The organism is Novosphingobium lindaniclasticum LE124 (assembly GCF_000445125.1).
Lineage (GTDB): Bacteria > Pseudomonadota > Alphaproteobacteria > Sphingomonadales > Sphingomonadaceae > Novosphingobium > Novosphingobium lindaniclasticum.
In genome coordinates, this window is the sequence record NZ_ATHL01000126.1 from 1 (window position 1) to 57,671 (window position 57,671).

A 57,671-nucleotide genomic window follows, 5' to 3' on the forward strand; every position below is an offset into this window, starting at 1 on the left:
GGAGCATGTTGCCCGTAATGTCTTGGCGACCGCACCAGAACCAGGTGGTCCGCTGCGGTGAAACGCCCTCTAGGACCCACCATTGATTCGGTCAACACGCTAATTTCAAAAAATCTTCATAATCGTTCGAAATGACGGATTTCCGCAGCCGTTAGGGCCGTTCCGGTGAGGTCTCCCGGTCTCGGCATCATGTGCGGGCATGAATCAGTCCGTCCGAAGCCTGGGATTAAGGCCCCTCCACAAAGGCGTGTTTCCTCTTTGCCGAAAGGGCATAAAGCTGCACTGCAAAGACGGAGGCAGCACATTGGACCTTGAAGGCGAAGACGTCAGCGCAGAGGCAATTCTGCCCTTGCTTCACAAGCCCGGCGGGCAGCACTTAGCCGAGGGACTGATCGGGGCCAGCTTCTACGTGGACGATCCCGATGCCTTGACGACGATCGTAAGCCTCGATCTTCGCAGCCGCGCCGTCCGCGTCCAATTCCCTGATGGCCGAGCACGGAGCCTGCCGTTCGCTTCGGGTTATGTACTGCTCACGCCTCCGCTTGTGTCCGCCATATCGGCGCTGCACACAACTGCCGACGAAGCGAGCGAGAGGATGCAGCAGAAGATCGCGGCATTCGGTTTTCGCTCCAAGATCGAAGACGACGATCTGCCCGGCCTGCTGGCTGCGATCGAAGCAGCCCAGTCTTATCGTCTTCCCTGGCGTGAGGAGCGGATCGAAGGCCTGCGCCTTGCTCGCAAATACGGCACCGCGCGCGAGGAAGCGAAGCTGGCTTCTGCATGGCTGGAAGGAGCCATCGATCCGCCGCCGGGCGATGTCGTGATCGCGCTCGCTTCCGCGCTGCGGGATTCCGGTAAGTCGATCGAGGCGCTTTCGCTGACCGACCTCGTCACGCGGAAGGCCAATGGCCTGGACCGGGAGGAGACGCGCGTCCTTGTTACGCAGCGCGGAGCGCTTTGGCTGGATCGCTATGAACTGCAGCACGATGCCGAATGCCTCGACCGCGCCCGCCAATGCGCCAAGCGAAGCTGGGCGATCGGACCCAGCGAGGAATGCAGCATGCTCTACAGGCGCATCGACAAGCTGGAACGCTGAGCAGAACGACGGAGCGTCAGATCGGCAATTCCGTCGTAGCCTTGATTTCAGACAGTGCCACGATCGAGTTGAGTTCCTGCACGCCCGGAAGCTGCGACAGCTTTTCGAAGAAAAACGTCTCGTAAGCCTCGATATCGGCCGCCACGACGCGGATCAGGAAGTCCACCGAGCCCATCAAGACATAGCAGTCGAGCACTTCGGGAAATTCGCGGATCTTGGCGGAAAACTCGTCCAGGTTGGCGCGGCCATGGGCGTTCAGCTTCACTTGCGCGAAAACATGCGCATCCAGCCCCACTTTCTTGCGGTCCACCAACGCCACTCGTCGCTTGATGAAGCCTTCGCGCTCCAGCCGGTCGATACGGCGCCAGCAAGGCGAAGAGGAGAGACCCACCCGCTCGGCGATCTGTGCCGTGGTCTGGCTGGCGTCACGTTGCAGTTCACGGAGAATCTTGCGCTCATATGGATCGAGATCGGTCATTTTATCCTCATACAAGGCTTCTACTGGTCAGTCATTCCTAATTCGAGCTGTAAAACGCCGAAATGAGGCAAGAATTCTCCCGCACCTCCTGCAATAAGGCCATCGGCATTCGCTGCCCGGCACTTACGCCGATACTGGAGTTTCGAATATGGTCGCCCGCGCAAGCCGCATGACGCCGCCGATGGAATATGTCCGTCTCTTCGACGAAGCCGCCGGCCTTGACGGCGTGATCGCCATTCACTCCACCGCGCGCGGCCCGGCCGCCGGCGGATGCCGGTTCTGGACCTATCCCGACGAAAGCGCCGCCATGAGCGATGCCGTTCGCCTGGCCGAGGGGATGAGCTACAAGAATGCCATGGCCGAGTTGCCTTTCGGCGGCGGCAAGGCCGTGCTGCGCCGTCCGGCCGGCGCATTCGATCGCGCGGCGCTGTTCGAGGCTTTCGGTGAGGCGGTCGAGCGGCTCGAGGGTCGCTACGTCACGGCGGAAGATGTGGGCACTTCGGTGGCCGACATGGAAGCGGTGGCTCGCCACACGAGTCACGTCGCGGGCCGCACCGCTCTGCCGGGACGCGCCGGGGGCGATCCTTCGCCGTGGACCGCGCTCGGCGTGTTCGAGGCGATCCGTGCCGCCGTGGCTTTCCAGTCCGGCAGCGCGCTCTCCAGCATGACCGTCTCGGTGCTGGGGATCGGCAATGTCGGTGCGCACTTGTGCGACATGCTGGCCGAGGCCGGCGCCGAGCTCGTGGTCGCCGACATCGATCCCGCCCGCTGCGCCCGCATGGCTGAGCGGCACGGCGCCCGCGTGGTTGCGGTTCACGAGATCGCCGCCACTCCGGCCGACATCTTCGCACCCTGCGCCCTGGGCGGTGTGCTGGATGCGGCGACGATCGGCGCGCTCAGCGCCCGCCTGGTATGCGGCGCGGCGAACAACCAGCTCGCCAGCGAGGACATGGCGGGACTGCTGCTGGAACGCGGCGTGACCTACGTGCCGGACTATGTCGCCAATGCCGGCGGGATCATAAATGTCGCGGCGGAGTATCTGGACGAGAGCGCGGACGACGTGCACCAGCGCGTCGTGAAGATCGGCCCGCGCGTCGCGGCCGTGCTCGACGAGGCTGCCCGGGAAAAGCTGGCGCCATCGGTCGTTGCGGACCGTACTGCCGAGCGCCTCATGCAGGAACCGGTTTCAGAGCCGGCCTGACGCCCTCACGTCTTGATGAACATGAACCGCCGGTTTGCAGCGAACCGGCGGTTCTTCTGTTCAAAGCTCTCAGCCGAGGCAGGGCACTTCGAACTCGGTGGCGATGGAACGGTCGCGTCCAGCGACCTTGCTCAGGTAGAGTTGCTTGTCGGCCTCGGCGATCCAGCGTTCCGGCGTCGTCTCGCCGGTGCAGCGGGCCGAGGCCACGCCGATGCTGACGGTGACGCAGGGTCCGACTTTCGAGCTTTCGTGCGGAATTTGCAGCGCGTTGACCTGACGCCGGATCTCTTCGGCCACCTGCTTTGCGGTGGCAGGATCGGCACCGGGCAGGATGCAGACGAATTCCTCGCCGCCATAGCGCGCGGTGACCGCCGTCATCCGCCGCAGTGCCCGGTTGAGCGAGGCGGCGATCATGACGATGCAGCGATCGCCGGCGACATGGCCGTAAGTGTCGTTGAACTGCTTGAAGAAATCGATGTCGAGCATGATCACCGACAGCCAGTCCCCCGTGCGGCACAGGCGCACCCATTCGCCTTCCAGCGTACGCTCGAGCTGCCGGCGATTGCTGAGGCCGGTCAGCGCATCGGTTACCGCCAGTTCGGCCAGCTTGTCGCGCAGGCGCTTGAGTTCGACATGGTTGCCTACCCGCGCGCGCAGCACCGCAGGCTGGATCGGCTTGGCGACATAATCGATGGCGCCGAGCGCAAGACCGCGCATTTCATCCTCGGTATCGCCCAGCCCCGTCATGAAGATCACCGGCACGTCCGCCAGGACGGGATCGAGCTTGAGCTGGCGGCAGACCTCGAACCCGTCGAGGCCGGGCAGCATGATGTCGAGCAGGACCAGGTCGGGATCGACCGACCGCGCCGTATCGATCGCTTCCTCGCCGGTGGTCGCGAAGCAGACGTCGTAGTCATCCTCCAGCACGGCGTTCATGATTTCGATGTTGGCTACATCGTCATCGACGACGAGGATGGTCGCTTTGGTCAAGAAGGCATTCCTTCGGAGACGGGTTTGCCTTGCGGCTCTCCCGGAAGTTCGTCGAGCAGGCTACGGGCGGAAACGTAGTCGAGCCGCTGCAAGGCGCGGTGCAAGGGGTGCGCATCGCGCTCGGCCTCGGTCAGGTCCATCGCGGCGGCCAGGCGGTCGAACGCGGCGCGCGCGCCAAGACTGCGGCGTTGCAGCAGCGCGCGCAGGTTCGCTCGCTCCTCGGCGGCACCCGCCGGGGGGGTGGGCGCGGCATGCCTATCGGCGGAGTCCGCAGCCGGAGGAATGGCGACGAGAGATCGGGCCGCGATGACCGCCTTCACGAGTTCGGATTCGAGCGCGGCGATCGCGGCTTCTGCCGGGGCGAGATCCTGGTGGGCCAGACCCTGCTCCACGTCGGCTGCGCAGGCCTGAATCTCCCGCAGCTCCAGTGAGCCGGCAACGCCCTTGAGGCTGTGCGCCATGCGCCGGGCATCGGCAATCCGTCCCTGCGCAATCCGCTGTCGGATCTGGTCCGCGGCATCGCCATAAGTGTCGGCGAAGCTGACGATCAGCTTGTGCAGCAGCGCCGCCTTGCCGTTCACGCGCTTCAAGGCTTCGGCGATATGGAACGGGCCAAGGCGGTCCGGCAAGGCGCCCGAGTTGACCGGGGCGGCGGCACCCGAAGCGAGGCCGCCGCCGAAAGAGCCGCCTTCCCGAGCCGGCTTCAGCCAGCGATCGAGCGTCCGAATAAGCTGGCGCGGATCGACCGGCTTGGCGACATGGTCGTTCATGCCCGCGTCCAGACAGCGCTGCCTTTCGGCCTCGAAGGCATGGGCCGTGATGGCGACGATCGGCAGTTCCTCGGCCGGCCAGGTCCGGCGGATCGCTCTGGTAGCCTCTATCCCATCCATTTCCGGCATTTGGACGTCCATCAGGATGCCCGCATAAGTCCTGCCGCTGCGGGCCACCTTTTCGCAAGCCACGCGGCCGTTCTCCGCGCAATCGACGAGAAGGCCGGCGTGGGTGAGCAGTTCGGTCGCGATCTCGCGGTTGATCTCGTTGTCCTCGACCAGCAGAACGCGCAGGCCCTGCAATCGGGGATCGACCTTGCCCTCCAGCGCGGCGTCCGTCGCTTTGATCTGAGGCGGAGCAGGCGGATGTCGGGCATCGGCAAAGAGCGAGGTAATCGTCTCCAGCAGGACGTGCGGCTCGATCGGCTTGGTGAGGAAAGCGGACACGCCTGCCGCCCCTGCCTCGGCCGCCATCTCGTCCACCGCGTAGGCGGTGACGATCAGCGTGACCGGCGAAGGTGCGCCGTGCTGCATGCGGCGCAGTTCGCGCACCGCTTCCATGCCGTCCATCCCCGGCATCTTCCAGTCGAGCAGGACGAGATCGTAGGCCTCGCCTCTGCCCGCCGCCCCGCCGAACGCCGCGACCGCTTCCTCGCCCGAGGCGACGAGGTCCACGCCCATGTCCCAGCCCTCGAAAATCTCTTCGACGAGCTGCCTGGCGGCGGCGTTGTCGTCTGCCGCCAGCACGCGGAGCGCGCGGATGTGCGGTTCCGGCACGTCGCCGGCACCGGGCGCTTTCGCGGCGGCGAACTGCATCCTGCAGGTGAAGGTGCTGCCCAGCCCCGGCGCACTGTCTACCCGGATATCGCCGCCCATCTGCTCCACGATCTGACGGCAGATGGCGAGACCCAGCCCGGTGCCGCCGAAGCGCCGGGTGGTGGAATTGTCGCCTTGCGAGAACGAGCGGAACAGGGCGGCCTGCTGCTCGGCCGACATGCCGATGCCGTGGTCGCGAACCGAGAGAGCCACTTCCACCCCGTCCCCCGCCGACGGCAGCAGATCCACCGCGACCGACACCGCGCCGCGATCGGAAAACTTGACCGCATTGCTGAGGAGGTTGAGCACGACCTGCGAGAAGCGAAGCTCGTCACCGGCGACACGAAGCGGAATGCGGTGATCGATGTGCGGTACGATCTGCACGCCTTTCGCCGCCGCCTCCACCGATACCAGCTGGACCTGCCCGGCGATGGCGGCGCGCATGTCGAACGGGCGCGTCTCCAGCGTGAGCTTGCCCGCCTCGTTCTTGGAATAGTCGAGGATGTCGTTGATCAGGCGCAGCAGCGAAGCGCCGGCGCTGTTGATCCGTTCCACATAGCCACGCTGGCGCTCGTCCAGCTCGGTGCGCGAGGCCAGGTGGCAGAAGCCCAGGATCGCGTTCATCGGCGTGCGGATCTCGTGGCTCATGTTGGCCAGGAACATGGATTTTGCGCGGGTCGCTTCTTCCGCCTCGCGGGTGCGCGCTTCCAGGGCGATATTCTTGGCGACGATCTCCTCGCTCATCCGCTCGCTACGGTCGAAGCTGGCAAGCAGCATGTTGCTGAGCCAGATCAGCACTCCGGTCTGGAAGGCGACGATCGTGGCGTGAAGGAGAACGCGCTCCAGGTTTCCGGCGCCGGGGAACACTGCGTAGGGCAGCATATAGAGCAGAAGCAGATGGTGGGCGGCGATGGCTCCGGCCGCGACCAGGATCGCCGCGCGGTCGAGCCAGGCGATCGTCAGCGCCAGCATCGCGAAGAAGTACATGTGCATGTCCATCTGCCACGGGTGCCCGCGCAGGAGGAACAGCAGCATCGCCGGCTCGGCCATGAGGGCCACTGCGCAAAGATAGCGCGTGGCGGGCGCGGTGCCGCACCGCCGCCAGGTCAGGTGGTAGGCCGCAGCGATGACTGCGGCGGCGATCCCCGCCCGCAATGCGGCGGTGCCTCCCGCCATGTTCATGGCCTGGGCGACTGCGGCCTGGATGGGAACGTGTCCCCAGAGCAGCGGGACGAGGATATGCCCGAACTGGTTGCGCAGCCTGTCGACGGCGGCGTTCACAGCGCAGCCTTGGCGGACGGAGCCGCGCAGCCCGGCGCCAGCGGCGCGGGCTGCGCCAACCAGGCGCCCCCTTGGCGAAGCCGGTCGGCAAATGCCGGATCGGGCGAGGCGGCGAAGACTACATTGTCGAAGTTTCCGGCACGAACCAACGTCCCGTCCATCGCGCGCACCAGGGCCACCGTCCGTCCCTGCGACCAGCCGGGGGGCGTCATCACCAGAAACTTGTCGTCGCTTGCCCCGTTCCAGATCGAGGCGATGAAGAGGGTGAGAAGGCCCGGCCCCAGCAGACAGACGGCCGGCACGAGATCGCGCGCTTGAAAAGCCGCGTCTTTCAACGTGAACGGCCGCGCGGGGCCATGAACATCCTGAGTTTGCACATCACAAGGACTCGATCGCAAGTTTGTCCCCCCCGGGTCAAAGCGATAGACTATGCATCTCAGGTATTATTTTCGTAAATTTTTCTCAAGTGAGCTTTGCGTAATCGCCTTTGAATTAGCTCTGCATTCGATTGTGTTACGGGGCCAAGCGAATACTTTATCCCAGTGGAGCGGTTTCGCGGGGGCGGGGCCGTTCGGAGCGGGGCGCGGCGATCGAAATCTCGGCGGGCGGCACCATCTCTCGAATCGCAGCGGGCGGCTCGGCAGCGACTTCGCGGTGGCTCGAACGGTTCCGGCCCTGCCGCTTGGCGTCGTAGAGCGCCCGATCCGCCACGGCAAAAAGGGTTTCGAGCTCGATCGGCTCGCGCGACTGCGTGGCGCAGCCGATGCTCAGCGTGCCGCCATGGCCGCGCCCGCCGCCGACCCGTGCAAAGCCCCGGGAGAGCGCTTTGGCCAGAGTGAGCGCCGCGAAGCTCTCGGCGCCGGGCAAGAGGATCGCGAACTCGTCGCCGCCCAACCGGCCGGAAATGGCGTGGCGCGGCAGGGTTGAGTTGAGGAACACGCCCAGCGCCACCAGCAGGCGATCCCCCTCGGGATGGCCGTAACCGTCGTTGATGGACTTGAAATGGTCGACGTCGAGCAGGAGCAGCGCCGCCGGGCAGCCTCCCTCGGCCAGAGCCGCGCGCGCCCGTGCGTCGAAACCGCGCCGGTTGAGCAGACCGGTCAGGGGGTCGCGCTCGGCCAGGCGGACCATGCTGCGCTCCCGCCGCCGCCGCAGGGCACCCACGATCGACAGCGCCAGGGCGACTTCCATCATGATCCCTTCGAAGAGAGAGATCGAAATCATGAGTCCCTTGTAGTGCGACAGGTTGACGAAGGCTCCCGGCACGAAAGCGACCAGCGCCTTGAACAGGTAGAAGCCGCCATGACCCAGGAAGGCGAAGGCAAGCAGGGCGCAGTCCGGGTCGCGCCGTTCGCGCAAGCCGCCGAGCATATGCCCCGCCTTCAGCGATAGCACCGCAACCATCGCCGCGTTGACCAGCGACATCACTTGCGTACGCGCAGCGTCGGCGGGAACGGCGAGCATCAGCGCCCAGCCCGCCAGCACGAGGCACCAGGCCGGAGAGATCCGGCGACCCAGGAACGCCGCCGTGCCGTAGAGAAATCCGAGGTGGGCCGTCACCAGGAGACCATTGGCCAGCCAGATCCCGACGATGAAAAATCCCGCTTCCCGCAGCGGCGTGATCGCGCAGCCGACGACGATGGCGGCGAAGCCCGCGCTCCAATAGGCCAGCGACCGCTCGCGCAGCAGGTTCCATTCGAACAGGAGGAAGGCCGAAGCCACGAAGGCGACGGCATTCGTCATGAACAGCATTGTGCGCGGATCTATGGTCATCGGGATTTCGCGTGGAGGAAGATGGCGCTTGGTTAACGCGCGTTTGTAAACAAAGCGTTCAACCCGCCCGATGATACCCGGTTTTCCGCTTCGACCATGGCTGTCTTGGCCAGGATCGCGTTTACCCGTCGGAAAAGGACGTTACTTTTGCGCTACGTGCTTCCACGCTCCCCGTGGGCTATGCCGAGGTATTGCGCTGCGCTATCTCCCGCCGGACCGGCCGCGTTGCCGCAGTTGCTCGGTGAGATAATCCAGCAGCGGGCCTTCGAATCGCGGGTTTATGACCAGGAAATGTCGGCGCCGATCGTGCTCGTCTGGGAGACGGCACAGCACGCCTTCTCCGACCAGCCGCCGCACCAGCCGCAGCGCCGTGCTCATCGGCGCGCCCGAGGCGATGCAGGCGCTCGATACCGAAACGCGCCTGCCTTCGATCTTGGCGAGCAGCAGGTCGAGCAGCATTTCCCAGGCCGGATCGCCGAACAGTTCGCCGCCGCCGATCTCGCGCCGCTTCACCTCCTTGCGCAGGAGTTCGCGGATATAGTCGGTCAGTTGCGCGGCATCGGGAATGGCCGGAATTTCGGACGGCGGCGCGGGCGCGACCGGCTCCGGCCCTTCCGCCAGATCGCCGGCCCGAAACTGCGGCTGCGCGGCGGGATCGTCCATCAGCATGGCCAGCCGCTGCAATTCGGTGCTGAGGCTGGATATCTTGCCGAGCAGGCTCTCCCGCGCGTCCGGCGTCTGGCGCAACCCCTTGATCCGCTGCAGGGCCTGGCGCAGATCGGACTGGTCGATCGGCTTTTCGAGGAAATCGACGGCCGAAGCGCGCATCGCGTCGATGGCGATATCCTTGCTGGCATAGCCGGTGGCCATGATGAGCTGCAACCGCAGGCCCCGTGTCTCGGCATTCTGGCCAAGGGCGTGGATGAGGCTGATGCCGTCCTGCCCCGGCATGTTGTAGTCCACGATGGCGATCGAGATCTCATTGCTCTCGAACAGAGCCATAGCTTCCTCGGCGCTGGTCGCCACGACCGGGTCGTAGCCCATGAGCCGCAGGCTGAAGGCGCACTCGCTGCCGAAGTCCTCGTCGTCGTCGACGATAAGAACCGGCTCGGCCGCCACGCTTTCGTCGATCGCGGGGTCTTCCTCGGGCGCGGCACCGGGCTTCTCGGGATTGAGCATGGCGCCGAGGCGCGATCTCCAGCCGGGATTCATTACGTTCATCGGCACCTCACCCTTCGCCGGAGCGAAGTCCATTTCAGATTGACGGCAAAACCTGCTGAAGGCCCACGCAGAAGATGGCGGCGACGACGATCGCCCCCGAATCGGGGCACTGCGCAGCGCTGCGCAAGCGCCGGACGAATGCCGGAAGCCGGAGCCCCTTGCCGGCCCGCAGCGCGGTAACGCCGCCAGCCACCACGATGAGGCACCAGGCCCCGCCGAGCGCCGGAAGCCCGCCTTTCAGTGCGGCGAAGCTCGGCCCTCACCCGGCGATCGCCAGATAGAGAAGAGTCAGCGGCCTTCGTCCTTCCCATGGCAGTATGACGGCGGGAACGAGCAATATGACCAGCAAGGCCACACTGAAACAATCCAGACCCGCCATTCACTATCCCCCATCGGTCACAACGACACTGGCTCCGACGTTTGATCACGGCAAGGGAACGATCTTCCCATATTTTATTACTGCCGCTCATGTCATAACTGACTTTTACTTTGAAGACATCCACCCCATCCGACGAAGCGGTTATTACAGGGGTTGCATCGCCGCCAAGCATCGCGTCGTAGCCCTGGACCACCGGTCTGGCGCGGATTCCGGCGAGATCCATGCGCTCGGCAGAGGGGAAATCCCGCCACGGCGGCGCGTGCCGCTTCGGCAGCGGCCTGCCGCACCCCGATCAGAGCACTGAAGTAGGTCGAATTCATCACGATTCCGACGGCCAGGGCCAGCAGCGCCGGAGCCAGGAAGACAAACTCCAGCGTCGCCATTCCGCGTTCGCATTTCAACAGTCCTGTGTTGATCGCGTTACGCATCAATTTCCCCCAAGCTTGATCTTAAATCAGGTTATTGAATGCTCTTTTGAGGCTAACGCCAAACGTGCTGCCCACTCCTCCGATCGCGGCCACAACAATCGCTTCCAAAACTGCATACTATACGGCCGTGAGTCCACGTTCGTCCTTCACCAGAGGCACAAGAATCTTACGGATGGTGATCATGACTCATTACTGCCCATTTCCTCCGATTAAATTTCCGCAAGCCGTTGCAGGTGCCGAGCGGCCGCACCCCAGCCCGCTCTCGTCGAGGAGACTCGTAGTGAGCGAGGTGACGCTGGCGCCCAGCGAGACCTGGTTGCCGATCGTGACCGACTTGCCCGGCGCATCCGGACTGCCGAGGGTGCCCTGCCCGCCCTCCGCACAGCAGCGAAGAGGCACCCGTGACCGGCTGCACCGCACCAGCCCGCTGTTCGCCGTCCGTTACCCGGGTGTCGCGGTCCTGCTCCGTGCTGCCGGTGCAGTCGATTGCGGAGACCTGGGCGCTGCTCGCGGCGACATCGACGATCAGCGTGCAGCGCCCGAAGCGGGATGTCGACGATCTTCAGGTTCACGCCCGGCTTGATGCTCGCCGCGCTGCCGGGCTGCATTCTTCTCCCGGCCGCCCGCGCACTGCCACAGCGGCGGGCGGCGGCGCGGCGAAGCAACCAGGATCGGGAACGCTTCCGCCAAGAGCCCTGCCCCAGCCATCAGGCATGTCGCGCCGATTGATCCAGGTTTATTTCAAGATTAACAATCTGAAACCAGCTTTATTGTCTCCATCGTTTCATCCGATACATTACGTCTACTTACCCAACGGCAAGCCTTCCATCCGGATCAATTCCCGGTTGCGGAAGCCCGTCATCGTGGCAATCATCGATCCCGCCGGACTCGCAGCCGCAAGGCGCTCGATCCGGTCTTGGGGGGCAGACCAGGATGACAGTGCCGAATAACAACCTGGTGGGATTTCCGCCGCCCATCGCGCCGCAGGCAGGCACCGAGAACGACGGCGATGGTCCCGGCGGCAGGCAGCCGGCGGCAGACGGTCTCTCCCCCACTTTCGGCTTCGCGCCGCAACTCGCCATGCGCATGCGCGCCTGGGAGGATGGAACGCGTTTCTATCCGGGCGCGATCGCGATCTGCGCGCTGTGCCTCGGACTCGTTTCCAGCCACGCCCCGGCAGCCGGCGTGATCGGCGCCGCGGCGGCGGGCGCGCTGTTCGTGCTGCACAAGACTCTCAAGGCCGCACTGGTGACCGCCGCGCTCAGCGCCGGCTTCTACGTCATCCCCGATGCGCAATATTCGCCGGCCTATTGGACCACGCTGGCGATGGTCGCCGGTGCCGGATTCTTGCCGCGCAGCATCGTCACCGTGCTGCTGCGCGCGCCGCGCTGGACCTGGGTGCTGGCCTTGCTGCTGGCCACGAGCAGCTTCTGCTGCATTCTGCTGATCGCCAATCCTTCGATACCCGACCCCTTGGCGACGGCGGCGGTCTTCACCGGATCGCTCAGCGCCGCTTTCCTGGGCGCAGGCCTGGCCCGGCACCTTGCCATGGTCGATGCGCGCCTGCTGGCGTGGGGAGAGGACGGCCTCGTGCCCGTCACCCGCGACTTGCTGCTCGGCCGGGTCACGGCGGGCATGCTGCACGACCTGGCGCAGCCGTTGAACGTGATCTCCATGGCCAACGGCAACATGCGCTACATCGTCGAACAGCTCGACATCGGCGAGGACAGCCGCAGGCAATTGCTGGAGCGCGTCGCCCGCATCTCCTCGCATACCGAGGCGGCGGCCTTCATCCTCAGCCTGTTCCGCTGGTTCGGCCGCGATGGCGACAAGGAGCGATCGGCCCTCAATGTGCGCAGCGCGCTGGAACGCGCCGTGGCCGCGACCAAGTCCAACGTGCGCCATCACGGCGTGTCGGTGGAACTGGACGGCAACGCCCTCGATCACCTTCTGCCCGAGCATCACGGCGCGCTGGAGATGATGGCCGTGGCCGCCCTGCTCAGCGCCTTCGGCAGCTTCATCGGCGCCGGCAAGGACAAGCGCAAGGGCAAGGTCGTGCTGCGCGCCGCGATGACGCGGGCTCATGTGGTGGTGACGGTTAGGTGCATCGACGAAACCGGCGCTCCGGCCCCGGCGCGCAAGCTGGATCACGCCACGCTCTGGCTGGTCGAACAGGTCGCGCTCGATGCCGGGGGAGACTTCCGCTCGATGCTGCGCAAAAGCCAGCCGACCCGCTTCGTCATGCGCCTGGGGCGCGACGATATCTAGAGCGGTTTCCCATCCGATTGCATCGGATCGACCACTCTCAGTTTCTGGTTCGACGCATTTTCCGAGTCATCAGGTGATTCCACCTGATTGGAAAATGCTCCAAGGCGTGAACTTCAGGCTGCGGCGACACTGGCGGCGGCGCGCTTGTCCGTTCCGCGCGGCAGGCAGATCTCGACCCTGGCACCCTCCTGTCCATTCCGGTCCCCGGTCGATACGAGCCTGATGTCGCCCTGCGCCTTGTTGAGGATCTGGCGGCAGATGTGCAGGCCCAGCCCGGTGCCCTCCCCCGCCTTGGTCGTGAAGAACGGTTCGAAGGCCAGGCGTTCCAGATCGGCGGAAAGACCGGCGCCGTTATCGGTGACGATGCAGCGCATCAGGCCCGGCTTGCCTTCCAGCGCTATGGTTATCCGGCCTTCTCCGTCCCATCCGCCCGCGCGCCGCGACTGGATGCTGTCGGCCGCGTTGCGCAGGACGTTGACGAAGACCTGCTCCAGTTCCACGCGCCCGAGCGCGACGCAGGCCGGAGGACCGCCGCGATCCAGCTCCACCGCGATCTCCGCCGCCTCGAACAGAGCTTCCAGGAACTCCACCGCGCTACCCGCAGCCGCCATGACGTCGGTATGGCGCACCGGGATGCTGTCGTCCGCCGCCTGCCCGAGCGTGCGCTTGATGATCGCCTGCGCGCGCAGCACCTGCTCCGCGATGCGTGAGGCCGTTGTCTGAAGGCGCGAGCGCGTCGTGTCCGGGCGATCGAGCATGAGGCGCAGGCTCTCGTTCGCCATCGATATGGTGAACAGCGGCTGGCGCAGTTCATGCGCCAGGATCAGCGCGCGCTCGCCCAGGTCGGCCATGCGCGCCCGCTCGGCCAGGGCTTCATGCGGCTGCCGGGGTTCGGGCGCATTCATCAGCACGGCATGGCCCCAATGGGTGCCGCCCAGGTTGTCGCGCAGGATCAGCGTCAGCGCGCCTCCGTCCGCGACACGCAAGTCGGTGACGACTTCGGACCGGCCGGTCAGGGCGGCGAGGCGCAGAACGTCTTCGGGATGGACCGCAAGCGCTTCCGGCTGCTCACCCTGGTGCGCGTTCTCACGGCGGAACAGAATCGTCCTGGCGGCGGTGTCCAGCCGCAGATCGCTGACCCCGCGCAGCCCGACATGACGGCGCAGCGTCTCGACGAGCGCCTCCGATGCACTCGCATCGCTCCCGAGCGCGGTCACGCCCCGACACCGTTGGCCAGCATCTGCCGCATCGTGTCGATCAGCGCCTGCGGCTGCACGGGCTTGGTCAGGAACGTATAGCGCGAGGTATCCGCCACCAGGTCGTCGCGCATCTGGTCTCCGGTGATGAACACGAATTCGAACGCGCGCAGGCGCAGCACCGGATGCTGGCGGATCCGCGAAACGATATCGAGCCCGGATTCCCGGTCCAGCCGCAAGTCGCAGGCGATCACGCGGACGGCGGGGTGCCGTTCCAGCATGTCCACCGCTTCCGCAAGGGTAGCGGCGCCCACGCCGGCAATGTCGTGGAGCGACATCAGGGTGAGCAACTCTTCGACGATGGCCGAAACATCGTCGAGAACAAGTACCTTGGCCTGTTCGTGCCGCATCCGTTCCCGTCCTACGCGCGGCGCCCCGCCCGTTCAGATCACGGGCGCCCGCCGCTGGTCAGCGTTCCTCCTATAAGGGCGTGACGTTACCGATAAGTCAACGCGGGGGTGCTCGAAAAATCGCGGCAAGCCTTTCCAAAGGCGCAAGAATGTTGCTGCAATCGAATTCAGAACGCGATGACGAACTTCACTTTCTCCGGCGCCACATGGAAATGCGTTGCAATCTGCTTGCGATACTGGGCCATCAGAAAGGCGAGATCGTCGGTCCCCGGCAAGCCGTCGAGATCCTCGATCGTGGTGCCCAGCGCCTCGGCTATTTCCTTGAGCCGCGCCTCCCGCGGGCGAGCGCGGCCGTGCTTCCAGGCCCAGACCGTGGGTTTGCTGACGCCGATCCGCTGCGCCAGGTCGGCCATAAGCCTGAGGCATGATCTCCACCAAGCGGCAGCGGAAGGCACATAAATGCAGTCGAGCCCTGGCTCAAATATCCCTTCGGCCATCTTCAGTCTCGACTGAACATTGGCCTGAGCGTATAGCGGAAAAATCGTTCAAAGAAATATTGCAGGCGGGACATGCATTCACAAGTCGACCGTATCTCCGAAATGGCGCAGGCCGGCGAGAAAATGATCGAACGGCTGCGGCGCAAGGCCTTCTTGCCCGAAAGCCGCAAAGGGCTCAATGTGCGCTTCGGCATTGCCGAGGCAGCTACTCTGCTCGGGTGCTCCACCAACCGCATTCGCATGGCCGAAGACGATGGCCGCTTGCCCCCTCCGCCTGCGGCCGGGAACGGACGGCGCCTTGGCTACACGGTCGAGGAAATGCTCCACATGCGCGAAGTGCTGGGCGCCTCGCCGGCCCGAGCACCACTCGATGTTCCGGCCATGATCGCGGTGCAGAATTTCAAGGGCGGCGTCGGCAAGTCCACGGTCACCACCCACCTCGCGCACTACTTCGCGGTTCAGGGTTACCGCGTGCTCGTGGTGGACTGCGACAGCCAGGCGACCACCACCACGCTGTTCGGCTTCAATCCGCATTTCAACATCACCCGCGAAGAGACGCTCTACCCCTACCTCTCTATCGACCCCACTCAGGCGGACCTGCTCTATGCGGTTAAGCGCACGCCGTGGCCCAACGTCGATCTCATTCCTTCGAACCTCGAGCTTTTCGACGTCGAATATGAACTCGCCGCAGCCGGAGCGGACGGTCAGTCGGTACTGGCGGCCCGCTTCCGCAAGTTGAAGCAGGGGTTGATGGATCTTGCCCGCGAATACGACGTGGTCATCCTCGATCCGCCGCCGGCGCTTGGCACGATCTCGCTGGCGGTCATGCAGGCGGCCAATGCCCTGCTGGTTCCCTTGGCGGCCACGACGCCGGACTTCTGCTCTACTGTCCAGTTCCTGTCGATGATGGACCAGGTGCTCGAACAGCTCGTCGGCGCCGGCATTTCCGTGGACTATTCGTTCGTGCGGCTGATCTGCTCGAAGTTCGACGGCAACGATCCCAGTCACGAGATGGTCCGCACCATCATGGAGCAGACTTTCGGCCCTGCCCTCCTGCCCGTGCCGATCCTGGAAAGCGCCGAAATCAGCCACGCCGCCTTGCGGATGATGACCGTCTACGAACTGGAAAAACCGATCGGCACGCCCCGCACCCACAAGCGCTGCAAGGCCAATCTGGACGAAGCCATGGGCCAGATCGAACAGCTCGTCCGCACCGGTTGGGGCCGATCGCAGCGCGTGGACGAGGACTTGCTGGTCAATGGCTAACTCTGTCTCTCGCAACGAAAAACCGTTTTCCTACACGGTTCTTGTTCGTCATATGTTCCCGTCCGATTCTCGCCATCCATCTTCGAGGTAAGCCATGGCCCGCAAGCAATCAGACTATCTCGCCGCTCTGCTTTCCGATGACGACATGCGTCTCGAAAACGATGTGGTGCCTGCAACCGACGCAGGCCTGGAGGAAGGCGCCGCGCCCACGCCCCCGATCGAACCCCGACCCCGTTTCGAGCGCGCGCGCGGCACGACATTGCTCGGACGGGAAAGCGCCCTCGCCCGCGTCGCGTCCGGTGAAGTGCGCCAAGTCACGCAGCTTCTGCTCGATCCGGCGCGCGTGCGGATATGGCCCGGCAATGCGCGGTCTTACGCGCATCTCTCGGAGGAATCCTGCCAGGAGCTTATCGACTCGATCGTGGCCGAAGGCGGGCAGAAAGTTCCCGCCGTCGTTCGCCGGGTCGAAGGCGATCCGGACTATGACTATGAAGTGATCGCCGGAACCCGGCGCCACTGGTCGATTTCGTGGCTGCGGAGTCATTCCTACCCGGACATGCAGTTCGTGGCGCAAGTCGCCCAGCTCGATGACGAAGCCGCCTTCCGGCTTGCGGATCTGGAGAACCGCGCGCGCAAGGACGTGTCCGACCTCGAGCGCGCCCGCAACTACGCCCAGGCGCTGCGCGATCACTACGGGAACCACATGACCCGCATGGCCGAGCGCCTGAAGCTGTCCAAGGGCTGGCTGTCTAAGATGCTGAAGGTCGCGGCCATCCCCGACGCCGTGCTCTCGGCTTTCGCCTCGCCGGCGGACGTGCAGCTGAAGCCGGCCTATCCCCTGGCGCAGCTGCTCGACGACCGCGACAAGGCGGCGGCCGTCCGCAAGGAAGCCGCACGCCTGGCGCGCGAGCAGGCGACGCGCCGATCGGAAGGTCGCCTCACCATTCCGGCGGCCGATGTTCTCAAGGCCCTGCTCGCCGCGCCCGACGCGGAACGCGCCAAGCCGGAGCCGATGTCGATCGTCTCGCGCCATGGCCGCCTGATGGCCTCGGTGCAGTCGAGCAACCGTCAGGGCGTAACGCTTCGTCTTCACGCCGGCTCGGGAGCCAATCGCGAGGAGGTCCTCGTTGCCGTGCGGAACCTGTTGATCCAGCTGGACGGGGAAGGCCGAGGCCTGCAGACCTGAGGGCGGCGGCTCCACCCGAAGGCGGCGCGCAGCGCAAGAGAAGGCAGGGGTGACTTCCCCTGCTTTCTTTTTACCCCGCTCCGGAAAGGGCTTCCTTTTTGTGTCTGTTTCCCCGGGGAAACACCTGTTGGTTTCCCCTGCCCTTTCCGTCCGGTGCGTCCCGCGCCCGCAAAGGCCGGAAAACCACGCACAAGTTCTGCACAACCAAGCGCTCCGGGCGTTTGCCCCGGCTTCCGCCGCTCGCCATGATGGCGAGAATCAGCCGAATCCGACGATTCTTGTTTCCCCGGGGAAACAGCGAAGCGCCGTGTCCTGGCTATCCTGTCCATCGTCCTGAGTCCGGAATGAGAGAATGAGTCGCCCACGCAAAGAGACGGCCTCCGAACAGTTCGACCTGTTCCTTCCGTATATCGCGGACCTGCCGATGCGCGACCAGCGCGAGATGATGGAACGGCCGTTCTTCAGCCTCGCCAAGTCCAAACGCGTCAAGCCGATCGATTATACCAGCCCCGACGGCAAGCTCTGGGTCCACGTCTCGGCCAATCCCGACTACGGCATGGCGACGATCTGGGATGCCGACATCCTCATCTACTGCGCCAGCATGCTGGCCGACATGGCGCGGCGCGGCGTTAACGATGTGCCACGCAAGCTCCATCTCATGCCCTACGATCTGCTGCGCGCGATCGGCCGCCCCACTACCGGGCGCGCTTACGAATTGCTAAGCCAGGCGCTCGACCGCCTGGTCGCGACGACGATCAAGACCAATATCCGGGCCGAAAACCGCCGCGAAGCGACCTTCTCCTGGTTGGACGGCTGGACCCAGCTGGTCGACGAGCGCACCGAGCGCTCGCGCGGTATGACGATCGAGCTGTCGAACTGGTTCTGGGAAGGCGTGATGATGAAGGGCGGCGTGCTCTCGATCGACCGGGCCTACTTCGATATTACCGGCGGGCGCGAGCGCTGGCTTTACAAAGTCGCGCGAAAACACGCTGGGGGCGCCGGGGATGCCGGATTTGCCATCTCCATGCCGGTTCTGTTCGAGAAGTCCGGCGCGGAAGGGCAGTATCGCCGCTTCAAGTTCGAAATGCTCAAGCTCGTAGAGAAGGACGACCTGCCAGGCTATGCACTGGCGCTGGAAACCACGCGCGATGGTGAGCCGATGATCCGCATGCGCCGCGTCGACGGCAAGGGCGGGGCGGAGAAAGGGCTGCCCTCGCCCGCTCCGGCCAACGAGGACGAAATGGAAGACGCCGTGGATCGCGCCTTCTCCTCGCCGCGGGCGCCGCTGCCCGAACCGGCCGCTGCCAAACGCTCCGCACCGGCGCGCACGCGCAAGGCCGCGCCCGGCGTTTCCCCAGGGAAACCGGGCAAGGACGTCACTGCTGCGGAACCCGTCGTCGATGCCAGCCAGCTTATCCGCCGCACGGTGATCGGCCTGTCGGAAGCCGCCACGCGCGGCTTCATGACCGATGAGACGATCGACTATCTGCGCCGCACCTGTCCGGGCTGGGACCTCCATGCGCTCCATGCCGAATTCGAACGCTGGGTCTCGCTTGCGCCGGAGCGGACACCCGCCGACTGGCAGCGCGCCTTCATTGGATGGGTCAAGCGCCACCACGAAAAGCACGGCCGCCCGCAGCGGGGGTGAACCAACACCTCAAGCCTTGTCGATACAGCCAAAGGCCCCGGAGCGATCACCGCTTCGGGGCCTTTTCGTGCGCGGATCCGGCGATGATGGCCAGCACCTCGACAAGGCGCTGGATACGTGCCTGCAGGATCACGAAAGAAGTCCTTCAGAAGAACAAATTGGGCGGCGGCGGCGTCGCCGCTACCATAAGCCGATCCGTTGCCGCCTGATCCTTTCTCCGGCCTTCGTGGAAGAACAGGGAGTGTGGGAACAACCGCCCCCGCTTGCGACATCCCGGGCCAACACGTCTTTGCGTTTTGTCTGGGCGAGCCGCCGGCACATGATCGCAAGGGGCCGTTCCCGAAGTGTCGCGTCTCTTCCTAAAAACTAAGCGCACGGCGATGACGCGCTCGTAGCGGAATGGCTGATTGAACCTTTCCGCAAGAGGCGTCCAAAAAAGTGATTCAAATAACCGGCGAAAAATCTAGGCTTCGACACACCAGGAACGCTGGAACGAGCACCTTCGATCTAACGGGAACACGACATCGACCCTTCGGGAACACCCGTTCGACCTTTCGGGAACATCCCCAACGTCACATCGGGAACGTAGCAACGACACTTCAGGAATGCGCGGAAAATGCGAATCGCGAGACTCTCTGCGCTGCCGCGTAAATCCGGCACGCGTAACTTTTCTAACAGAATCGCTCTAACGAGACTTCTAACCGCTGCGCACGAAGTTTCATGTGATTGAGGATATGGGGAAGGGGTCATCCCAAATTGAAAGGTGCTGCCTAGAGTCCGAGGGATCCGGATTCTTACGTCGCACCACAGTTCGAACCGAACGCCAGCCTGCCTGGGGAGAGGTCATGGCCAATCCACGACGCGGCAATGCTCGACAGGCGAATTGAATCACTTCAGCACGCAAACAGACGTTTATTGTGCAACCAGCGCGTCGCTCCCGAAGCCGGTCGAAGCCGATAGGCGCAATTTGCCCCTGAGAAGCCCGTAGAGCGCGTCCAGAGGGAGCCGGGGCATCTACCCCTCGGAAGGTCTGTTTCGGCGTTCTACGAGGCTCCCCATCACACCGCTGAAAACTCACGGTTTTCCGCCATTTTCAGGTGATGGGCGCGCCTTACCCCCCTTGGAGCGCTTTTCTACGCTCTCGGGCCGCGCTTCGGCACCATACTTCGACCCACCCATTTTTCATTGCACCTCTGCGGACGCCACAGCGCCGACTTAGCGGTAAGCTCAGTCCGACAAGCCAGTCACCGACGATCGGCGTAGCAGTCCGTCGATCGCCTGCATGGAGGCTTCGTACTCGTCGATGGCGGAAGAGGTGAGCGCCAACTCGCTAAAGCAGTCCTGCGCAGGCCGGGACGGAGCGTACGAGTAGACCCGCGCGGCATTACGCGATCGATGCGCGCTAGCCAGCCCCTCGGCTGCCAGCGCCGATGTCACGATGCGGACACCTGGCCGTGACACGCCGATCACCTGCTCGATCTGTCGGCCGGACAGCGATCCGAAGCCGGCCAGGAAGATCGCAAGTTCGCGTGACCGGCCGGAGCTGCGACGATCTCGCAGCCGCGTGTCGATCACCGCCACATCGCGTTCCGCTTGTTCCAGCATGTGATCGAGCCGCCGGAAAGCGTCGTGGAGGCCGGCAATTGCCATTGCGGTCGCCATGGCTGCGTCCGTCGCCAGGAAGTCCTCGGCGTCGTGCGGAGCCGCGGGTAGGCTTACGAGACCGGGCAGGGGGACGGCGAGGGGCAGGCCGTGATGCGGGGCAAGATAGCGCCCTGCCAGGATGTCCAGCGCCCACCGGCAATTGGTACCGTCATCGCGGTCGGCGGCAATGCCGCGCACGACGTTCAGGCAGCGTTCCTCGCGGGCGAAACGGGGCGATTTCATAGCCCCTTCAAAGAGGAGGCCGACGGCATGGAAGGGATGACCTTCATCGGAGCGAGCGAGCGCTGAGACAAGCGCGCGGGCCTCTTCGATGACGCTGTGAAGCTCTTCGTGGTCGGCGCCGCCATGGAAATCGGAAGGTGCCATGAAGGCGCGCTGGAGGTGCTCGGCGCTTTGCGCCAGCACCGCCCAGGGGCTGTGCCGCAGCTCGGTAAGAACGGCATGACAGAGCGCCTTGGGAGCGCGTAGACGGCTCGAAGCACCATTCGAAAGCGTCTCCAGCCCAGCGTACCAGGCAAAGAAGCGTTGTTCGGTGAAGGCATGGCCTTCTTGTCGAAGCGCCGCCAGGAGGCTTTCGCGGATGGAACGAGCAGCCAGCCATTGCAGGACGCCGTCGCTGGCGCGGGCGATCCCGATCTGGATACGACCCAGAACGAGGGCGCAGAGGGTGATCGGCTCAAGCTGCGGCGAAGAACAGGCAGGATCGAGCGGCACAAAACACCTATAAACAGCGGCTTATAGAAGGGTGAAAGCTAATGCGATTTAGCTATACACCTTCTTGCGTCAACTTTACACGCACTATCGATAATAGTCTGGTAGTTGCTTTCGGGTGCTTTCGAAGAGATGATGCTTCGCCGCAGGGAGGTCAAGCGATGACGCAAACAGGGGCATCTGAAACGGCTCGGGACGACCTTTCGCAAGCCGAGATCGTCACCGTTCATCCACCTGGAGAGCAGGCGCTTCCGCGGCGGCGTTCGGGCAGCGGCGTGGACCTGCCGGGCAAGCTGGATGCCCTGGTCGCGGATCTGCTAGGCCCGGCGAACCATGCATCCGGGCGACTGCGCGAGGCGCTTGAGCCGCGTTCGGCTACAGGGATCAAGGCACTGGCGAACGATCTCGAGGACTATGCCGCCTACTGCCGTCGCGGACGATTGACGGGGCTGCCGGCCAGCGAGGACCGCCTCGTGCGGTTTATCGAGGACTGCGAAGCGCGGGGGCTCAAGCCGGCGACCATCGCGCGCCGGATGGCTTCGCTGACGCTCGTTCACCGAGTTCTGGGGCTCGGCAGCGAAGGCCAAGGAGAGCGCGTCAAAAATGCCTTGCGCGCTGTGCGGCGGCGCGGCCCTCCTGCGCAGCGGCGTGCCGGTGCGATCCGTGCCGGTGTGCAGGATGTCAGGTCGCCGCCGACGAAGGCGATCACGCTCCAGGCCATGCTCGCAGCCTGTGACCCGGATCCGCCCGGCCTGCGCGATGCGGCTCTGCTCTCGCTGGGATACGAGAGTGGCCTCCCGGTATCGCAACTGCTGGCGGTCGAACTGGCGCGGATCGTGGAGCAGGACGACGGTTCCGCGCATCTTCTGCCACCTGCTCGCGGCGAAGCAGCAGAGGGGGAGACGATTGCGGTGTCATCGCAGACCGTTCGGCGACTCACTGCCTGGGCCGACATGGCGGACATTCGGCACGGTCCCCTGTTCCGCCGGGTCGCCGTGCGGCGGCTCAAGGCGCGCAGCGGCGCGGCGCCGGTCCCTCTGCGCGAGCTTGCATGGAACCATCGGACGGGAGAGGGGCAACTCGGCGCGAAAGCGGCCCGGTCGGCGCGCATCGAATATGCGATCGGCGAGCACGCGCTGACCCCCGCCGCCGTGCGACTGATCGTCAAGCGCAGGGCGCGCCAGGCTGCCGAACGCGGCTTCGTGGATCTACAGGGCAGGGCGCTCGATGCGGCCATAGCGGCATTGAGCGCGAATTCGCTGCGACGGGGCCTTGTGCAGGACGCGCTGTCTGACGACGGGTGAACCCCAGCGACGCCTGCCGCCTCATTTGCAGGATCGAGCCTTGCCGAAGCCGTTGCGTCTTGGCCGAAGCTGGGCAAGAACGGGACTGACGGCAATCTGAGGTGGATCTTGAGCCAGGCGCATTTTCCGGTGTTCCCAACTGCGCTCACGGTAAGGCCGGCGCGATGGTGGCGTAGGGGATGCGAACCGTTCGGGCAGCCATATGCTCGCTGAACAGGAAGCCCGTCGTGCCCTGGCCTCCGGCGATCTGCCAAAGGCCGCGGCGATTGCCAGGAGCTTGACCGAAGCGCACCCGGACTTGCCGCAAGGCTACTTTCTTCTCGGCATGGCCGCCGCCGAGGCGGGGCGGGTGGCCAAGGCGATCCCGCTGGTCGAGGCGGCCGTCGCGCGCGGCGGGGCCGCACCGCAGGCGAGGGCGGAGCATCTCGCGCAGCTTGCCAGACTGCTGGTCCTGGTCCGGCGCGAGGGAGAGGCGGGGGAAACCGCGCGAAAGGCTCTGGACTGTTCACCCGGCGATGCCCTCACGCTGGACACGATCGGCTGCGTCCTGGCGCGGCTCGGGGATCACCAGGGATCGCTGAAGCCGTTCTCCGAAGCTGTCGCGCTGGAGCCTGAGAACCCCGATTTCCGCTACAATCTGGCGGCGGCGAACGGCTTTACCGGCGATGTCGAGGCGGCGCGGCGTCATTACGAGAGGATCCTGTCGCACGATCCCGGAGAGGCGCGCGTCCACTATGCGCTGGCCATTCTTTCGCGGCAGACGGCCGAGGCCAATCACGTCCCCCGCCTGGAGAGAGCGCTGGCGGCGGCCGACACGGCAGGCGATTCCGGCGCTTCGCTGCGCATCCGCTATGCACTGGCCAAGGAACTGGAAGATCTTGGCGATGCGGCGGCATCGCTGCACCATTTGTCCGCCGCCAACCATGCGCAGAAACAGGCGCTCGGCTACCACTTTGCGCAGGATGCAGCGATTTTCGATGCGATGGAACGGCTGTTTTCAGGCGATCCTGCCGCTCTGGCGCCGGGGAGCGGGCGGACAGAGGCCGCGCCGATCTTCGTGGTCGGCATGCCGCGCACCGGCACCACTCTGGTCGATCGCATCCTGTCCTCGCACCCGGCGGTAGAGGCCGCCGGCGAATTGCAGGCGATGCCGCTGGCCGTGAAGCAGCTGGCAGGAACGCCCTCACGCCGCGTCATCGATGCGCAGACCATCGCCGCCAGCGGGGCCATCGATCCGGGTGCGCTGGGCGAGGCCTACCTCAAGCGCGCGCAGGTTCATCTCGGCCTTGGCAGGCCGCGCTTCACGGACAAGCTTCCGGCGAATTTCCTCTATCTCGGCCATATCCTGCGCGCCTTGCCGAAGGCGCGCGTAGTCTGCTTGCGACGCGGTGCCATGGACACCGTCTGGAGCAACTACAAGAACCTCTTCGCCAGCCACTCGGCCTACTATGCCTACTCCTACGACCTGATGGATACGGCGCGCTACTATGGGCGGTTCGATCGGCTGATGGCACAGTGGCAGCGGCTCTGGCCGCAGGCGGTGCTGCAACTTTCCTACGAGCGACTGGTGGCCGACCAGGAGAGCGAGACCCGCCGCCTGCTGGCGCATTGCGGGCTGGACTGGAACGAGGATTGCCTTTCGTTCCACCGGAACCGCGCCGCGGTGGCCACGCCCAGCGCCGCGCAGGTCCGCCGGCCGATGAATGCGGACGGGGTCGGCAGGTGGCGCGCCCATGCGGCGCCACTGGAACCCGCGCGCTTGTGGTTGCAGGAGCAAGGCATCGCCATTTAGGGCGCATGGACTCAGCCCATGCTCCATCTGACATGGATCCCCCCACGCTCCAGGCCGTGCATCGGCCCCCTCGCGGCCAGCTGAAAACGAACGAACGCCGCAACCCGACCGGGCGGCGGCGTTCGGCGGCAAGGGGATGCCGCAGCGCTTGACGGATCAGTACTTGATCCGCGCCTCGATTCCCACGGTGCGCGGATTGACCACGGTCTGGCGGTAATAGCGCACCGCCACCCCGTCGTTCACGCCGATGCGGGAGCGATCCTGCCCGGTGGAGACCACCGCGTACTTGTCGAAGATGTTGTTGGCGAAGAGGCTTACGCTGTACTTGTCCGTTTCGTAGGACAGGGCGGCGCGGTGGAGGACGTAGCTGGGAATCTTGTCGCCGTAACCGCGATCCCAACCGATGCGCGACACGATGTTGCCCCGATAGGTCGCCGTCCAGTTGGCGCTGAGAACGCCGTCACCCATCGGCACCGTATAAGTCGCGCCCAGGCTGCCCGAATTCTTGGCCGAACCGGGCAGGCGGTCGCCCGAGAGCGCGTCGAGCTGCGTGAACTTCGGCCGTCCGTCGTAGTCGTTCGGCACGGTGCGGATGGTGATGATGCCGGGCACGTCCTCGGTCAGCTTGGCATCGGTGTAGGAGTAGCTGCCCTGGATCGCCAGCGCCGGCACCGGCTTGAACTGGAACGTGGTTTCGAAGCCCTGGGACTTGGCGGAACCGCCGTTCACGGTGATCCCGGTCACGCCGTAGAAGGTGGCGGAATCGACCTGGATGCCGTCCCACTTGATATGGAACACGTCGAAGTTGAACGCGAGCTTGCGGTCGAACAGCTGCATGCGCACGCCGATCTCGGCATTGCGGGTCTTGTCCGGGCCGAACTGGACTTCATTGGGCAGGGCGCAGGCGTTCTGCTGGTCGGCGGGTACGGGATCGGGGCAGGGGGCGACCCGGTTCGGCCCGCCGATGCGGTAGCCCTTGCTGTAGGTGCCATAGACCATCAGGTCGGGGGTGAAGTTGTAGGAGGTGTTGAACTTCCAGACCCATCCGTCCTGCTTGGCGGTACCGCCCGCCGGATCGACGTCGTAAGGGCTCAGCGGGTCGCCGAGCAGCGGCAGTACCAGCGCGCCCTCCACCTTGGAACTGTACTTGAAGTAGCGCGCCCCGGCGGTGACCTGCCATTCCGGCGTGACCTTGAAGGTGCCTTCGCCGAACACCGCCTTCTCGGTGATCCGGGACTTCGTATAGCTTACATATTCCAGGTCGTCGGGATTGTTCTCCACTCCGTAGTAGTCGGACAGGCCGGGAACGTGTTCGGCATAGTCGTTATGCAGTTTCTGCCGGTTGTAGAAGCCGCCGAGCACCCAGTTGAACGGACCACCATGAGTCGAGACCAGGCGGATCTCCTGGTTGATCTGCTTGCGCCGGTTGTCGGTCTCGTTCCAGCTGGAGAAGGCGGGGAACAGCTCGTAGTCGTAGTCGAGGTCCAGCAGCAGATCGGTATTGTCCGTGCGCGAGCGGTTGCGCACGTCGGTATAGGCGGTGGTGGAGACGAGATCGACGATGTCCGCGATATTGGCGTCGATTTCCAGGCTGGCCAGATGGGCACGGCGGTTGACCGGCTCCTCGTAGCGGGCGGCGTTCTCGTACCGGCCGGTGCCCAGCACGCCCGCGCTATTGGCCTGCGCCCCATCGGTGCGGGTGCGCTGGAAGGCGTAAGTGACCACCGCCTTCAGATCCTCGGTCGTCTGGACCAGCAGCTGGTTGCGGGTTGTGAAGGTCCGTTCGAAATTGAGATCCTCGCGCCGGCGCAGGTTCTGCGCGAATTCCTCGCGCGTGACGCCGCCGGTGCCGCCCGGCTGCGGCAGGGACACGCCTGGGGTCTGGAGCAGCAGCGGCGAGTCGATGAAGCCCGGATCGTAGTAGTATCCGGTCGCCGAACGGAAGGCGACATGATCGCGCACCAGCGGGATATTGATCATCCCGTCCGCCTGATAGCCGAAGTTCTGCGAATGGCTCTTGGCGTAGAGCCGTCCGTGCGCGTCTCCTTCCCAGGCGTCCACGTTGGGGCGGTTGGGAATGTAGCGGATCGCCCCGGCCAGGGTGCCCAGGCCGTAGAGCGTGCCTTGCGGGCCGAGCAGGGTTTCGACGCGCGCGATGTCGAGCAGCTTGAAATCGTAGTAAAGCGGGACCTCGCCGAGGTAGATGCCCAGGGAATCGTCGTAGCTGGCGCCGCCCGAGGCGATGTCGGAGGCATTGAGCCCGCGCAGCACGATCGAGCCGGTGGAGCCGGGGCCGGTGTCCGAGATCGTCAGGCCGGGGGTGAAGTCGGCCAGGTCGCGCACGTCGTCGATGCGCTGGCGGGCCAGTTCCTCGGCGCCGATGGCGGAGATGTTGACCGGCGTGTCCATGATGGTCGTGGCCCGGCGCGTGCCGGTGACGACGATGGCGTCTCCGGTATCGGCAAGATCGGTGCTCTGCTGCCCCGTGGCTTGCTGCTCCGTGCTGTCCTGCGCCCAGACGGGCATGGCGCCGGCAGCGGCCGTGAAGATCGTCGCGGACAGCAGCGCCGCCCTCATATTCGCGCGATGTGTCATGTCTTCCCTGTCCTTGGATAAGGCCCCGCGCTTCGGCCTGCCTGCGCCGCAAGATCGGGTGCCGCTTGTTCTGGCATGACGGGCCGGCCATCTTCGCGGATGTCGCGCCGGCGCGTTTCTTCGTGTCCGGCATCGCCGGAAGGCGGGCCGGGGTTCTATGGTCAGGCTTCTCCGAGATCCGGTGCGCGATGCGCAGGATCAGGGACGGAGCGGCAGAGGCATCTACGGATCCACCGGCTGGCGCTGATCCTCTGTCGATGCCGGAACGATGTGGATCTCATCGCATGGAAAAACGTCGTTTGAGAGAACCGAGCAGAAGATGGGCAGTCGTTCCATCGAAAACCTCCCTCCGGGTCGGTATGACGACCCGTTGTCTACGGATTTTCTCTCCCGGTTCCCGTCGCTCTGCCAGGCGACCCTTCATCACGGTATGGATATTACGATTCGCGTCAAGAGTATTAATTAGGATTGTGCGACTCGCTGGAGGCCGCGCCCTCGCGTCCCCCCAAGGGCCGGACCAGCCATGGCAGCCTCGTGGATAATACGGCTGGTATAAACAGTAATAATAATGATGGAGGTCATCATCCGTTTCGGGGTAGCTGCCGGTTTGGACGGGCGGCCTGGACGGAAAGCCCGCCTGCGGTTAGTCGAGGGAGGATGTACCGCACGAGGATCGCCACCATGGCCGCAAGGCTTGCCGCATGAGCACCGACGCCGCCAATCTGGCGCGGCTCAGCATGAGCCTCCCGGCCGAGCTGTTCCGCCAGCTCGACATGATGGTGGAGGAGCGCGGCCTGCCTTCGCGTTCGCAACTGATCGCCGAACTGATCCGCCACGCCCTGGCCGAGCACGAGGCGCTGACCCGGCCGGAGGAGATGCTGGCCGGCACCATCACGCTGGTCTATCGCGGCGATCGGGGACGGGTCCGCCAGCAGCTTGCGGAAAGCCAGGCCGAGTACCTGAAGGAAGTGATCTCCTCGCAGCACGTCTTCCTGGAAGACGACCAGTCGCTGGAAGTGCTGCTGGTGCAGGGGCCGGCCATCCGCCTCAAGGCGCTCTGCGATGGCTTGCGGGCGATCCGGGGCGTGCAGCAGCTTGAACTCGTCACCACCACGGCGCTGCTGCCGCCGCTTCACGATGCCGTCAAACCCCCGGCGACCAAGCGCGCAGGCAAAGCCGCCAAGGGTACGGCGGCGGCCTGAGTTCGCACCCAGCCGCATCCGTCGCTTCGGGTTCGCCCACCGGCGCCGCAGGTTCGGCCGCACCGGGCCATTATCCGACGGTATTACAAAAATGATGAGACGTAATATTTTCTGGTAGACAAGGCTTCCGTTCGCAGCAATGCTGCACTGCGAAAGGGGACCGAGTCATGATCGCACCAATCCGTCAGATGGCCAGGATCGCAATGGTGACGGGAGTGGCCGTGGGGGCTCTGCTGACCGCCGCCTGCTCCCAGACCGCGGAGGCGCCCAAGGCGCGCACGGAGTTCAGCATCGGCTGGTCGATCTATGCGGGCTGGATGCCCTGGCCCTATGCCCAGCAGGCCGGCATCGTCAAGAAATGGGCCGACAAGTACGGCATCACGATCAAGGTGGTGCAGGTCAACGACTACGTGGAATCGGTGAACCAGTACACCGCCGGCAAGCTCGACGGCGTGACCGTGGCGAACATGGATGCACTGACGATCCCCGCTGCCGGCGGCAAGGACACCAGCGCCATCATCGTGGGCGACTATTCCAACGGCAACGACGGCATCCTGGTCAAGGGCGGCGGCGATCTCAAGTCCCTGAAGGGACAGTCGATCAACCTCGCGGAGCTTTCGGTGTCGCACTACCTGCTGGCGCGCGGCTTGTCCTCGGTGGGTCTCCAGCTCAAGGACGTGCGTACCGTCAACACCGGAGACGCCGATATCGTCGGCGCTTTCGCCAGCCCGGACGTCAAGGCGGCGGCGGCCTGGAATCCGCAGCTCACCGCCATGAAGGCGCTGCCGGGCGCCGGCCAGGTGTTCAGTTCGGCCGACATTCCCGGCGAGATCCTGGACCTGCTCTGCGTCGACACCGCCACGCTCAAGGCCAATCCGAAGCTGGGCAAGGCGCTGGCGGGCATCTGGTACGAAACGACCGCGCTGATGACGCGGCAGGACGCACAGGGCAAGGCGGCGCGCGCCGCCATGGCCAAGCTGGCGGGCGCCTCGCCCGAGGCTTTCGACGGGCAGCTCAGCACCACCTATCTCTATTCCGACCCGAAGGCGGCCGTCGCCGCCACGGACTCGCCCGCGCTCGTCACCACGATGGCGCGGGTGCGCGATTTCAGCTTCTCCAGGGGTCTGTTCAAGGGCGCCACTTCGGCCGACGCGGTGGGAATGTCCTTCCCGGGCAACGAGACCCTGGGCGATCCGCAGCGCGTGACGCTGCGTTTCGACGACAGCTTCATGAAGATGGCCGCAGAGGGCAAGCTCTGAGATCCCGGGTGCGAAATCCGCAACCAGCGGGTTTCCTAGCAATGGAAGCACGACAATGCGTTGGGTGAATCGTCAGGTCGGGCGAGGGGGGCGAGTGCTCCTCGGCGCGGTGCCGATCCTGTTGCTCCTGCTGGTCTACCTCGTCCTGGCGGCCGGCCGTCATGAGGCGAATCCTGCCGACAAGATCCTGCCGCTCCCCGGAGCCATGGCGGAGAGCATGGCGGCGCTGATGTTCGTCCCCGACCAACTCACCGGGCAACTGGTGTTCTGGGCCGATACCCTGGCCAGCCTCCAGCGGCTGGGCATCGGGCTTGGCATCTCCACGCTTTCGGCCCTGGTGGTCGGCCTTGCGCTCGGCGCGCTGCCGCCGGTTCGCGCGACGTTCGGCCCGCTCGTCACCGGCATCGCCGTGATCCCGCCGATCGCGCTCCTGCCGATCCTGTTCATCGCGCTGGGCCTGGGCGAGACCGCCAAGGTGGCGCTGATCGTCATCGGCATAGCGCCGGTGATGATCCGCGACATCGCCGCGCACGTCTCCGCCCTGCCGCGCGAACAGATCATCAAGGCGCAGACACTGGGGGCCAGCAGCTGGCAGGTCATCCTGCGCGTCGCGCTGCCCCAGGCCATGCCGCGCCTGCTCCATGCCATGCGCATGGCGCTGGGGCCGGGCTGGGTCTTCCTGATCTCCGCCGAAGCCATCGCCTCGGACGTCGGGCTGGGCTACCGGATCTTCCTGGTGCGGCGCTATCTCGCGATGGACGTGATCATCCCCTACGTCGCCTGGATCGCGCTGCTGGCCATCGCGATGGACGTCGCGCTGGCAGCGCTCAGCCGCCGATCGTTTCCCTGGGCCCATGGAGAACGCCATTGAGCACGCTCCTCAGCCTTCGCGACATCTGGGTCGAATACGGCGACCGCATCATCATCGAGAAGCTCGATCTCGACATCGCCGCCGGATCCTTCGTCTCGGTGGTCGGCCCTTCCGGGGCGGGCAAGAGCAGCTTCCTGCGCCTGATCTTGGGCCAGGAAGCACCGAGCCGGGGCACGATCCTGCTGGACGGCGAACCGCTGGCGCCCGAGTGCGGGCCGGATCGCGGCGTGGTGTTCCAGCGCTATTCGGTGTTCCCGCATCTTTCCGCGCTGGGCAACACGATGCTGGGCATGGAATGCGCGCAGTCTCCGTTCAGCGCGCGCCTGTTCGGCGCCGCCCGCCGCGCCGCGCGGGACGAGGCGGCGGCCATGCTCCAGGCGGTGGGGCTGGGCGACAGCCTGCACCTCTATCCCGCGCAGATGTCGGGCGGGATGCAGCAGCGGCTGGCGATCGCGCAGGCGCTGGTAAAGCGGCCGCGCATCCTGCTGCTCGATGAGCCCTTCGGCGCGCTCGATCCGGGCATCCGCGCGGACATGCACGCGCTGATCCGCAGCCTCTGGCGCGACTATGCCCTGACCATCGTGATGGTGACGCACGACATCCGCGAGGCCTTCACACTGGGCACGCGCGTGCTCGCGCTCGACAAGCGCCGCCACGATCCGCACGCCCCGCATCGCTTCGGCGCCACGGCGGTCTACGACCTGCAATTGCGCGAACGTCCGGAAGATCATGCGCCGGAAAACGACGCTGAAGCTCCATTGCCTACGAGTATTACGATTGACTAGATAGGTAATAACTGGAAAGAGGGTTCCCATGAGCTCCGAATCCACAAGCCTGGCGCGGCTCAGCATGAGCCTCCCGGCGGGCCTCTTCAGACAACTCGACATGATGGTGGCGGAACGCGGATTGCCGTCCCGCTCCCAGTTGATAGCCGAACTGATCCGCCACGCGCTGGCGGAGCACGAATCCCTCATGCGCCCGGACGAGATGCTCGCCGGCACCATCACCCTGGTCTATCGCGGCGAGCGCGGCCGTGTGCGGCACCAGCTTTCGCAGACGCAGGCCAGTTATCTCAAGGAAGTGATCTCCTCGCAGCATGTCGTGCTGGAGGACGACCAGTCCCTCGAAGTTCTTCTCGTGCAGGGTCCCGCCATCAGGCTGAAGGAACTCTGCGACGCCATCCGCCGGGTCCGCGGCGTGCAGCAGCTGGAACTGGTCACCACGACCTCGCTCCTGCCGCCGCTGCACGACCAACAGGCCGGCCATCACCCCCTGAACGGAGCGCCTTCATGACCGCAACCCTGGCCAACCCGCTTGCCGCGCGCGATCATGCGCGGGCCATGGAAGGCACTCTGGCCGAAGCCATGCCGATCGTGCCGCCGGTGGCGGACGATCTGCCGGCGGAGGTCGCCGCGCAGGATCTGCTCTGGGAAGAGACAGTGGCGGCAGGCGGCTATGCCACGCGGCGCCTGCCGCGCGGGGCGCGGCTGCGGCTGATCGACCTTCACGGCGATGCCTGCGCCTCGATCCTGCTGTTCAACGCCGAGATGCCGAGCGAGCGGCTCAACGTGGCCGATACCGTCAAGGTCCAGTGGAACGCCTACCTCGGCGCGGGCAAGCTGCTGCTGTCCGACATGGGCCGCGTGTTGATGAGCATCCTGACGGACGAGGCGGGCACGCACGACACGTTCTGCGGCACCTCCAATGCCGCCATCAACGCCGCCAAATACGGAGAGGGCCGCAATAGCGGCGCTTTCCCCAGCGGGCGCGACAGGTTCCTGCTGGGCGCGGCGAAGCACGGTCTCGGCCGCCGCGACGTGCATCCCTGCGTGACGCTGTTCAAGGGCGCCCGCATCGAGAGTGACGGCACGATCACGCCCGAGGTCGGTCCTTTCGCGCCGGGCCGCAGCCTGGTGCTGCGCGCCGAGATGGAGGTGATCGTGGTGATCGCCAACGTCCCGCACGTTCTCGATCCCCGCCCGGCGTGGAACGTGACCCCGCTGCGCGCCACCGCCTGGCGCGGCGCCGTCACCGGCGAGGACGACCCCGTCCGCCAGGCGACGCCGGAGGGCCTGCGCGCCTTCAGGAACGTCGAAGATTATTTCCGCCGCTGAAAGGACACGCGATCATGAGCACCGATCCCCATTTGTCCGGCCTCGACGGCACCGTCGTCCACGACGTCGTCGTTCCCGCCCGCGCGCCCTGGCTGCACCACGTCAAGGCCGGGCAGACGCTGCGCATCGTCGACCTCGAAGGCAACCAGGCCGTCGACTTCCTGCTCTATTCCGCCGCGGACGATGCCGAGCGCTACAGCGCGCAGGATACCGTCTCGGCCCAGGGCAACCTCTTCCTGCGGCAGGGCACCCGGCTGCTTTCGAACGAAGGCAATGCGCTGATGACGATCGCCGCCACCTCGGTCGACTACCACGATACCATCGGCGGCGCCTGCTCCTGCGAATCCAACACCCTGCGCTACGGCCACCACACGAAGGCGGAGCATGCCTGCGTCGAGAACTTCCTGGAAGCCAACCTGATGGAAGGGCGCGGCAAGCGCGATATCGTCTCCAACATCAACTTCTTCATGAACGTACCGGTGGAGCCGGACGGGTCACTGGGCATCGTCGACGGTATCTCCGCGCCGGGCCTGACCGTGGACCTGCGGGCGGAAATGGACGTGATCGTGGTCGTGTCCAACTGTCCGCAGGTCAACAACCCCTGCAACGGGTTCAATCCCACCCCCGTGCGCATGATCGTCGCGGCATGAGCTTCGACACGGTTCTGATCGCCAACCGGGGCGCGATCGCCACCCGCATCATCCGCACCCTGCGGCGCATGGGCCTTAAGTCCGTCGCCGTCTACTCGGAGGCGGACGAAGGCTCGGCCCACGTCACCCAGGCGGACGAGGCGGTGTGCATCGGCGGCGCCAAGGCGTCCGAAAGCTACCTGAACATCGCCGCGATCCTCGATGCGGCACGAAAGACCGGGGCGGGCGCGATCCACCCCGGCTACGGTTTCCTGGCCGAGAACGTCGAGTTCGCCGAGGCCTGCGCCGCCGCCGGGATCGTCTTCATCGGCCCGACGCCGGACAATATCCGCACGTTCGGCCTCAAGCACAGCGCCCGCGCGCTGGCTGCGGCGCACGGCGTGCCGTTGGCGCCGGGAACCGACCTGCTGACCGATGCGGAAGCGGCCGTCGTGGCGGCGTCAGGGATCGGCTATCCGGTGATCCTCAAGGCCACGGCCGGAGGCGGCGGCATCGGCATGAAGGTCTGCGAGAACGAGGCAGACCTGCGCGAGCACTTCGCTGCCGTCGCGCGGCTCGGCCTGAGCAATTTCGGCGACGCCAGCGTCTTTCTCGAACGCTACGTGCGCCGTGCGCGCCATATCGAGGTGCAGCTGTTCGGCGACGGCGAGGGCCGCGTCATGGCGCTTGGCGAGCGCGACTGCTCGCTGCAGCGCCGCAACCAGAAAGTGGTCGAGGAAGCACCGGCGCCGCACCTGCCGCAGCACGTTCGCGAGCGGCTGTTCGCATCGGCCGTGCGGCTGGGCGAGGCGGCGCGTTATCGCTCGGCCGGCACGGTGGAGTATCTCTACGATGCCGACCGCGAGGAGTTCTTCTTCCTGGAGATGAACACCCGCCTCCAGGTGGAACACGGCGTGACCGAGATGGTCATGGGGGTCGACCTGGTCGAATGGATGGTACGCGGCGGCGCGGGGGATTTCGCGTTCCTCGATGCCGCAGGAGCGCTGCCCACGGCGGGTTCGTCTCTGGCACCCAGCGGCCATTCCGTGCAGATGCGCCTCTATGCCGAGGATCCCGCGCTCGACTATCGCCCGACTTCCGGGCAGCTGACCTGCGTCGAATTCCCCGAAGACATCCGCGTCGAGACCTGGTGCGAGTCCGGCAGCACGGTCAGCGCCTGGTACGATCCGATGCTGGCCAAGCTGATCGTCCATGCGCCCACGCGCGGGCAGGCCGTCGCGGCGGCGCAGGCGGCGCTGGACGCCAGCCGGGTGGACGGGATCGAGACCAATTTGCGCTGGCTGCGCGACGTCGTGCGCTCGCAAGCCTTCGTCAGCGGCGAGGTCTCGACCCGCGTGCTCGACACCATCGCCTATCGCCCCCGCGCTTTCCGCGTCGTCAGCGGCGGCACGGCCACGACCGTGCAGGACTGGCCGGGCCGCCAGAAGCTGTGGGCGGTGGGTGTGCCGCCTTCGGGGCCGATGGACGACCAGTCGTTCCGCCTCGGCAACCGGCTGCTCGGCAATCCCGAAGGCACCGCCGGCCTGGAAGCGACCAGCACCGGGCCGACCCTGAACTTCGTCGCGCCGGCGCGGATCTGCCTCATGGGCGCGGACTTCGGCGCCACGCTGGACGGCGTGCCGGTCTCGCGCGGCGTGCCGACCGATGTGGCGGCGGGACAGATCCTGGCGATGGGCCGCGCTACGGCCGGAGGGCTGCGCGGCTATATCCTCTTCGCGGGAGGGCTGGACATCGCGCCCTATCTGGGCAGCCGCAGCACATTCGAGCTGGGTCAGTTCGGCGGCCATGCCGCGCGGCGCCTGCTCGCGGGGGACACGCTGCACCTGGCGGGAGGCGCGACCGAAGCCGCGCTGCCGGCGGCGGACTTGCCCGAAGTGGGCAACGAATGGACCCTGCGCGTGCTCTACGGCCCGCACGGCGCGCCCGATTTCTTCACCGGCGAGGACGTGACCACCATCCTGGGCGCGGAGTGGAAGGTCCACTACAACTCCAACCGCACCGGCGTGCGCCTGATCGGCCCCAAGCCGCGCTGGGCCCGCACGGACGGCGGCGAGGCGGGCCTCCACCCCTCAAACATCCACGACAACCCCTATGCCATCGGCGCGGTGGACTTCACCGGCGACATGCCGATCATCCTGGGGCCGGACGGGCCCTCGCTCGGCGGCTTCGTCTGTCCTTTCGTGGTGATCGCGGCGGACCGCTGGAAGATCGGCCAGCTCTCCCCGGGAGACAAGCTGCGCTTCGCTCCAGTCACCATCGCCGACGCGGCGGCGGCGGACGCGGCGCAGCGCGCCCTGCTGAAGACCGGCACCGCGCCCGTACCCGCACGGGCCCGTTCGCTGGAGACGCTCAGCCCGATCCTGGCGCAATTCCCGGAAGGCCCCGGCCGCCCGCGCACGGTCTACCGCCAGCAGGGCGACCGCAACATCCTGGTCGAATACGGCCCGATCGTTCTCGACATCGAACTGCGCATCCGCGTCCACGCGCTGATGACCGAACTGGAGCGGTTCGCCGCCCCCGGCATCGTCGATATCGTGCCCGGCATCCGCTCGCTCCAGCTCCACTTCGACGGGGCGGCGATGGACCAGCAGGCGGCGCTGGACATGCTGGTGGCGGCCGAGGCGCGGCTGGGCGACCTGGAAGATTTCGCGATCCCCTCGCGCATCGTCCACCTCCCGCTCAGCTGGCGCGATCCGGCGACGATCGAGACGATCGAGAAATACATGGCCACCGTCCGCGACGATGCGCCCTGGTGCCCTGACAACATCGAGTTCATCCGCCGCATCAACGGCCTGCCCGACGCGGCGGCGGTGGAGAACCTGATCTTCGAGGCGAGCTATCTCGTGATGGGGCTGGGGGACGTCTATCTCGGCGCGCCGGTCGCGACGCCGGTGGATCCGCGTCACCGGCTGGTCACCACCAAGTACAACCCCGCGCGCACCTGGACACCGCCCAACGTCGTGGGCATCGGCGGCGCCTACATGTGCATCTACGGCATGGAAGGGCCGGGCGGCTACCAGCTGTTCGGGCGCACCATCCCGGTCTGGAACACCTATCGCCAGAGCCCGGAAGGGTCGGGCGGCGCCTTCACCGAAGGCAAACCCTGGCTGCTGCGCTTCTTCGACCAGATCCGCTTCTATCCGGTGAGCGCCGAGGAGCTGACGGAGTGGCGGCGCGAGTTTCCGGCCGGACGCCGATCGATCCGCATCGAACCTTCCGAGTTCCGCCTGGCCGACTACCGCGCCTACCTGGCGGAGAATGCGGAAGGCATCGCCGCTTTCGAGGCGCGCCGCCAGGCGGCCTTCGACGAGGAGCGCGCGGAATGGCAGCGGCGCGGAGAGTTCGACCACGCGGCCGACCTTGCCGAAGCGGACGCGCCGCCTGCCGCCGCGATCGTCCTTCCCGAAGGATCGGACCTCGTCGAGGCGCCCTACGGCGGCAGCGTCACCCGGCTGCTGGTGGCGGCGGGTGACAGGATCGAGGCGGGCGACAGGATCGCGGTGATAGAGGCGATGAAGATGGAATGTTCGGTGGAGAGTCCCGGCAGCGGCACGGTAGCGGCCCTCTACATGCGCGAGGGGCAGTCGCTCCAGCCCGGTGCGCCGATGCTGGCGCTGAGGAAGACGGCATGAGCGTTCACGATTGCACGAGCGCCGGCGCTGTCGCCGCTTCAGTCCGCTCCGGCGAGACCAGCGCCGTCGCCGTGGCCGAGGCCGCGCTCGCGCGCATCGCGGCATATGACGCCGTCCAGCCGCACATCTGGATCAGTCGGGCAAGCCGCGAAGACGTGCTCGAGGCCGCTCGCGCGGTGGACGCGCGGGTGGCGGCGGGAGAGGACCTGCCGCTGGCGGGCGTGCCCTTCGCCGTGAAGGACAATATCGACGTCGCGGGTTTCGAGACGACCGCAGCCTGCCCCGCCTTCGCCTATGCGCCCGAAAGCGACGCGGGCGTGATCGAGCGGCTGCTTGCGGCGGGCGCGGTCTGCGTGGGCAAGACCAACCTCGACCAGTTCGCCACCGGCCTCAATGGGACCCGCAGCCCTTACGGCATCCCGCGCAATGCCTCCAACCTCGCCTATGTCAGCGGCGGGTCGAGTTCGGGCTCGTCGATCGCCGTTGCGGCAGGGCTGGTGCCTTTCGCCCTCGGGACCGACACCGCCGGATCGGGCCGCGTCCCGGCGGCGTTCAACCATCTCGTCGGGTTCAAGCCCACGAAAGGCCGGTGGAGCACGCGGGGGCTGGTTCCGGCCTGCCGCACCATCGACTGCATCACCGTCTTCACCCACGACACCGCCGATGCGCGACTGGTGGACCGGGTGGTGGCCGGTTTCGACGTGGCGGATCCGTTTTCCAAGGCGCTGGCGGACCGCGCCCTGCCGGTGAAGCGCATAGGCGTGCCGCGACGCGATCAGCGGGTGTTCTTCGGGGACGGGGAGTCGGAATATCTCTACGACCGGGCGCTGGAGACGCTGGCGGGCCTGGGCGAGATCGTCGAGATAGACATGGCCCCGCTGCTGGAAGCGGCGCAGTTGCTCTACGGCGGCCCCTGGGTCGCCGAGCGTACCGCCGCCATGCGGGACATCCTCGCCCGCGACCCGCTGGCGGTGGACCCGACGGTACGCGCCGTGGTCGAACCCGGCGCGGCGATCGCGGCGGTCGAACTGTTCGACGGCATATACCGCATGGCCGATCTCAAGCGCCACGCGGATCTCCTGTGGGGGGAGATCGACCTGCTGGCTTTCCCGACCACCGGCACGACCTACCGCGTGGCCGAGATGCTGGCGGCGCCCGTGGCGCTCAACAGCAACCTGGGGCTCTACACCAATTTCGTGAACCTGCTGGACATGGCCGCGCTGGCCGTCCCCGCAGGCTCTCGCGCGAATGCCACGGGCTTCGGGATCACCCTGATCGGCCCGGCCGACACCGACCGCGCCCTGCTGGACGCGGCCGATGCCTACCTTTCGGCGGCGGACCTCGGGCCGCCGCCGCCACTCGACCTGGAGGGAAGAATGCAGACCGTGAAACTCGCCGTCGTCGGCGCCCATCTCAAGGACATGCCGCTGCACTGGCAGCTCACCTCGCGCGATGCCGCCTTCGTGGGCGCGTTCGAGACTGCGCCGACCTATCGGCTCTATGCCATGGCAGACAGCGTGCCGCCCAAGCCCGCGCTGGTGCATGACGAAGGCGGCGCGCCGATCAAGGTCGAGGTCTACGAACTGGGCGTCGCCGAGTTCGGCAGCTTCACCGTGGACGTGCCCGCGCCGCTGGCGATCGGCACGGTCACCCTGGCGGACGGCTCCAGCGTCAAGGGCTTCGTCGCGGAGCCGCGCGCGCTGAACGGCGCCGAGGACATCACCGACCTCGGCGGCTGGCGCGCCTATATCGCGAGCCGGGCCTGAGGGAACGGGCTCTACGAATCGGCGGAAAATCCCCTCATCGAAGGAACACATATGCGGCCGTACAAGCGTCTTGCCCCTGCGATCCTCTCCCTTGCCGCCGCCGCGACGATGATCGCGGCTCCGGCCGGGGCGCAGCAGGCGCAGGTCATTCCGGTGCCGGGCTTCGCCGATTTCCTGGCGGTGGACGGCCAGACCGTGTGGGTCACCAATCGCGACCGGGTCGAGCGCTGGTCGCGCACCGGCAAGCTGGCCGAAGTGGCGATGTCGCGCGCCTGCGGGGCCATGACCATCGCCTATGGGTCGCTCTGGGTGGCCGATTGCCAGGAAGCGGCGGTAAAGCGCATCGACATCCGCTCGGCCAAGGTCGTCGCCACGATCCCCACCGGGATCGCCAACCTGCAAGGCGAACTCAACGTCGCGGCGGGGGCTGGATCGATCTGGGTGGCCAGCGACGAGAAGGGCACGGTCTCCCGCATTGATCCCCGCACGAACGAGGTTGCGGCCAGGATCGCCGTCGATCCCGGAACCTGGTATCTCGCCTTCGGCCATGGCGCGCTCTGGGCGGTCAGCGCATCGGCCCGCTCGTTGCAGCGCATCGATCCCGCTACCGACGCAGTGACGGCGCGCACCGCCGTGGGCGCAGAGCCGGGTTTCCTGGCGGCAGGCGAAGGCGCGGTCTGGCTGCAGGAACAGGGCGACGGCACCGTCGCCCGGATCGATCCTGCCAGCGTGACGGTCACCGGCCGCATCAAGGTGGGCGAGAATCTGAAGTGGGGCGATATCGACACCGGCGGCGGCAAGGTCTGGCTGCGCACGACCGACGACCAGCTGTTCGCCGCGATCGACCCCCGCACCATGACCGTCACCGCGCGCATCGGCAAGCCGGCGGGCAGCGGCGCCGTGCGCTACACGCCGGCGGGCGTCTGGACCACGGCGCACGACGAGCGCACCCTTTCATGGTGGAGCCGGGCGGAACTGAAGAAACTCCGGTGAAACCCGCCGCTTGCGGCTCGCGGATCGTGGCAGGTCTGTTCTATGAACCCTGTTCGATTCCGCCCTGATGCCGGAATGATGGGGTAAAGAGGAAGCATGAGCGAGCGCACGCCCTTGACTGACAGGAAGTTCGCCAGTCGCGTGGACTGGAACCTGATGCGGACTTACGTCGACATCGTGCGGGCGGGGGGCATCGGCGCGGCGGCCAGGCAGCTCAACAAGCAGCAGCCCAGCATCAGCGCCGCGCTCAAGCGGCTGGAGGATCACGTCGGCGCCGCCCTGCTGATCCGATCGGCGACCGGCGTGGAGATGACCGCCGCGGGCAAGGCGATGATGGCGCTTTGCGAGGACATGCTGGAATCCGCGCGGATGGTGCCTCACCAGATCGCGCAGGCGACCAAGCGTGTCGAAGGCGTGGTGCGTATCCAGATCGTGTCCGCCATCGTCTCCGACCAGTTCGACGAGGCGATCGCCAGCTTTCACCGGCGCAACCCCGAAATCCAGATCGAAATCCGCGTCTCTCCCTGGCGCCAGGTGCTCGATGCGCTGGAAGCGGGCGAAGTGGAACTCGGCATCGGCTATGACAACAGCGTGCGCGGCAACCTGGTCTACGAGCCGCTGTTCGTGGAGCACCAGCAACTTTACTGCGGGCGCAGCCATCCGCTGTTCGGCTACCGCATCACCCAGCCCAAGGAACTCAAGACCGAGCCGTTCGTGCTCATGGGAGAGGGGGAGATCGAGATCATCACCCACTTGCGCCGCCGCTACCGGCTGGGCACCCATGTCGCCGGGGTGGCGGACGACATGAACGAAGTGCGCCGGCTGATCCTGTGCGGCGTCGGCATCGGCTTTCTCCCCACCCCGATCGTCCAGGCGGACGTGGAGCGCGGTGCGCTCTGGCCGCTGCTGCACGGCGACTTCGAGCCGGGCTACGACATCTTCCTCCTTGCCCGTGCCGAGCCGGAGCGGGACACCGCCACCCAGCTGTTCATGGACGAAGTATTCCGCCGCATCCGCGCCCAGCCACGCGTTTAGGCGCGATGGTTCGTCATAGATCGAACCTATGGCTTGCATCGTGAAATTCCCCCTGCCGCCATGATCCCCTCCAGCGCAGTCTTGCCAAACAAGGGCAAGGCAAAGGCGGGCGATGAACTTCAAATCGACACTTCCCGATCGGATTGGAAGCCGCTTCAAGGCTCTGGCGTCGTCGATGCTCCGCTTTTTGCTGAACGGTATGGAAGCACGCGCAGGCGCCATCGGCGGCTATCGAGGCGGCTATCGAGGCGATGATCGGGCGCGAGGTCCGGCGCGATGATGCCGGCGGCGCTCCTTGTCGCGGTGTCGCAGCAAGCCCGGCGCTTCGCCGGGAAGTGTGCCGTCTTCTGCGGCCTCGGCCTGATCGCCTTCGGGCCGGAGGCGGCTGCAGCGGGTACGCGCCGGGAAGCCAGACTGGTTTCGTGCGAGAAGGCCGATTGCCTGCTCGTCACCGGTTCCCGAGCTGATCCCGGCATGATCGTCCGCATCAACGGACACCCGGTTCGGGCCGAGGGCCGCCGGAACTGGAAAGTTCTCCTGCCGGTAAGCACCGTGCGGGAATGGTCGCTGCCGGGCGCGCGCAGCATTGCCGTTTCGGCCACCGATTTGGGCAATGGAGACGAGGATACCCGGCAAGTGAAACTGCCGATAGGCATGCTGGGCAGTATTACTGAACTGGCTAGCCTAGTAATACCGGGGCACTAGACATGTTCTAAGTGATGCAGAACTTGCTTTGATATTGCGATTTCTTCTCGTAAGCGCTATGGGGGCATCAGTCACCGTAGAGTGATGCCATATCCTGTGCTTAGGAGAAGATGATGAAATTTGCCGTTCTGGCGCTGGCATCGTTTGCTTTCGCCGCTTCCGCATCGGCCGCCACCGGCGAGAATCCCTTCGCCCGGGACCAGGCGGTGCTGCAACTGAAAGGCCTGGACCTCGCTACGGCCGAGGGGCAGCAACGGCTGGCCATCCGCATGGATCAGGCGGCGCGCTCCGTTTGCGGTGAGAAGATGGCGAATGTGCACCTTGCGGCGGAACGCAAGGCGCAGGATTGCCGCAGCGCCGTTCTTGCCGAGATTCGCGGCCAGATCGAAACCCGCCGTGCCGAGGCCATCCCTGCTTCCGCCCCGAAGTTCGCACTGGCACGCTGATCGCCGGTCGAGGATCCGCTCTTAGCGGATTCGCGCAGCCCCATCCGGCAATCGTCACGCGGCGCCCGGAGCCTTTCCGTCATCGGCGGAAGGCTCCGGGCGCCGCTTGCGTTCCGGGGTGCCATCCTCACCCTTCCCGCCCCTCACCCTTCCCGCCATAGATGCAGCCTATGCATTTCATACGGCATTGGCATCTGGCGGGGTGAAAACCCTTGTAGGATGCTGCTCTCAAGTCGGTCGATGCACGGAGATTCTCCGCAGTCGACGAACCGACCAGGACCGTAGAAGCATGGCGGCAAGACCATGCTTCGATATCGTACAACAGTATTACCCGCTTGGCCGGATAATACTACGAGGGCAGGGCGTATGGACGGCGTTCGCGTAGGAAACAGGATCATAGGGGCCCAGGCGCCGGTGACGGTCGGCTGGGAAAACATACCGCGCGTCGAAGGCGGTCCGGTGAAGCAGTTCGTGTTCACCTGGTTCCAGCCCACGGTGCTCTTCGCATTGCTGGCGTTCTGGTATTACGCCCCCAATTCCATCGCCAAAGCCTCTACGGCGATCGGCATCGGCATCGGCTTCAAGGTCCTGCTGCTGGCGATGGAGTGGTTCTTTCCGCGCCACGAAAGCTGGCGCCTCACCTGGAAGGAACTGACGACCGACCTGTTCTACGTTGGGCTGGGCTACACGCTGCTGCGCATCGTCGACAGCTATATCGGCGACGGCGTCATGATCGAGGCCATCCAGAAGCATCTGGAATGGGACAAGTTCGCCTGGTTCCTTGGCCTGCCGCTGCTCCTCCAGGCTTTCCTGATCTCCTTCCTGTTCGACTTCGGACAGTACTGGATGCACCGCGGGATGCACAACTGGTATCCGCTGTGGCTGACCCACTCCGTGCACCACTACATCACCCAGTTGAACATCAACAAGGGAGCGGTCGGCAATCCGGTGGAACTGTTCCTCATCGGGCTGGGCATCGGCGGCTTCTTCGACTTCCTGCCGCGCGCCGCCCTGCTGGCCGGCGCCCTGGGTCTTGCGATCAGCACCTACCAGCACATCAACGTGCGCTTCAACTCGCCCCGCTGGTGGCGCTTCCTGTTCCATACGACCGAGCATCACAGCCTGCACCATTCGCAGGACTTCGAGGCGAGCCGCAGCAACTACACGAATACCTATATCTTCATCGACCGGATGTTCGGCACCTGCGTCGACGGTGAGGCGGAGCTGCTCGGCATGGAGGGCGGCCGCCGCATGTCCATTCGCGAGCAGATGACTTTCCCCTTCACGGAAGGCTGGAAGACGCTGAAGGAACGCATGGCGCGCCCCGCAGCCGTACCTGCCGAGTGACGGCGAAGACGATTTTACCAGGACCACACGCCAGGAGACGAAGCTCCATGAACTCACGTTTCACCGACTGGATCTGGCACATCGGGGGCAGCCTGGCGCTCGCGCCCGGACAATCGGAGGAAGAGGCTTTCGACAGGCTGACCCCCCTGTTCCGCCGGAGCGGTACGAGCCACGAACGGGCAAACGGCAGGCTGACCTTTCGCAAGAAGGACCAGGCGGCGCAGGACGAGATGGCCGTTTTCGACGGCGGGGTCCTGCGCATCGAGAACGAGCCCGCCGGGCGGGTTCTGCACTATCGCCTGACCAGCCGGGCCTTGCTGTTCTGCTTCCTGGCGCCCCTGCTGTTCCTGGCCTTCGGGCAGGCCACCGTCGCCCTGGGCAAGCTCGACAAGCCTGCGGCCGAAGCTTCGGACAAGTCCGCGAAGGAGCAGAAGGCGCTTCCGCAGAATCCGATCGACAAGGCCCTCGGCGCGCCGGCGCCCGAAAAGCCGAAGAAGGACGGCAAGGAGGAGCAGGGCCGGAAATCGTCACCGACTGCGGCCTATGTCTTCGCGGCAATGTTCGCCGCCCTCTACGTCGCGGGGCGGTTCATCGAGAGCAGGCGGGTGAACATGCTGTTCCGGCAATCGCTGAGGTAAACGGGTCGGGCAGGGGCGGAAGAGAGCCGCCATCCGCATTCCCGAGGGTTGCGCTTTATCCGCGCTGCAGATCACGCTCAGGAGAACGACGAAGCCCGCAACGGGGACCACGCGGCTCGCGGGTGGTCCCCCCTGACAGGAAACCGTTGCTTCACAGCGGTATCCGGTCCGACGGCGATGGCTCCACGGCCTCATCTTCCTGGCTTTCCGCGCCTTCTGCTTCCACCGAGCGCCGCAGGCGGCTGCGGACGAGGAGCGTCATGGCGGTGGCGACCGCGACGAGCGCGGCGATTGCCAGCGCGACATGGCCGAAGCGGCGCAAGTTCCCGAAGGCCAGTTCCACCACTTGCCCGAAACTATAGCCGATGGCGGCAATCGCGGCGCCCCAGGCCAGCGCCGCTACCGCGTTGAGCAGCAGGAAGCGGCGGGTCGGTATCCGCGAGGTGCCGATGGCGACGGGGCTGATGGTGCGAAAGCCGTAGAGGAAGCGGAACGCCAGGATGAACCCGGTGGGATGGCGCTCCAGCATCCGCATCACGCGCGCGAAAGCGGGCCGCTCGGTCAATTTGCGAACAAGCCGGTGCATGCGATAGCGGCGTCCGAGCAGGAAGAAGAACTGGTCCGCGATGAACGAGCCGATCGCCGCGGCTGCCATGACGCCGTAGAGCGGCAGCAGGCCCTGATGCGCGATCAACCCTCCGGTCAGGACCACGGTCTCGCCTTCCAGGGCCGCTCCCAAGGCGACGGCCGGCAGGCCGAACTCTGCGATCAGGGCTTCTATCGACATGGGCGTTCCGATGCGGCCAGCTGCGAGGCGGCGCATGCGGCGGCGCTCGTGGGTCAGGAACGGCGGAACGCGGGCCCCGGTTCCGAACCGCTGTCCTTCAGAGCTTGTCGTCCACCAGGCGCAGGCGCGCGCCGCCGCCGATGGAGATCGACGAGCCGTCGGGATATTCGACCGTACCGTCGGGGCGCAGCAGGGCGAACTCGGCGGTATCGACGCTGCCGTCGATCGTGACCGGGGTGGTGGTTGAAAGGGGAGCCGCGTCGCCCTTCACCTTGAAGGTGTCGATTCGCCAGGCCAGGACCTGGTCCATCTCGGCGGCGACGATCTTTTCACGACTGGGGCCAACCCGGGTCGAAATGTAGAATCCGTCTTTGGCCGGCACGCAGGCCGTCGAAATGAGTTCGTGATCCGTCACGCCGTTTGTCCCAGTGAGCCCCCGCGGGCGTTCCCGGCAACCGCACGGGAACGACCACTGCTGTCTATCCTAACCGGGCTTACCGTATCCTTACAGGGGGGGTCACAATTTTTTTGCAATGCGGAAACATTTGCCGCGCGTCGCAGCGGTTGCGCTCGGGTGAACCCGCCCTAGGAAAGCGAATCCCCATTGGCGGCTTCTGCCCTGGTGGCGCCATATTGCGCTTCCCAGGCGAGAAGGTCGGCCTGATATTGCTCGTAGCTGTCGAAGAACGCGCGGAACGGCGCTTCGGCGTTGGCAAGCCCGGTAGGCGCGAACTGTTCGAGCTGCGCGGCGGACACGTCTTGAAGCGCGTTGGCGATGTCCAGCGCCGCCTGGCAAAGCGAGGGCACCACCGGCGGCAGCGCGAAGAAGTTGTAGACCTGGGTCTGGTACGCTTCGCGCTCGCGGATCGCCTTGGCGCCGAAGCGGGTCTTGAACTCCTTGTCCAGCGTCTTGTTGGCGGCGGCAAGCGACTTGGCGTACTTCTTCTGGAATTCGGTGTAGCCGCCCAGGATCGGCGCGCCCTGCTCGCCGGTGCAGTTCAGCGCCGCCACGTTGTAGGCCGAGCGCAAGTTCCACAGCGCCTGGGCCGGCGTGACCGCCGTGTTGACGGTGCGGCGCGATCCGTCGGCCGCCTTGGCGGGGAGGGTCATGTTCGGCGCCGCGCCGAGCGGCGGTGAAGGACGCGGCGGGATTACGACGACCACCGGCGGCGGCGGCGGGGCCTCGGCCACCTTGGGGGTGCTGCACCCGCCCAGGAAAGCGACGAGAAGGGCGGCCGTGACGCCTCCCGCTTGCGCTCTCGAAATTGCGCTGGGCGTACCCGTCCGCCCCGTGGTCTGGCGGAATGTCCCTGCGTTCATCGTCCCCATTTCCATCACCCTATCGCTGACTTCATGCCGATTTTCCTGCTTTGGCCCGCCGTCTGCGCCCCAGCAGGCGTGAGGCGAGCAGCGTGACGCCCATGGTCAAAGCCGCCATCGCCAGTCCGCCGAGCACCAGAGTGCTCTCGTCGATCGCCAGGGCCGCGCCGAGCGGGCCGGCGGCCAGATATCCGGGCGCGAACATCAGCGGCACCCAGAGGCAGGCGGAGGCGACGTTGGCGATCTGGAACGGCCGCCGGGGCATGGCGAGCACCCCCGCCACAAGCGGCACCGTCGCGCGGATCGGGCCGAGGAAGCGGCCCATGAAGATCGCCGCGAAGCCGTACTTGCGGAAGAACAGCCGCGTGCGCGCCACGGCCGCGCGATGCCGGTCGAGCGGCCAGGTGCGGTAGACGCGCGGGCCGATGCGGTTGCCGAAGGCGTAGGAGACCCAGTCCCCCAGGATCGATCCGCCCACGGCCCAGAGGAAGATCGGCCAGGCGTCCAGCGTGTCGGCGCCGATCAGGCCGCCGATCGCCAGCATGACCGCCGTTGCCGGGACGAACAGGCCGACGATGGCGAGGGACTCCCCGAAGCAGAGCAGGCCCACGATCGGGCCGGCCCATGCTCCATGGGCGGAGACGAATGCACCGGCCTGGGCGATCACCTCTTCCATGGAGCTGCTATGCCCTCCTCATGCCGCGCGCGAGATGGCGCCCGCGCCCAGGATCTCCGGGTCCATTTGGGGCGAGGGGGCGATGCTGCGGCCGACCACGTCCATGTAGGTTTCCAGCACCTGGTGCGAGGCGCCGTCCCAGTCGTAGGCCTTGCTGGCCTCCCGGGCGCGGGCGCCCATGGCGGCGCGGCGGCGGCTGTCCCCGGCCAGCAGGCGAAGGGCCTGGAGTGCGCCGTCCTCATCGCCCGGCGCGAACAGCAGGCCCGCGCCGCCCTTGAGGAGGTTGCGCCCGCTCGGCACGTCGATGCAGACGGTCGGCAGGCCGGAAGCCATGGCTTCCAGGGTGACGTTGCCGAAGGCCTCGGTAGTGCTGGGATTGAGGAACAGGTCGGCGCTGGCCACGGCGCGGCCGAGATCGGCGCCCATCAGGTGCCCGGCGAAGCGGGCCTGGGGCAGCTTCTGCTCCAGCCATTGCCGCTCCGGGCCGTCGCCCACCACCAGAGGGCGGATCGGCAGGCCTTCGCCAATGAGGCGGCGGCAGAGCGCGGCGAAGGCGGCCAGGCCCTTTTCCCGCACCAGGCGGCCGAAATGCAGTACGGCCACTTCGCCGTCCGCCACCCCCAGGGCGCGGCGCCACGCCATGTCGCGCGCCAGCGGGGTGAACTGCAGGCGGTCCACGCCGCGCCCCCACAGGCGGGTGCGGCTGCCGAGACCGGCCTCGCCGAACTCTTCCGCGATGGCTGCGGTGGGCACCAGGATGCGATCGGCATTGCGGTAGAAGCGGGAAAGGTGCCGCTCCATCGCCGGGCGCACGAGACCGGCGCCGTAGAAGGCCGCATATTTCTCGAAGCGGGTGTGCAGGCTGGTGACGACCGGGATGCCGGCCTGCCGGGCTAGGCGCTGGGCGGCGGTGCCGGTCCAGTCGGGCGCGGAGAGATGGACGATCTCCGGCGCGAACTCTGCCAGATTGGCGCGAATGCGGCGCGGCAGGCCCAGGCCCAGGCGATAGTCGCCGCGCCCGGGGATCGCCACCGAGGGAACCGAGACCAGCGTGCCTTCCGGGGCAAAGGCGGGCGTGGGCGATGTCGGCGAGTAGACCCGCACGGTGCAGCCGCGCCGCTCCAGATAGCCGACCAGGCGGTTGAGCGCCTGGTTGGCGCCGTCGCGGACGTAGTTGTAGTTGCCCGAAAAGAGCGCGATCCGCGGACGCCGGGAGGAAGTGGTCGCGCGTGACGCGATGTTGCGGCGCGTTCGGCACGCGATGTCGGCTTGCGGCTTCATGTCTCGATTTTCAGTGTTGCGACCGGTGCGGGTCTGGTCCCCGTCGATGCTCGAAACAGCGCTATTCCGGCTTGGCTTACGGCAACCTTACAGGCTTGCAGGGAGCAGAACGGCACATGCGCAGCCGGTTGCGCGGGGGCGCCATCCCCGCGATAGATGGCGCATGCGTGCAAGACAGGGACATGTGCCTCTCCACCGCGGGGATGGCCAGGGGGACGGGAAGCGATGCGGCTGCTGATCGTCGAGGACAATCCCGAGCTGGCGGGGCTGATCGGCGCGCACTTGCGCGAAGTCGGTTTCGGCAACGACATCGTCGCCACGGCGGAGGAAGCGCGGATCCTGGTGGAAGCGGGCAACCACGCCGCGATGCTGCTGGATCTCGGCCTGCCCGATCAGGACGGCATTTCCCTGCTGCGGGCCTTGCGTGCGGCGGGGCACCGGCTGCCGGTCCTGGTGCTGACCGCGCGTTCGGCGATCGCCGACCGGGTGGCGGGACTCAATGCCGGCGCCGACGACTATCTGCCCAAGCCTTTCGCCGCCGAGGAACTGATCGCCCGGGTCGCCGCGCTGCTGCGCCGCGCCATGGGCGAGAACGACGGCGAGATCGTCTGCGGTCGGCTGCGCTATGATACGGTCTCCCAAACGGTGCGGGTGGAGGCGAACGGCAGCGCCGCGAGCATCGTCCTGGCTCCGCGCGAGGTCCAGTTGCTGGACCTGCTGATGCGCCACCGCGACAAGGTGGTACGCAAGACCCAGATCGAATCCGTGTTCTTCGGACTGGGCGAGGAATTTTCGTCCAACGCGGCGGAAGTCAGCGTGCACCGGCTGCGCAAGCGCCTCCAGTCGCTCGATGCCGGGATCGAGATCGTCACCGTGCGCGGCCTGGGCTATCTGCTGCGGGCCATGGCGGAGCCATGATGGTGAAGGGCGGCGGAGCCATGACGGGGAAGGGCCGGACGCACTCGATCCTGCGGCGCATCCTGCTTTTGCACGCGGCCGCCACGATGGTCACGGCGGTGCTGGCGGCCTGGGGGGCGATGCTGCTGATCGACAGCACCGGAGACCGCCTGCAGCGGCAGATCCTGGACGAATACGCGCAGAAGATGCAGGCCGGGCTGCATCGCCATGCCGGGGGCTGGACCATTTCGGAAGAGACCGCCTCCGCCCTGCGCGGCGGCGGTTCCAGCTTCAGTTTCTGGATCGAGGACGCAGGCCGCCGCGTGGCCATCGCGAACTTGCGGGCCGACCCTTCGCTTTCCGTGCCTACCCGCGCCGCGCCCGCCTATTTCAAGCGGGTGCGCGGCTCGCGGATCTATTCCGGCGTCTCCATGCCGCTGCTGGGCGAGCGGCAAACATGGCTGGTGATCGTCCAGAACCTGGATCACCCCGACGTCATCTTCGACGATCTGCGCACCGATATCGCCCTTGTGGGCGGCGCCTTGCTGGCGGTGTTCCTGGTCGGCCTGCTGGCGGTGGATGCCGCCATCGTCCGCCAGTCTCTGGCTCCGCTGAAGCGCGCCTCGCGGGAAGTCGGGCAGGTTTCGCCCTACCAGCTGCAGCAGCGGGTCGATACGGCAGGGATGCCCGAGGAGGTCCTGCCGCTTCTTGGCGCCATCAATGCCGCTCTGGACCGCGTGGAAGAAGCCTATCGGATCGAGCGCGACTTCGCCGCCGATGCCGCCCACGAATTGCGCACGCCGCTTTCGATCCTGCGGCTGCTGGTGGAACAGGACGGCTCGGCCGAGGCGCAGGCGCGGCTGCTGCGCCAGATCGACGCGCTGGAATCCATGGTGGAGCGCCTGCTGCTGCTCGCCGAAGTGGATGCCATGGCCTGCGACCCCGGCGAAGTGACCGACTTGCGGGCAGTGGCCGAGGAACGCGTCGCCGCCATCGCGCCGCTGGTGCTGGCCCGCGGCCAGGACATCGAGATCGTCGGGGCCGGGCGGGTGCCCGTGTTCGCCTCGCACCACCTCGCGGCGCGGGCTCTGGATTCGCTGCTGGAGAATGCGACGAAGCATACGCCGGCCGGGACGCATGTGGTGGTGACCGTCGATCCCAGGGCCGAGATCCGCGTCAGCGACGACGGCCCCGGCCTGCCCGAAGGCGGAGAACTGTTCGCCCGCTTCGCCTCGGCCCGGCGCGACTTCCAGCGCAGTTCGGGGCTGGGGCTGGCCATCGCCAGCGAACTCATGGCGCGGATGGGGGGCAATCTCGAGGCCGGGAGCGACGGCGGTCGCGGCGCCGTGTTCCGCATGCGGTTCCATGCGGCTTCGAAGAGCGCGGGGCAGGTTGGATAAGGGCTTCCGTCATGGGGCAGGCATTCGGCCCCACGATCGCTCCTCCCGGCCGAGGATCAGCCCTAGGGCTCCCGCCCCGCACTCCCGGCCTTCGCCAGCACCAGCGAGAAGTCGCCGCGGGCGTCGGTCCAGTGTTCCAGTTCGCTCCAGCCTCCGGCGCGGAGCAGGACGCGCATCTCTCCGGGGTGGTACTTGTGGCAGTTTTCGGTGTGGATGGTCTCGCCGGCCTCCATGTGGAAGGCCTCACCGTCCACTTCGAAGCGGATCGCGCGGCGGGCTTCGAGGTGCATCTCGATGCGGCTGGCGACGGGGTTCCAGCGGGCGACATGGCGGAATTCCCCGATCGGAATGGTGCCGCCAAGCTCGCGGTTGATGCGCTGGAGCAGGTTGAGGTTGAACAGCGCGGTCACCCCCTGCGCGTCGTCATAGGCGGAGATCAGGCGCTGGGGCTCTTTCACCCGATCTATGCCGATCAGCAGATGCGCGTTTTCGCCCAGGGTCTCGCGCATGGATCGCAGCAGGTCCACGGCCGCCTCGGGCGTGAGGTTGCCGATCGTGGAGCCGGGGAAGAAGCCCAGCATGGCGCCGCCGGCGGCTTCGGCGCGCAGCGGCAGGTGCACCGGGTCCATGAAGTTGGCTTCCACGGGCACGATGCGCAAGGCCGGGAACAGGCCCTGGAGCGCGGCGCAGGCCTCGTCCAGGAACTCGCCGCAGATGTCGATCGGCACGTAAGTCGCGCGCGGCAGGGACTTGAGCAGGATGCGCGTCTTTATGGAACTGCCCGAGCCGAATTCCACCACCGTGGCATCCGCGCCGACGCGCTCCGCCACCGCGCCGCAATGCGCCTGGAGCAGGGCGGTCTCGGTGCGGGTGGGGTAGTATTCGGGAACCTGGGTGATCGCTTCGAAAAGCTGCGATCCCCGCATGTCGTAGAACCAGCGGGCGGGAACGGCCTTCTGCGGCTGGGCCAGGCCTTGCAACACGTCGGCGCGGAAGGCGGGATCCGGCTGGAAGGGCGCGGCAAGCGGGGCATCGTCGATCCGGGGGGCCGTGGAATACACGTCAGAGGCTCCTTGCGAGGCGAAGGCCGGTGAACTGCCAGCGCTGGTGAGGGTGGAAGAAGTTGCGGTAGGATGCGCGCAGATGGCCGCGCGGCGTGGCGCAGCTGCCGCCCCGCAGGACGAACTGGCCGGACATGAACTTGCCGTTGTACTCGCCCACCGCACCTGCCGCCGGGCGATAGCCGGGCCAGGGGCGATAGGCCGATCCGGTCCATTCCCAGACATTGCCGTGGAGCGAGGCGAACCCGTCGATCTCGGCTTCGGCACGCGGCTCGGCGCACCCCGCGCGGTCGAGCTGGACGCCGTCCCGGGGATCGCGGTTGCGGGCGGCGGCTTCCCATTCGTGTTCGGTGGGCAGGCGCGCGCCCGCCCAGGTGGCGAAAGCATCGGCCTCGTAGAAGGAAACATGCGTCACCGGCGCCTCCAGGTCCACTTCGCGCCACCCGGCCAGCGTGAACCGTTCCCACTGGCGGCCGCCGCCGCGCCAGTAGAGCGGAGCCGCGACGCTTTCCTGCCGCACCCAGTCCCAGCCGTCGGACAGCCAGAGCGCGGCGGTGCCGTAGCCCTGATCGGCGATGAACTCGATCCATTCGGCATTGGTGACAGGCCGGTTGGCCAGGGCGTGGGGGGCAAGCCAGGCGGGATGGCGCGGCAGTTCGTTGTCGAAGGCGAAATCGCCGTCAGCCCCAAGCCCCGCGCCGATCTCCACGAGGCCCGAAGCACCCTCGATCCAGCGCAGCGGCACGGCGCGCTGTTCCGAGGCGTCGGGCGCGGCGGCATAGGCAGGACCGAGCGGATTGCGGGAAAACAGGTGCTTGATGTCGGTCAGCAGCAGTTCCTGATGCTGCTGCTCGTGCTGGATGCCCAGTTCCACCAGATCGCCGTGACGCTCCAGCAGCGCGGGCAAGGCCTCCAGCATGGCGGCATCGATATGGTCGCGGTAGGCCAGGACTTCGGCCAGGGTCGGGCGCGTCAGCAGGCCGCGTTCCGGCCGCGCGAGCCGCGCGCCTTCGGCCTCGTAATAGCTGTTGAACAGGAACGGCCAGCGATTGTCGTAGAGCCTGTAGTCCGGGACATGGTCGCGCAGGAGGAAGGTTTCGAAGAACCAGGTGGTATGCGCCAGGTGCCACTTGGCCGGCGAGGCGTCGGGCATGGATTGCACCGCGGCGTCGGCCTCGTTCAGGCCCTGCACCAGATCCTGGCTGAGGCGGCGGGTCTGGAGAAACCTCTCCCGCGTGCGCTCCCCCGTCAAAGGCGCGCGCAGATCGGCAGACGATGGGTCCTTCATGCTCTCTCCTTCCGCTACCCGCATGGGCACGCCTCGGGTTCGCTGCTCCTACTGCCCGCAAGCAGGGAAGGGAACGAAACGAAGGTATGGCCTAGGTAGTGCTTGAGGAGCCTTGAGGTTCCGGATTGCCCGGAAATTCCCGTGCCGGGATGGCCCGGCCCGGGATGAGGGCCGCCAAGCTACTTGGGTCCAAGCTACTTGGGTCCAAGCTGCTTCGGCCCAAGCTGCTTCGGCCCAAGCTACTTCGGCGGAGTCACGCCGTGGCGGCCGAGGAAGGCGAAGATCGTGTCCCAAACATGCTTGCTGATCTTCGGTCCTTTCACCGCGTGGGTGTGGCCCGGATAGAGCATCATCTCGAAAGGCACGGCTTCGGCCTGGAGCTTCGAGATCAGCGCGGTGCTGTTCTCGAAGACCACGTTGTCGTCCGACATGCCGTGGATCAGCAGCAGCGGGTCGGTGATCTTCGTTGCCTCGGCAATGGCGTCGGACGCCTTGTAGGCATCGGGCACCTGGCGCGGATCGCCCATGTAGCGCTCGGTATAATGGGTGTCGTAAAGCTCCCACTTCGTCACCGGCGCGCCCGAGATGCCGGCCGCGTAGAGGCCCTGGTCGGCCTGGAGCATCTTCAGCGTCATGTAGCCGCCGTAGGACCAGCCATAAGTCGCGATCTTCTTCGGATCGACGAAGTCCAGCGTCTTGAGGTATTCGGCCCCGGCGCGCTGGTCGGCCACTTCGACGGTGCCCATGGCATGGCGGATCTTGCTTTCGAACTTCACGCCGCGATTGGGGCTGCCGCGATTGTCGAGGCGGAAGTAGATATAGCCCTTGTCGACGATGGCCTGGGGCAGGGCGCCCAGCCACTGCCGCGCCACCTGCTGGCTATGCGGGCCGCCGTAGTGCTCGAAGAACACCGGGTAGCGCTTGCCCGGCTCCATCTTGGGCGTGATCATCAGCCAGTGCAGATCGCTGCCGTCCTTGGCCTTGACGGTTCCGTAAGTGGGCGTGCGATGGCTGGCGAGGTAGGGCGCATAAGGATGCGCGGCGTCCAGGCGGTTTTCCTCCACCCAGGCCAGGCGTTTGCCCTCGGCATCGGCCACGTAGCTTTGCGAGGGTTGCGTCGGCGAGGAGCGCGTGACGACCAGCGTGCGCCCGTCCTTGTTGGCGACGGCGGCGTTGAACCAGCCCGTCTCCGTCAGGCGCTGGGGCGCGCCGGGATGAGCGAGGTCGATGGCATAGAGCTGCGGAGAAAGCACGTCGTCCCTGGTGCCGGTAAAGAGCACGCGGCCACGCGCCTCGTCGACGGCCACGAGCTTGGTCACCGCCCAGTCGCCCGAGGTAAGCTGCCGCCACTGGCCGCCCGCGAAATGGTAGAGGTGGCCGAAGCCGTCGCGCTCGGACCACCAGATCAGGCTGCCGTCCTTGAGGAAGCGGTAGTTGCTGGAAAGGTTCACCCATGTCTCGGGCACAGCCGTCTCGGTGAACAGCACGCGGCTGCTGCCGGTGGCCGGATCGACCGCGAGCATGTCGATCCGCGTCTGTGCGCGGTCCTGCCGCTGGACGTAGAGCGTCCTGCCATCGCGCGCCCAGTTGACGCGGGCCAGGTAGATGTCGGGATCCTGGCCCAGATCGACCTGCACTTTGCCGCTGCCGTCGGGCTTCATGACGTGAAGCGAGACCAGCACGTTCGGCGTACCCGCCGCCGGATAGCGCTGCTCGTAAGTGCGCGTGCCTTCCGCGCCGATCGCCGCGCGGGTGACGACTTTCACCGGCGCTTCGTCATAGCGCTCCACGGCGATGCGGCTCTCGTCGGGCGACCACCAGTAGCCGGCCATGCGGTCCATCTCTTCCTGGGCGACGAACTCCGCCTCGCCCCAGTGGACGGTCGGGCTTTTTTCCTGCGGGGTGATCGGCTTCTGCGCGCCCTGGTCGAGCGAGCCGACCCAGAGCCGCTGCTCGCGCACGAAGGAAAGGTACTTGCCGCCAGGGCTGAGCGCGGCGTTCAGTTCGTCCTCCGGCGAGTCGGTGAGGCGGCGGACCGAACCGTCGAGCGCGGCGAGGTAAAGATCGCCGTCCAGCGGGACGATGATCGAGCGGCCGTCGTCGCTCCAGTCGTAGGCGACGATGCCCTTGAGATCGCCGACGCGCTTGCGTTCGCGCTGCATCTTCTCGGCTTCGGAAAGCTCGCGGTTGGAGCCCAGCTTCAGCGAATCCACCAGCATGCGCCAGGCGCCGCTCTCGCGGTCGTAGCCCCACAGGTCGTAGCGCTGGCGATCCTCCGTGCGGTTGCGCAGCAGCGTGAGATAGCGCCCGTCGGGCGAGATCTTGACGTCGCGCGGCTGCGGCCCGTCGAGGGCGGGGCTGGCGAAGACGCGCTGGAAGTCGAGCAGGTCCGAAGGCACGGCAGGCGACGGCGCGGCAGGTTGGGCGGTCTGGGTCACGGGAGCGGCCTCTGCGGAGATCGAAATGGCGGAAACGGCGGCGCACAGGCCGGCCAGCAGCATGGAGGTTCTGGACATCGCCGCCGTGACTAAAGCATTTTTCGCGCCGGTGGAATCACTGCGCGGCGTAAAAGATTCGGAAGAAAGTCGCTGTTTGCGCGGGCTCGCGGCGTTTCCCTCGGGAAACATGCGGAGGGTTCCGGCTGCGGTTTCAGGGGGCGGGCGGCTCGGCGCTTTCTTCGAGTTCGGCGATCTCGAAAACGAAGCTTTTCCAGCCCCGCATCCGTACGGCATCCTGCGTGGCCGCGCGCTTCTTTTTGGCCTCGGCCAGCGAGCGGGTATGGCCCCAGAACACTTCCGTCCTGCCGTTTTCCAGCTCGGCGACGATGCGCCAGTAATGCGTGAAGGGATCGGCGGTCGGGCCGATCGTCTTCACGTAGCCGTCCGGCATCCGCGCGGTGAGGTATCGCTTTTTCCTGGCCATGCCGGGCGCGATAGGACGTCGCGGTGGCAATGTCAGCGGTGCCGCGCTAGGTGGGCCCGGATTTTCGGCAATTCCTCTCAGGCAGTTCAGGCAGAGTCATGGCTCGCAAGCACCCCAAGCACGGCCCCTACGAAGACCTTCGCGAAGAGGAAGAGGCGCCGCCGCCGGTTCCCTGCTGGCTCTGCGGCCGCCCCACCGGCAAGACCATCGTCTGGCACCACCCCGTGCCCAAGAGCCGGGGCGGGCGAGACGTCGTGCCGATGCACGCGATCTGCCAGAACACGCTGACCACCAATTTCACCAATTCCGAACTCCAGCGCCACGGCATGGACGTGGAAGGCCTGCTGGCGCATCCCAACGTGCGCAAGTTCGTGGACTGGGTGGCGAACAAGGATCCCGATTTCACCGTCGCACCGGCCAGGAAACAGCGCTGAGGAGGCGGACTGGCGCGATAGCGCCTTCCGCGGCCGGGATCGTCGCTCTCCCATCGCGGCGAGGCGCGGCAGGGCCAGGGCATTTCGTTCCGTCTTTGCGGGAGCAAGCCTTGGCAAGGCGGGCGACAGGGTGAATAAAATCGTGCTCCGGGCCGCATGGTCAGGAAACCGACAGGATGGACGCGCTTTGCCGATCAGCATGAAGGACGATGATTCGCGGTTCCGGCGCGCCGCAGCGCTTTGCCTCTGCTCCACAGGCGCGCTTGCTGCGGCCTTGCTGGGGGCATCCGCCTTGGCCGAGCCGGCGCCGTTCGAACTGACCGGGCCGGACCTGCGCATCGAGGTCACGCGCGGCCAGCAGACCCTGCCGATCGCGCAAGTCCCCAGCCTGGCGGAGGGGGACAAGCTCTCGGTCCATGCCGTGCTGCCGGACGATCAGGGCATGAAGTTCCTGCTCACTTCCGCCTTCCTGCGCGGCGCCACCAATCCGCCGCCCAAGGATTGGGTGCAGACCGCCAGCACCTGGAAGCAGAAGGAAAAGGACAAGGCGCTGTCCCTTACCGTGCCCAAGGGCGCGCGGCAGGTGGTGCTGCTGATGGTGCCCGAAACCGGCGGGGCGGAAGGCGTGCTGCTGGATGCGGTGCGCGGCAAGCCGGGCGAGTTCGTGCGCGCCAGCCAGGATCTCAACCAGGCGTCGCTCGACCATTCGCGGCTGGTCACGTTCATGGCGGCCATCCAGGCGCAGGACAATACCGGCCCGGAGTACCTGCGCACCGTGGCCCCGGTGCTGGCGCGCAGCCTGGCGATCAAGCTCAACGACGATTGCCTGTCCAAGGTGGTGGAGATGCAGGCCTCCTGCCTGCTCGAAAACCGCGAATCGCTGGTGCTGAACGACGTCCATTCCAGTTCGCTGGCCGATACCCTGACCGGGACGCCCACGGACCTCGCCCTGCAACTGAGCGCCACGCCCGAGGCGGGCGGCGGCTATTACAGCGCCTATATCGGCGTTGCGCGGGACATCGCACGGATCTTCGGCGCCTTCAACAACCCCCAGTTCAATTACCTTCCCACGCTGTCGCTGCGCCAGGAGGGGACGATGTCGCTGCTGCTCAATGCGGCGCCTTCGTTCCAGAAGCCCAAGTCGGTCATGGTGACGGCGCTCCCTGCCGTGGAGGCGGACATTCCGCCGCAACTGCGCAGCACCGCCAAAGGGCCGGTCTGCATCGCCCGTCCCGGTGCGGTGCTGGGCGTGGAGGGCGCTCCGCTGATCTATTCGACCGACTTCGCCCATGACATGAAGGTCAGGCTCACCAACGGCTCCGGCCAGACCATCGACGTGCCGGTCACGGCCCGCGCCGACCGGGGCGGCTACCGGATCGGGCCGGACGAACTGCCCAGCGCTTTCGCGGGATCGATGCGGGCGCAGCTTCTCGGCACCTGGGGCTTCGCCGCGTTCACCGGCCCGGAGTTCCTTCTCCAGCGGCCCGACGGCCAGCCATGGAAAGTGGTGGGAGAAAGCGACGGCCTGGTGGTGGGGCGTGACAATACGGTCGTTCTGGAAGGCGCCGCGCCGTCCTGCGTCGAGGAAGTCCTGCTGCGGCAGGGCAACGGCGCGCCCAGGCCGCTCGACTGGAAAGTGCAGGACGGCCAGAGGCTGAGCTTCACGGTGCCGCAGGCCGCCGCCAACCCCGGCGAGCTTCGGGTGGAACTGCGATATCAGGGCGCCAAGGGGCCGGAGACCGTCACTCTGCGCGCCCGTGCCGAAGCGAGCCGGGTGGACGGTTTCGAACTCCATGCTGGCGACATGCACGGCGTGCTCACCGGACAGCGACTGGATCAGGTGCAGTCGCTTGTCCTGGGCGAGACCGAGTACCGGCCGGACGGCCTGACCCGCGAAGATGCGGTGGACCGCCTGCGGCTGGTCGCACAGGGGAGTGGCCCGGAGAATACACGCGCCGCACCGGAACAGGGAACTG

General features: G+C 66.4%; 49 protein-coding genes (1 of these 49 running past the window's edge). 28 read left to right on the forward strand and 21 right to left on the reverse strand.

The features are described from left to right. Nucleotides 1–304 precede the first annotated feature (304 nt). On the forward strand, nt 305–1,096 hold the full coding sequence (locus L284_RS42120; RefSeq protein ID WP_021235430.1) for a hypothetical protein: 792 nt from the start codon (nt 305–307) through the stop codon (nt 1,094–1,096). A gap of 16 nt (nt 1,097–1,112) precedes the next feature. Here the strand turns inward: L284_RS42120 and L284_RS42125 are convergent, their stop codons facing one another. Beyond that, the gene (locus L284_RS42125; protein ID WP_021235431.1) at nt 1,113–1,574 is read right to left on the reverse strand and encodes an Lrp/AsnC family transcriptional regulator; all 462 of its coding nucleotides are present in this window, start codon (nt 1,572–1,574) and stop codon (nt 1,113–1,115) included. A gap of 148 nt (nt 1,575–1,722) precedes the next feature. On the opposite strand from L284_RS42125, the gene L284_RS42130 reads away from it, so the two are divergent. Beyond that, entirely contained in the window at nt 1,723–2,775 is a 1,053-nt protein-coding gene (locus tag L284_RS42130) for a Leu/Phe/Val dehydrogenase (protein WP_021235432.1), read from the forward strand. 69 nt (nt 2,776–2,844) lie between these two features. On the opposite strand, the gene L284_RS42135 is transcribed toward L284_RS42130, so the two are convergent. The 6 genes from L284_RS42135 to L284_RS47635 all read right to left on the reverse strand — a co-directional run bounded on the left by L284_RS42135 (nt 2,845) and on the right by L284_RS47635 (nt 10,433). After that, nucleotides 2,845–3,765, reverse strand: a complete 921-nt coding sequence (locus tag L284_RS42135; protein ID WP_021235433.1) for a diguanylate cyclase — start codon at nt 3,763–3,765, stop codon at nt 2,845–2,847. After that, a complete protein-coding gene (locus L284_RS42140; protein WP_021235434.1) occupies nt 3,762–6,632 on the reverse strand; it encodes a response regulator in 2,871 nt (956 codons plus the stop codon). Before L284_RS42140 ends, L284_RS42135 begins: the two co-directional genes overlap by 4 nt. Next, nucleotides 6,629–6,934 carry a hypothetical protein gene (locus L284_RS0124715; RefSeq protein WP_152524738.1) on the reverse strand — a complete coding sequence of 102 codons (306 nt, stop codon included), beginning with the start codon at nt 6,932–6,934 and terminating at the stop codon, nt 6,629–6,631. Before L284_RS0124715 ends, L284_RS42140 begins: the two co-directional genes overlap by 4 nt. A 232-nt stretch (nt 6,935–7,166) precedes the next feature. Beyond that, nucleotides 7,167–8,405 (reverse strand): GGDEF domain-containing protein, encoded by a 1,239-nt coding sequence (locus tag L284_RS42145; protein ID WP_152524739.1) that lies wholly within the window; start codon nt 8,403–8,405, stop codon nt 7,167–7,169. 201 nt (nt 8,406–8,606) lie between these two features. Continuing rightward, a complete protein-coding gene (locus L284_RS42150) occupies nt 8,607–9,626 on the reverse strand; it encodes a response regulator (RefSeq protein ID WP_235054527.1) in 1,020 nt (339 codons plus the stop codon). 471 nt (nt 9,627–10,097) lie between these two features. After that, nucleotides 10,098–10,433, reverse strand: a complete 336-nt coding sequence (locus L284_RS47635; RefSeq protein ID WP_235054529.1) for a TadE/TadG family type IV pilus assembly protein — start codon at nt 10,431–10,433, stop codon at nt 10,098–10,100. Nucleotides 10,434–10,834: 401 nt separating this feature from the next. Here L284_RS47635 and L284_RS48070 point away from each other — a divergent pair, with 401 nt between their 5' ends. Beyond that, nucleotides 10,835–11,383 carry a hypothetical protein gene (locus tag L284_RS48070; RefSeq protein WP_152524740.1) on the forward strand — a complete coding sequence of 183 codons (549 nt, stop codon included), beginning with the start codon at nt 10,835–10,837 and terminating at the stop codon, nt 11,381–11,383. After that, a complete protein-coding gene (locus L284_RS0124720; RefSeq protein ID WP_021235440.1) occupies nt 11,367–12,701 on the forward strand; it encodes a sensor histidine kinase in 1,335 nt (444 codons plus the stop codon). The genes L284_RS48070 and L284_RS0124720 overlap by 17 nt, the downstream gene beginning before the upstream one ends. 113 nt (nt 12,702–12,814) lie before the next feature. On the opposite strand, the gene L284_RS42160 is transcribed toward L284_RS0124720, so the two are convergent. From L284_RS42160 to L284_RS42170, 3 genes are all read right to left on the reverse strand, one after another. Continuing rightward, nucleotides 12,815–13,918 carry a sensor histidine kinase gene (locus tag L284_RS42160; protein WP_021235441.1) on the reverse strand — a complete coding sequence of 368 codons (1,104 nt, stop codon included), beginning with the start codon at nt 13,916–13,918 and terminating at the stop codon, nt 12,815–12,817. Beyond that, on the reverse strand, nt 13,915–14,307 hold the full coding sequence (locus L284_RS42165) for a response regulator (RefSeq protein ID WP_021235442.1): 393 nt from the start codon (nt 14,305–14,307) through the stop codon (nt 13,915–13,917). Before L284_RS42165 ends, L284_RS42160 begins: the two co-directional genes overlap by 4 nt. Nucleotides 14,308–14,474: 167 nt before the next feature. Continuing rightward, complete coding sequence (locus tag L284_RS42170; protein WP_021235443.1) at nt 14,475–14,720, reverse strand: helix-turn-helix domain-containing protein; 246 nt, start codon at nt 14,718–14,720, stop codon at nt 14,475–14,477. Between the two features lie 156 nt (nt 14,721–14,876). Here L284_RS42170 and L284_RS42175 point away from each other — a divergent pair, with 156 nt between their 5' ends. From L284_RS42175 to L284_RS42185, 3 genes are all read left to right on the forward strand, one after another. Further along, nucleotides 14,877–16,070: an AAA family ATPase gene (locus tag L284_RS42175; protein WP_031342882.1), complete on the forward strand. Its 1,194-nt coding sequence runs from the start codon at nt 14,877–14,879 to the stop codon at nt 16,068–16,070. A 94-nt stretch (nt 16,071–16,164) separates the two neighbouring features. Then, nucleotides 16,165–17,256, forward strand: a complete 1,092-nt coding sequence (locus L284_RS42180; protein ID WP_021235445.1) for a ParB/RepB/Spo0J family partition protein — start codon at nt 16,165–16,167, stop codon at nt 17,254–17,256. A 352-nt stretch (nt 17,257–17,608) separates the two neighbouring features. After that, nucleotides 17,609–18,904: a replication initiator protein A gene (locus tag L284_RS42185; protein ID WP_021235446.1), complete on the forward strand. Its 1,296-nt coding sequence runs from the start codon at nt 17,609–17,611 to the stop codon at nt 18,902–18,904. Between the two features lie 1,227 nt (nt 18,905–20,131). On the opposite strand, the gene L284_RS42190 is transcribed toward L284_RS42185, so the two are convergent. Further along, nucleotides 20,132–21,283, reverse strand: a complete 1,152-nt coding sequence (locus L284_RS42190) for a hypothetical protein (RefSeq protein WP_021235447.1) — start codon at nt 21,281–21,283, stop codon at nt 20,132–20,134. A gap of 158 nt (nt 21,284–21,441) precedes the next feature. On the opposite strand from L284_RS42190, the gene L284_RS42195 reads away from it, so the two are divergent. Both L284_RS42195 and L284_RS42200 read left to right on the forward strand, forming a co-directional pair. After that, entirely contained in the window at nt 21,442–22,584 is a 1,143-nt protein-coding gene (locus L284_RS42195; RefSeq protein ID WP_021235448.1) for a hypothetical protein, read from the forward strand. A 202-nt stretch (nt 22,585–22,786) separates the two neighbouring features. Beyond that, on the forward strand, nt 22,787–24,376 hold the full coding sequence (locus tag L284_RS42200; RefSeq protein WP_021235449.1) for a tetratricopeptide repeat-containing sulfotransferase family protein: 1,590 nt from the start codon (nt 22,787–22,789) through the stop codon (nt 24,374–24,376). Between the two features lie 156 nt (nt 24,377–24,532). On the opposite strand, the gene L284_RS42205 is transcribed toward L284_RS42200, so the two are convergent. Beyond that, nucleotides 24,533–26,971, reverse strand: coding sequence for a TonB-dependent receptor (locus L284_RS42205; protein ID WP_031342885.1), 2,439 nt, complete (start codon nt 26,969–26,971; stop codon nt 24,533–24,535). 701 nt (nt 26,972–27,672) lie between these two features. Here L284_RS42205 and L284_RS42210 point away from each other — a divergent pair. From L284_RS42210 to L284_RS42280, 15 genes are all read left to right on the forward strand, one after another. After that, on the forward strand, nt 27,673–28,173 hold the full coding sequence (locus L284_RS42210; protein WP_021235452.1) for a CopG family ribbon-helix-helix protein: 501 nt from the start codon (nt 27,673–27,675) through the stop codon (nt 28,171–28,173). 167 nt (nt 28,174–28,340) lie between these two features. Continuing rightward, complete coding sequence (locus L284_RS42215) at nt 28,341–29,432, forward strand: putative urea ABC transporter substrate-binding protein (RefSeq protein ID WP_021235453.1); 1,092 nt, start codon at nt 28,341–28,343, stop codon at nt 29,430–29,432. A gap of 55 nt (nt 29,433–29,487) precedes the next feature. Next, nucleotides 29,488–30,303, forward strand: coding sequence for an ABC transporter permease (locus L284_RS42220; protein WP_031342887.1), 816 nt, complete (start codon nt 29,488–29,490; stop codon nt 30,301–30,303). After that, nucleotides 30,300–31,088 (forward strand): ATP-binding cassette domain-containing protein, encoded by a 789-nt coding sequence (locus L284_RS42225; protein WP_021235455.1) that lies wholly within the window; start codon nt 30,300–30,302, stop codon nt 31,086–31,088. The genes L284_RS42220 and L284_RS42225 overlap by 4 nt, the downstream gene beginning before the upstream one ends. Nucleotides 31,089–31,116: 28 nt before the next feature. After that, nucleotides 31,117–31,596 carry a CopG family ribbon-helix-helix protein gene (locus L284_RS42230; RefSeq protein ID WP_021235456.1) on the forward strand — a complete coding sequence of 160 codons (480 nt, stop codon included), beginning with the start codon at nt 31,117–31,119 and terminating at the stop codon, nt 31,594–31,596. Then, nucleotides 31,593–32,417 carry an urea amidolyase associated protein UAAP1 gene (locus tag L284_RS42235; protein ID WP_021235457.1) on the forward strand — a complete coding sequence of 275 codons (825 nt, stop codon included), beginning with the start codon at nt 31,593–31,595 and terminating at the stop codon, nt 32,415–32,417. Before L284_RS42230 ends, L284_RS42235 begins: the two co-directional genes overlap by 4 nt. Nucleotides 32,418–32,431: 14 nt before the next feature. Next, nucleotides 32,432–33,067, forward strand: a complete 636-nt coding sequence (locus L284_RS42240) for an urea amidolyase associated protein UAAP2 (RefSeq protein ID WP_021235458.1) — start codon at nt 32,432–32,434, stop codon at nt 33,065–33,067. Further along, nucleotides 33,064–36,699: an urea carboxylase gene (gene uca, locus L284_RS42245; RefSeq protein WP_021235459.1), complete on the forward strand. Its 3,636-nt coding sequence runs from the start codon at nt 33,064–33,066 to the stop codon at nt 36,697–36,699. The genes L284_RS42240 and uca overlap by 4 nt, the downstream gene beginning before the upstream one ends. After that, nucleotides 36,696–38,465 (forward strand): allophanate hydrolase, encoded by a 1,770-nt coding sequence (gene atzF, locus L284_RS42250; RefSeq protein ID WP_021235460.1) that lies wholly within the window; start codon nt 36,696–36,698, stop codon nt 38,463–38,465. Before uca ends, atzF begins: the two co-directional genes overlap by 4 nt. Nucleotides 38,466–38,516: 51 nt before the next feature. Beyond that, nucleotides 38,517–39,458, forward strand: a complete 942-nt coding sequence (locus L284_RS42255; protein ID WP_021235461.1) for a Vgb family protein — start codon at nt 38,517–38,519, stop codon at nt 39,456–39,458. A 96-nt stretch (nt 39,459–39,554) separates the two neighbouring features. Next, nucleotides 39,555–40,493: a LysR family transcriptional regulator gene (locus tag L284_RS42260; RefSeq protein WP_021235462.1), complete on the forward strand. Its 939-nt coding sequence runs from the start codon at nt 39,555–39,557 to the stop codon at nt 40,491–40,493. A 279-nt stretch (nt 40,494–40,772) separates the two neighbouring features. Next, the gene (locus L284_RS42265) at nt 40,773–41,198 is read left to right on the forward strand and encodes a hypothetical protein (protein ID WP_235054534.1); all 426 of its coding nucleotides are present in this window, start codon (nt 40,773–40,775) and stop codon (nt 41,196–41,198) included. Between the two features lie 113 nt (nt 41,199–41,311). Continuing rightward, nucleotides 41,312–41,644, forward strand: coding sequence for a UrcA family protein (locus tag L284_RS42270; protein ID WP_031342892.1), 333 nt, complete (start codon nt 41,312–41,314; stop codon nt 41,642–41,644). A gap of 366 nt (nt 41,645–42,010) precedes the next feature. Further along, nucleotides 42,011–42,991, forward strand: coding sequence for a sterol desaturase family protein (locus L284_RS42275; RefSeq protein WP_021235466.1), 981 nt, complete (start codon nt 42,011–42,013; stop codon nt 42,989–42,991). A 47-nt stretch (nt 42,992–43,038) separates the two neighbouring features. Further along, nucleotides 43,039–43,629 carry a hypothetical protein gene (locus tag L284_RS42280; protein WP_021235467.1) on the forward strand — a complete coding sequence of 197 codons (591 nt, stop codon included), beginning with the start codon at nt 43,039–43,041 and terminating at the stop codon, nt 43,627–43,629. A 151-nt stretch (nt 43,630–43,780) separates the two neighbouring features. Here L284_RS42280 and L284_RS42285 read toward each other — a convergent pair whose 3' ends face one another. The 5 genes from L284_RS42285 to L284_RS42305 all read right to left on the reverse strand — a co-directional run bounded on the left by L284_RS42285 (nt 43,781) and on the right by L284_RS42305 (nt 47,693). Continuing rightward, nucleotides 43,781–44,416 (reverse strand): DedA family protein, encoded by a 636-nt coding sequence (locus L284_RS42285; RefSeq protein ID WP_081674119.1) that lies wholly within the window; start codon nt 44,414–44,416, stop codon nt 43,781–43,783. A gap of 97 nt (nt 44,417–44,513) precedes the next feature. Further along, nucleotides 44,514–44,831 carry a hypothetical protein gene (locus L284_RS42290; protein WP_021235469.1) on the reverse strand — a complete coding sequence of 106 codons (318 nt, stop codon included), beginning with the start codon at nt 44,829–44,831 and terminating at the stop codon, nt 44,514–44,516. A gap of 170 nt (nt 44,832–45,001) precedes the next feature. Next, complete coding sequence (locus tag L284_RS42295; RefSeq protein WP_152524741.1) at nt 45,002–45,736, reverse strand: hypothetical protein; 735 nt, start codon at nt 45,734–45,736, stop codon at nt 45,002–45,004. Nucleotides 45,737–45,767: 31 nt separating this feature from the next. Beyond that, nucleotides 45,768–46,412: a DedA family protein gene (locus L284_RS42300; protein ID WP_021235471.1), complete on the reverse strand. Its 645-nt coding sequence runs from the start codon at nt 46,410–46,412 to the stop codon at nt 45,768–45,770. Between the two features lie 18 nt (nt 46,413–46,430). Beyond that, complete coding sequence (locus tag L284_RS42305) at nt 46,431–47,693, reverse strand: glycosyltransferase family 4 protein (protein ID WP_021235472.1); 1,263 nt, start codon at nt 47,691–47,693, stop codon at nt 46,431–46,433. A 225-nt stretch (nt 47,694–47,918) separates the two neighbouring features. On the opposite strand from L284_RS42305, the gene L284_RS42310 reads away from it, so the two are divergent. Both L284_RS42310 and L284_RS47005 read left to right on the forward strand, forming a co-directional pair. After that, the gene (locus L284_RS42310) at nt 47,919–48,611 is read left to right on the forward strand and encodes a response regulator (RefSeq protein ID WP_021235473.1); all 693 of its coding nucleotides are present in this window, start codon (nt 47,919–47,921) and stop codon (nt 48,609–48,611) included. Beyond that, nucleotides 48,608–49,990: an ATP-binding protein gene (locus L284_RS47005; protein ID WP_021235474.1), complete on the forward strand. Its 1,383-nt coding sequence runs from the start codon at nt 48,608–48,610 to the stop codon at nt 49,988–49,990. The genes L284_RS42310 and L284_RS47005 overlap by 4 nt, the downstream gene beginning before the upstream one ends. 62 nt (nt 49,991–50,052) lie before the next feature. Here the strand turns inward: L284_RS47005 and egtD are convergent, their stop codons facing one another. From egtD to L284_RS42335, 4 genes are all read right to left on the reverse strand, one after another. Beyond that, nucleotides 50,053–51,051, reverse strand: coding sequence for an L-histidine N(alpha)-methyltransferase (gene egtD / locus L284_RS42315; protein ID WP_021235475.1), 999 nt, complete (start codon nt 51,049–51,051; stop codon nt 50,053–50,055). Between the two features lies 1 nt (nt 51,052). Then, nucleotides 51,053–52,339 carry an ergothioneine biosynthesis protein EgtB gene (gene egtB / locus L284_RS42320; protein WP_021235476.1) on the reverse strand — a complete coding sequence of 429 codons (1,287 nt, stop codon included), beginning with the start codon at nt 52,337–52,339 and terminating at the stop codon, nt 51,053–51,055. A gap of 239 nt (nt 52,340–52,578) precedes the next feature. Further along, nucleotides 52,579–54,855 carry a S9 family peptidase gene (locus tag L284_RS42330; protein WP_021235477.1) on the reverse strand — a complete coding sequence of 759 codons (2,277 nt, stop codon included), beginning with the start codon at nt 54,853–54,855 and terminating at the stop codon, nt 52,579–52,581. 133 nt (nt 54,856–54,988) lie between these two features. Then, complete coding sequence (locus tag L284_RS42335) at nt 54,989–55,261, reverse strand: hypothetical protein (RefSeq protein ID WP_021235478.1); 273 nt, start codon at nt 55,259–55,261, stop codon at nt 54,989–54,991. Nucleotides 55,262–55,359: 98 nt separating this feature from the next. Here L284_RS42335 and L284_RS42340 point away from each other — a divergent pair, with 98 nt between their 5' ends. Both L284_RS42340 and L284_RS42345 read left to right on the forward strand, forming a co-directional pair. Beyond that, complete coding sequence (locus L284_RS42340) at nt 55,360–55,695, forward strand: hypothetical protein (RefSeq protein ID WP_021235479.1); 336 nt, start codon at nt 55,360–55,362, stop codon at nt 55,693–55,695. 199 nt (nt 55,696–55,894) lie between these two features. Beyond that, nucleotides 55,895–57,671 carry the 5' portion of a hypothetical protein gene (locus L284_RS42345; RefSeq protein ID WP_021235480.1) on the forward strand. Its footprint extends 695 nt past the window's final position, so only the first 1,777 of its 2,472 coding nucleotides appear in the window; the start codon lies at nt 55,895–55,897; the stop codon falls past the right edge of the window.

Excerpts from the sequence above, each read along its gene's own strand:
- L284_RS42125 (WP_021235431.1), bottom strand. The coding sequence starts at position 1,574 with ATGACCGATCTCGATCCATATGAGCGCAAGATTCTCCGTGAACTGCAA.
- L284_RS42130 (WP_021235432.1), top strand. The coding sequence starts at position 1,723 with ATGGTCGCCCGCGCAAGCCGCATGACGCCGCCGATGGAATATGTCCGT.
- L284_RS42145 (WP_152524739.1), bottom strand. The coding sequence starts at position 8,405 with ATGACCATAGATCCGCGCACAATGCTGTTCATGACGAATGCCGTCGCC.
- L284_RS42150 (WP_235054527.1), bottom strand. The coding sequence starts at position 9,626 with ATGAACGTAATGAATCCCGGCTGGAGATCGCGCCTCGGCGCCATGCTC.
- L284_RS47635 (WP_235054529.1), bottom strand. The coding sequence starts at position 10,433 with ATGCGTAACGCGATCAACACAGGACTGTTGAAATGCGAACGCGGAATG.
- L284_RS0124720 (WP_021235440.1), top strand. The coding sequence starts at position 11,367 with ATGACAGTGCCGAATAACAACCTGGTGGGATTTCCGCCGCCCATCGCG.
- L284_RS42165 (WP_021235442.1), bottom strand. The coding sequence starts at position 14,307 with ATGCGGCACGAACAGGCCAAGGTACTTGTTCTCGACGATGTTTCGGCC.
- L284_RS42170 (WP_021235443.1), bottom strand. The coding sequence starts at position 14,720 with ATGGCCGACCTGGCGCAGCGGATCGGCGTCAGCAAACCCACGGTCTGG.
- L284_RS42175 (WP_031342882.1), top strand. The coding sequence starts at position 14,877 with ATGCATTCACAAGTCGACCGTATCTCCGAAATGGCGCAGGCCGGCGAG.
- L284_RS42180 (WP_021235445.1), top strand. The coding sequence starts at position 16,165 with ATGGCCCGCAAGCAATCAGACTATCTCGCCGCTCTGCTTTCCGATGAC.
- L284_RS42185 (WP_021235446.1), top strand. The coding sequence starts at position 17,609 with ATGAGTCGCCCACGCAAAGAGACGGCCTCCGAACAGTTCGACCTGTTC.
- L284_RS42195 (WP_021235448.1), top strand. The coding sequence starts at position 21,442 with ATGACGCAAACAGGGGCATCTGAAACGGCTCGGGACGACCTTTCGCAA.
- L284_RS42200 (WP_021235449.1), top strand. The coding sequence starts at position 22,787 with ATGCTCGCTGAACAGGAAGCCCGTCGTGCCCTGGCCTCCGGCGATCTG.
- L284_RS42205 (WP_031342885.1), bottom strand. The coding sequence starts at position 26,971 with ATGACACATCGCGCGAATATGAGGGCGGCGCTGCTGTCCGCGACGATC.
- L284_RS42210 (WP_021235452.1), top strand. The coding sequence starts at position 27,673 with ATGAGCACCGACGCCGCCAATCTGGCGCGGCTCAGCATGAGCCTCCCG.
- L284_RS42215 (WP_021235453.1), top strand. The coding sequence starts at position 28,341 with ATGATCGCACCAATCCGTCAGATGGCCAGGATCGCAATGGTGACGGGA.
- L284_RS42220 (WP_031342887.1), top strand. The coding sequence starts at position 29,488 with ATGCGTTGGGTGAATCGTCAGGTCGGGCGAGGGGGGCGAGTGCTCCTC.
- L284_RS42230 (WP_021235456.1), top strand. The coding sequence starts at position 31,117 with ATGAGCTCCGAATCCACAAGCCTGGCGCGGCTCAGCATGAGCCTCCCG.
- L284_RS42235 (WP_021235457.1), top strand. The coding sequence starts at position 31,593 with ATGACCGCAACCCTGGCCAACCCGCTTGCCGCGCGCGATCATGCGCGG.
- L284_RS42240 (WP_021235458.1), top strand. The coding sequence starts at position 32,432 with ATGAGCACCGATCCCCATTTGTCCGGCCTCGACGGCACCGTCGTCCAC.
- uca (WP_021235459.1), top strand. The coding sequence starts at position 33,064 with ATGAGCTTCGACACGGTTCTGATCGCCAACCGGGGCGCGATCGCCACC.
- atzF (WP_021235460.1), top strand. The coding sequence starts at position 36,696 with ATGAGCGTTCACGATTGCACGAGCGCCGGCGCTGTCGCCGCTTCAGTC.
- L284_RS42255 (WP_021235461.1), top strand. The coding sequence starts at position 38,517 with ATGCGGCCGTACAAGCGTCTTGCCCCTGCGATCCTCTCCCTTGCCGCC.
- L284_RS42260 (WP_021235462.1), top strand. The coding sequence starts at position 39,555 with ATGAGCGAGCGCACGCCCTTGACTGACAGGAAGTTCGCCAGTCGCGTG.
- L284_RS42265 (WP_235054534.1), top strand. The coding sequence starts at position 40,773 with ATGCCGGCGGCGCTCCTTGTCGCGGTGTCGCAGCAAGCCCGGCGCTTC.
- L284_RS42270 (WP_031342892.1), top strand. The coding sequence starts at position 41,312 with ATGAAATTTGCCGTTCTGGCGCTGGCATCGTTTGCTTTCGCCGCTTCC.
- L284_RS42275 (WP_021235466.1), top strand. The coding sequence starts at position 42,011 with ATGGACGGCGTTCGCGTAGGAAACAGGATCATAGGGGCCCAGGCGCCG.
- L284_RS42280 (WP_021235467.1), top strand. The coding sequence starts at position 43,039 with ATGAACTCACGTTTCACCGACTGGATCTGGCACATCGGGGGCAGCCTG.
- L284_RS42285 (WP_081674119.1), bottom strand. The coding sequence starts at position 44,416 with ATGTCGATAGAAGCCCTGATCGCAGAGTTCGGCCTGCCGGCCGTCGCC.
- L284_RS42295 (WP_152524741.1), bottom strand. The coding sequence starts at position 45,736 with ATGAACGCAGGGACATTCCGCCAGACCACGGGGCGGACGGGTACGCCC.
- L284_RS42300 (WP_021235471.1), bottom strand. The coding sequence starts at position 46,412 with ATGGAAGAGGTGATCGCCCAGGCCGGTGCATTCGTCTCCGCCCATGGA.
- L284_RS42305 (WP_021235472.1), bottom strand. The coding sequence starts at position 47,693 with ATGAAGCCGCAAGCCGACATCGCGTGCCGAACGCGCCGCAACATCGCG.
- L284_RS42310 (WP_021235473.1), top strand. The coding sequence starts at position 47,919 with ATGCGGCTGCTGATCGTCGAGGACAATCCCGAGCTGGCGGGGCTGATC.
- L284_RS47005 (WP_021235474.1), top strand. The coding sequence starts at position 48,608 with ATGATGGTGAAGGGCGGCGGAGCCATGACGGGGAAGGGCCGGACGCAC.
- egtB (WP_021235476.1), bottom strand. The coding sequence starts at position 52,339 with ATGAAGGACCCATCGTCTGCCGATCTGCGCGCGCCTTTGACGGGGGAG.
- L284_RS42330 (WP_021235477.1), bottom strand. The coding sequence starts at position 54,855 with ATGTCCAGAACCTCCATGCTGCTGGCCGGCCTGTGCGCCGCCGTTTCC.
- L284_RS42335 (WP_021235478.1), bottom strand. The coding sequence starts at position 55,261 with ATGGCCAGGAAAAAGCGATACCTCACCGCGCGGATGCCGGACGGCTAC.
- L284_RS42340 (WP_021235479.1), top strand. The coding sequence starts at position 55,360 with ATGGCTCGCAAGCACCCCAAGCACGGCCCCTACGAAGACCTTCGCGAA.